54 protein-coding genes and 1 tRNA gene (2 of these 55 cut by a window edge) are annotated in these 57,671 nt (G+C 53.8%); 25 read left to right on the forward strand and 30 right to left on the reverse strand.

Features of this window, described 5'->3' with window-relative positions:
- Positions 1-71, reverse strand: the start of a protein-coding gene (locus LF929_RS05740) for a NupC/NupG family nucleoside CNT transporter (protein WP_012885645.1). The gene continues 1,111 nt to the left of window position 1, outside the view; the window shows 71 of its 1,182 coding nt (coding positions 1-71); the start codon lies at positions 69-71; its stop codon lies off the left edge, out of view.
- Between the two features lie 255 nt (positions 72-326).
- On the opposite strand from LF929_RS05740, the gene LF929_RS05745 reads away from it, so the two are divergent.
- Positions 327-1,289 carry an aldo/keto reductase gene (locus LF929_RS05745; protein ID WP_226092703.1) on the forward strand — a complete coding sequence of 321 codons (963 nt, stop codon included), beginning with the start codon at positions 327-329 and terminating at the stop codon, positions 1,287-1,289.
- Positions 1,290-2,145: 856 nt separating this feature from the next.
- Here LF929_RS05745 and ompA read toward each other — a convergent pair.
- A complete protein-coding gene (gene ompA, locus LF929_RS05750) occupies positions 2,146-3,210 on the reverse strand; it encodes a porin OmpA (RefSeq protein ID WP_038908681.1) in 1,065 nt (354 codons plus the stop codon).
- Positions 3,211-3,573: 363 nt separating this feature from the next.
- Entirely contained in the window at positions 3,574-4,068 is a 495-nt protein-coding gene (gene sulA, locus LF929_RS05755; protein ID WP_012885642.1) for an SOS-induced cell division inhibitor SulA, read from the reverse strand.
- A 219-nt stretch (positions 4,069-4,287) separates the two neighbouring features.
- On the opposite strand from sulA, the gene LF929_RS05760 reads away from it, so the two are divergent.
- The gene (locus LF929_RS05760; protein WP_038908680.1) at positions 4,288-4,917 is read left to right on the forward strand and encodes a TfoX/Sxy family DNA transformation protein; all 630 of its coding nucleotides are present in this window, start codon (positions 4,288-4,290) and stop codon (positions 4,915-4,917) included.
- Here the strand turns inward: LF929_RS05760 and yccS are convergent.
- Complete coding sequence (gene yccS / locus LF929_RS05765; protein WP_210174101.1) at positions 4,914-7,136, reverse strand: YccS family putative transporter; 2,223 nt, start codon at positions 7,134-7,136, stop codon at positions 4,914-4,916. The two genes, LF929_RS05760 and yccS, sit on opposite strands and share 4 nt — an antisense overlap.
- Before the next feature lie 9 nt (positions 7,137-7,145).
- Positions 7,146-7,592, reverse strand: a complete 447-nt coding sequence (locus tag LF929_RS05770) for a YccF domain-containing protein (RefSeq protein ID WP_038905186.1) — start codon at positions 7,590-7,592, stop codon at positions 7,146-7,148.
- A 167-nt stretch (positions 7,593-7,759) separates the two neighbouring features.
- On the opposite strand from LF929_RS05770, the gene helD reads away from it, so the two are divergent.
- The gene (helD, locus tag LF929_RS05775) at positions 7,760-9,817 is read left to right on the forward strand and encodes a DNA helicase IV (RefSeq protein WP_038908678.1); all 2,058 of its coding nucleotides are present in this window, start codon (positions 7,760-7,762) and stop codon (positions 9,815-9,817) included.
- A gap of 75 nt (positions 9,818-9,892) precedes the next feature.
- Here helD and LF929_RS05780 read toward each other — a convergent pair whose 3' ends face one another.
- Both LF929_RS05780 and LF929_RS05785 read right to left on the reverse strand, forming a co-directional pair.
- Positions 9,893-10,351, reverse strand: a complete 459-nt coding sequence (locus tag LF929_RS05780) for a methylglyoxal synthase (protein ID WP_012885637.1) — start codon at positions 10,349-10,351, stop codon at positions 9,893-9,895.
- A gap of 142 nt (positions 10,352-10,493) precedes the next feature.
- The gene (locus LF929_RS05785) at positions 10,494-11,147 is read right to left on the reverse strand and encodes a DUF2057 family protein (protein WP_038908677.1); all 654 of its coding nucleotides are present in this window, start codon (positions 11,145-11,147) and stop codon (positions 10,494-10,496) included.
- Between the two features lie 250 nt (positions 11,148-11,397).
- Between LF929_RS05785 and LF929_RS05790 the strand changes: the two genes are divergently transcribed.
- Positions 11,398-11,811 (forward strand): CoA-binding protein, encoded by a 414-nt coding sequence (locus LF929_RS05790; protein ID WP_038906428.1) that lies wholly within the window; start codon positions 11,398-11,400, stop codon positions 11,809-11,811.
- A gap of 78 nt (positions 11,812-11,889) precedes the next feature.
- Here the strand turns inward: LF929_RS05790 and hspQ are convergent, their stop codons facing one another.
- Positions 11,890-12,198: a heat shock protein HspQ gene (gene hspQ / locus LF929_RS05795; RefSeq protein ID WP_038908676.1), complete on the reverse strand. Its 309-nt coding sequence runs from the start codon at positions 12,196-12,198 to the stop codon at positions 11,890-11,892.
- 203 nt (positions 12,199-12,401) lie between these two features.
- Between hspQ and yccX the strand changes: the two genes are divergently transcribed.
- The gene (gene yccX, locus LF929_RS05800) at positions 12,402-12,680 is read left to right on the forward strand and encodes an acylphosphatase (protein ID WP_038908675.1); all 279 of its coding nucleotides are present in this window, start codon (positions 12,402-12,404) and stop codon (positions 12,678-12,680) included.
- A gap of 30 nt (positions 12,681-12,710) precedes the next feature.
- On the opposite strand, the gene tusE is transcribed toward yccX, so the two are convergent.
- Together tusE and LF929_RS05810 are read right to left on the reverse strand one after the other, a co-directional pair.
- On the reverse strand, positions 12,711-13,040 hold the full coding sequence (gene tusE / locus LF929_RS05805; protein ID WP_016943341.1) for a sulfurtransferase TusE: 330 nt from the start codon (positions 13,038-13,040) through the stop codon (positions 12,711-12,713).
- A gap of 98 nt (positions 13,041-13,138) precedes the next feature.
- Positions 13,139-13,888, reverse strand: a complete 750-nt coding sequence (locus LF929_RS05810) for an SDR family oxidoreductase (RefSeq protein WP_038908674.1) — start codon at positions 13,886-13,888, stop codon at positions 13,139-13,141.
- A 100-nt stretch (positions 13,889-13,988) separates the two neighbouring features.
- Here LF929_RS05810 and LF929_RS05815 point away from each other — a divergent pair, with 100 nt between their 5' ends.
- The gene (locus tag LF929_RS05815) at positions 13,989-14,348 is read left to right on the forward strand and encodes a helix-turn-helix domain-containing protein (protein ID WP_038908673.1); all 360 of its coding nucleotides are present in this window, start codon (positions 13,989-13,991) and stop codon (positions 14,346-14,348) included.
- Between the two features lie 113 nt (positions 14,349-14,461).
- Here LF929_RS05815 and yccA read toward each other — a convergent pair whose 3' ends face one another.
- Positions 14,462-15,121: an FtsH protease modulator YccA gene (gene yccA, locus LF929_RS05820; protein WP_016943342.1), complete on the reverse strand. Its 660-nt coding sequence runs from the start codon at positions 15,119-15,121 to the stop codon at positions 14,462-14,464.
- Between the two features lie 235 nt (positions 15,122-15,356).
- On the opposite strand from yccA, the gene LF929_RS05825 reads away from it, so the two are divergent.
- Positions 15,357-15,444, forward strand: a tRNA-Ser gene (locus LF929_RS05825).
- Positions 15,445-15,622: 178 nt separating this feature from the next.
- On the forward strand, positions 15,623-16,147 hold the full coding sequence (locus LF929_RS05830) for an isochorismatase family protein (protein ID WP_210174103.1): 525 nt from the start codon (positions 15,623-15,625) through the stop codon (positions 16,145-16,147).
- Here LF929_RS05830 and LF929_RS05835 read toward each other — a convergent pair.
- Positions 16,144-16,509, reverse strand: a complete 366-nt coding sequence (locus tag LF929_RS05835; RefSeq protein WP_038905175.1) for a DUF4186 domain-containing protein — start codon at positions 16,507-16,509, stop codon at positions 16,144-16,146. The genes LF929_RS05830 and LF929_RS05835 overlap by 4 nt on opposite strands.
- A gap of 2 nt (positions 16,510-16,511) precedes the next feature.
- Here LF929_RS05835 and LF929_RS05840 point away from each other — a divergent pair, with 2 nt between their 5' ends.
- Both LF929_RS05840 and LF929_RS05845 read left to right on the forward strand, forming a co-directional pair.
- The gene (locus LF929_RS05840; protein WP_210174104.1) at positions 16,512-16,718 is read left to right on the forward strand and encodes a hypothetical protein; all 207 of its coding nucleotides are present in this window, start codon (positions 16,512-16,514) and stop codon (positions 16,716-16,718) included.
- A gap of 15 nt (positions 16,719-16,733) precedes the next feature.
- A complete protein-coding gene (locus tag LF929_RS05845; RefSeq protein ID WP_012885626.1) occupies positions 16,734-17,162 on the forward strand; it encodes a universal stress protein in 429 nt (142 codons plus the stop codon).
- 91 nt (positions 17,163-17,253) lie between these two features.
- Here LF929_RS05845 and LF929_RS05850 read toward each other — a convergent pair whose 3' ends face one another.
- The 3 genes from LF929_RS05850 to ppk1 form a co-directional block, all read right to left on the reverse strand.
- The gene (locus LF929_RS05850) at positions 17,254-17,520 is read right to left on the reverse strand and encodes a DksA/TraR family C4-type zinc finger protein (RefSeq protein ID WP_038905174.1); all 267 of its coding nucleotides are present in this window, start codon (positions 17,518-17,520) and stop codon (positions 17,254-17,256) included.
- A gap of 616 nt (positions 17,521-18,136) precedes the next feature.
- A complete protein-coding gene (ppx, locus tag LF929_RS05855; protein ID WP_210174105.1) occupies positions 18,137-19,666 on the reverse strand; it encodes an exopolyphosphatase in 1,530 nt (509 codons plus the stop codon).
- Between the two features lie 4 nt (positions 19,667-19,670).
- Positions 19,671-21,740, reverse strand: a complete 2,070-nt coding sequence (gene ppk1, locus LF929_RS05860; RefSeq protein ID WP_019844903.1) for a polyphosphate kinase 1 — start codon at positions 21,738-21,740, stop codon at positions 19,671-19,673.
- Positions 21,741-21,961: 221 nt separating this feature from the next.
- On the opposite strand from ppk1, the gene LF929_RS05865 reads away from it, so the two are divergent.
- The 4 genes from LF929_RS05865 to LF929_RS05880 all read left to right on the forward strand — a co-directional run bounded on the left by LF929_RS05865 (position 21,962) and on the right by LF929_RS05880 (position 27,248).
- Positions 21,962-24,148, forward strand: coding sequence for an ABC transporter permease subunit (locus LF929_RS05865; RefSeq protein WP_226092704.1), 2,187 nt, complete (start codon positions 21,962-21,964; stop codon positions 24,146-24,148).
- Positions 24,145-25,791: a phosphate ABC transporter permease PstA gene (gene pstA, locus LF929_RS05870; RefSeq protein ID WP_038908667.1), complete on the forward strand. Its 1,647-nt coding sequence runs from the start codon at positions 24,145-24,147 to the stop codon at positions 25,789-25,791. The genes LF929_RS05865 and pstA overlap by 4 nt, the downstream gene beginning before the upstream one ends.
- Positions 25,792-25,808: 17 nt before the next feature.
- Positions 25,809-26,624 (forward strand): phosphate ABC transporter ATP-binding protein PstB, encoded by an 816-nt coding sequence (gene pstB, locus LF929_RS05875; protein ID WP_038908666.1) that lies wholly within the window; start codon positions 25,809-25,811, stop codon positions 26,622-26,624.
- Between the two features lie 183 nt (positions 26,625-26,807).
- The gene (locus tag LF929_RS05880) at positions 26,808-27,248 is read left to right on the forward strand and encodes a helix-turn-helix domain-containing protein (RefSeq protein WP_016943354.1); all 441 of its coding nucleotides are present in this window, start codon (positions 26,808-26,810) and stop codon (positions 27,246-27,248) included.
- 366 nt (positions 27,249-27,614) lie between these two features.
- On the opposite strand, the gene LF929_RS05885 is transcribed toward LF929_RS05880, so the two are convergent.
- From LF929_RS05885 to ppiB, 6 genes are all read right to left on the reverse strand, one after another.
- Entirely contained in the window at positions 27,615-28,985 is a 1,371-nt protein-coding gene (locus LF929_RS05885) for an L-serine ammonia-lyase (RefSeq protein WP_019844914.1), read from the reverse strand.
- Positions 28,986-29,046: 61 nt separating this feature from the next.
- Positions 29,047-30,330: an HAAAP family serine/threonine permease gene (locus tag LF929_RS05890; RefSeq protein WP_226092705.1), complete on the reverse strand. Its 1,284-nt coding sequence runs from the start codon at positions 30,328-30,330 to the stop codon at positions 29,047-29,049.
- Between the two features lie 555 nt (positions 30,331-30,885).
- Positions 30,886-31,956, reverse strand: coding sequence for a 5-(carboxyamino)imidazole ribonucleotide synthase (gene purK / locus LF929_RS05895; RefSeq protein ID WP_210176667.1), 1,071 nt, complete (start codon positions 31,954-31,956; stop codon positions 30,886-30,888).
- A complete protein-coding gene (gene purE / locus LF929_RS05900; RefSeq protein ID WP_016943358.1) occupies positions 31,953-32,462 on the reverse strand; it encodes a 5-(carboxyamino)imidazole ribonucleotide mutase in 510 nt (169 codons plus the stop codon). The genes purK and purE overlap by 4 nt, the downstream gene beginning before the upstream one ends.
- A gap of 222 nt (positions 32,463-32,684) precedes the next feature.
- Positions 32,685-33,407 carry a UDP-2,3-diacylglucosamine diphosphatase gene (lpxH, locus tag LF929_RS05905; RefSeq protein WP_226092706.1) on the reverse strand — a complete coding sequence of 241 codons (723 nt, stop codon included), beginning with the start codon at positions 33,405-33,407 and terminating at the stop codon, positions 32,685-32,687.
- A gap of 10 nt (positions 33,408-33,417) precedes the next feature.
- Positions 33,418-33,912 carry a peptidylprolyl isomerase B gene (gene ppiB / locus LF929_RS05910; protein ID WP_012885612.1) on the reverse strand — a complete coding sequence of 165 codons (495 nt, stop codon included), beginning with the start codon at positions 33,910-33,912 and terminating at the stop codon, positions 33,418-33,420.
- Positions 33,913-34,250: 338 nt separating this feature from the next.
- On the opposite strand from ppiB, the gene LF929_RS05915 reads away from it, so the two are divergent.
- Both LF929_RS05915 and cysS read left to right on the forward strand, forming a co-directional pair.
- Positions 34,251-34,673 carry a DoxX family protein gene (locus LF929_RS05915; protein ID WP_226092707.1) on the forward strand — a complete coding sequence of 141 codons (423 nt, stop codon included), beginning with the start codon at positions 34,251-34,253 and terminating at the stop codon, positions 34,671-34,673.
- A 252-nt stretch (positions 34,674-34,925) separates the two neighbouring features.
- Positions 34,926-36,311, forward strand: coding sequence for a cysteine--tRNA ligase (cysS, locus tag LF929_RS05920; protein ID WP_210174110.1), 1,386 nt, complete (start codon positions 34,926-34,928; stop codon positions 36,309-36,311).
- Positions 36,312-36,429: 118 nt separating this feature from the next.
- Here cysS and ybcJ read toward each other — a convergent pair whose 3' ends face one another.
- Positions 36,430-36,642 (reverse strand): ribosome-associated protein YbcJ, encoded by a 213-nt coding sequence (gene ybcJ / locus LF929_RS05925; RefSeq protein WP_038908659.1) that lies wholly within the window; start codon positions 36,640-36,642, stop codon positions 36,430-36,432.
- 5 nt (positions 36,643-36,647) lie between these two features.
- Positions 36,648-37,517 carry a bifunctional methylenetetrahydrofolate dehydrogenase/methenyltetrahydrofolate cyclohydrolase FolD gene (gene folD, locus LF929_RS05930; RefSeq protein ID WP_020477073.1) on the reverse strand — a complete coding sequence of 290 codons (870 nt, stop codon included), beginning with the start codon at positions 37,515-37,517 and terminating at the stop codon, positions 36,648-36,650.
- A gap of 462 nt (positions 37,518-37,979) precedes the next feature.
- Here folD and LF929_RS05935 point away from each other — a divergent pair, with 462 nt between their 5' ends.
- Positions 37,980-39,944, forward strand: a complete 1,965-nt coding sequence (locus tag LF929_RS05935) for a methyl-accepting chemotaxis protein (RefSeq protein WP_226092708.1) — start codon at positions 37,980-37,982, stop codon at positions 39,942-39,944.
- Between the two features lie 11 nt (positions 39,945-39,955).
- Here LF929_RS05935 and hutG read toward each other — a convergent pair whose 3' ends face one another.
- Positions 39,956-40,756, reverse strand: a complete 801-nt coding sequence (gene hutG / locus LF929_RS05940) for an N-formylglutamate deformylase (RefSeq protein WP_210174112.1) — start codon at positions 40,754-40,756, stop codon at positions 39,956-39,958.
- Positions 40,753-41,967, reverse strand: coding sequence for an imidazolonepropionase (gene hutI, locus LF929_RS05945; RefSeq protein WP_226092709.1), 1,215 nt, complete (start codon positions 41,965-41,967; stop codon positions 40,753-40,755). Before hutI ends, hutG begins: the two co-directional genes overlap by 4 nt.
- A gap of 230 nt (positions 41,968-42,197) precedes the next feature.
- Here hutI and LF929_RS05950 point away from each other — a divergent pair, with 230 nt between their 5' ends.
- Both LF929_RS05950 and LF929_RS05955 read left to right on the forward strand, forming a co-directional pair.
- Positions 42,198-43,562: a formimidoylglutamate deiminase gene (locus LF929_RS05950; protein ID WP_226092710.1), complete on the forward strand. Its 1,365-nt coding sequence runs from the start codon at positions 42,198-42,200 to the stop codon at positions 43,560-43,562.
- Positions 43,562-44,110 (forward strand): HutD family protein, encoded by a 549-nt coding sequence (locus LF929_RS05955; RefSeq protein WP_226092763.1) that lies wholly within the window; start codon positions 43,562-43,564, stop codon positions 44,108-44,110. Before LF929_RS05950 ends, LF929_RS05955 begins: the two co-directional genes overlap by 1 nt.
- A 64-nt stretch (positions 44,111-44,174) precedes the next feature.
- Here the strand turns inward: LF929_RS05955 and LF929_RS05960 are convergent, their stop codons facing one another.
- The 4 genes from LF929_RS05960 to hutC all read right to left on the reverse strand — a co-directional run bounded on the left by LF929_RS05960 (position 44,175) and on the right by hutC (position 49,364).
- On the reverse strand, positions 44,175-44,867 hold the full coding sequence (locus LF929_RS05960) for a response regulator (protein WP_016943370.1): 693 nt from the start codon (positions 44,865-44,867) through the stop codon (positions 44,175-44,177).
- 23 nt (positions 44,868-44,890) lie between these two features.
- Positions 44,891-46,504 (reverse strand): sensor histidine kinase, encoded by a 1,614-nt coding sequence (locus LF929_RS05965; RefSeq protein ID WP_038905151.1) that lies wholly within the window; start codon positions 46,502-46,504, stop codon positions 44,891-44,893.
- 192 nt (positions 46,505-46,696) lie between these two features.
- Positions 46,697-48,013 (reverse strand): PTS transporter subunit IIC, encoded by a 1,317-nt coding sequence (locus LF929_RS05970; RefSeq protein ID WP_016943372.1) that lies wholly within the window; start codon positions 48,011-48,013, stop codon positions 46,697-46,699.
- A gap of 601 nt (positions 48,014-48,614) precedes the next feature.
- Positions 48,615-49,364, reverse strand: coding sequence for a histidine utilization repressor (hutC, locus tag LF929_RS05975; protein WP_038905149.1), 750 nt, complete (start codon positions 49,362-49,364; stop codon positions 48,615-48,617).
- Positions 49,365-49,665: 301 nt separating this feature from the next.
- Between hutC and LF929_RS05980 the strand changes: the two genes are divergently transcribed.
- The 6 genes from LF929_RS05980 to hutU all read left to right on the forward strand — a co-directional run bounded on the left by LF929_RS05980 (position 49,666) and on the right by hutU (position 56,734).
- Positions 49,666-50,355 (forward strand): ATP-dependent Clp protease proteolytic subunit, encoded by a 690-nt coding sequence (locus tag LF929_RS05980; protein ID WP_038908649.1) that lies wholly within the window; start codon positions 49,666-49,668, stop codon positions 50,353-50,355.
- 380 nt (positions 50,356-50,735) lie between these two features.
- Positions 50,736-51,698 carry an ABC transporter substrate-binding protein gene (locus LF929_RS05985; RefSeq protein ID WP_226092711.1) on the forward strand — a complete coding sequence of 321 codons (963 nt, stop codon included), beginning with the start codon at positions 50,736-50,738 and terminating at the stop codon, positions 51,696-51,698.
- An 18-nt stretch (positions 51,699-51,716) separates the two neighbouring features.
- Positions 51,717-52,577, forward strand: coding sequence for an ABC transporter permease (locus LF929_RS05990; protein WP_016943376.1), 861 nt, complete (start codon positions 51,717-51,719; stop codon positions 52,575-52,577).
- On the forward strand, positions 52,574-53,359 hold the full coding sequence (locus tag LF929_RS05995) for an ABC transporter ATP-binding protein (protein ID WP_019844937.1): 786 nt from the start codon (positions 52,574-52,576) through the stop codon (positions 53,357-53,359). Before LF929_RS05990 ends, LF929_RS05995 begins: the two co-directional genes overlap by 4 nt.
- A 107-nt stretch (positions 53,360-53,466) precedes the next feature.
- Positions 53,467-55,029: a histidine ammonia-lyase gene (gene hutH / locus LF929_RS06000; protein WP_226092712.1), complete on the forward strand. Its 1,563-nt coding sequence runs from the start codon at positions 53,467-53,469 to the stop codon at positions 55,027-55,029.
- A gap of 13 nt (positions 55,030-55,042) precedes the next feature.
- Positions 55,043-56,734 carry a urocanate hydratase gene (gene hutU, locus LF929_RS06005; RefSeq protein WP_226092713.1) on the forward strand — a complete coding sequence of 564 codons (1,692 nt, stop codon included), beginning with the start codon at positions 55,043-55,045 and terminating at the stop codon, positions 56,732-56,734.
- Between the two features lie 503 nt (positions 56,735-57,237).
- Here the strand turns inward: hutU and LF929_RS06010 are convergent.
- Positions 57,238-57,671: the 3' portion of a GntR family transcriptional regulator gene (locus LF929_RS06010; protein ID WP_038905142.1), read on the reverse strand. 253 nt of this gene lie beyond the right edge of the window; the window shows 434 of its 687 coding nt (coding positions 254-687); the start codon falls outside the window, past its right edge; the stop codon is at positions 57,238-57,240.

Here is a 57,671-nt window from a genome sequence, read left to right on the forward strand (position 1 = left end):
TCGCGGCACACCAGCAGTGACAGGCCGGCGACAACGATCAGGGCCAGGATAAATTGCAGAATGTTGGACATGTTTGCTCCAAATTATGATAGGGGCCGATTTTTGGTCGTCATTTTATGTAACGATTGCGCCTAAAATGCGACGTAAGACGCAAAACTGGAATTATATCGCGGAAAATAACCTAAACTAAAGCGTGGGTCTCATAGCATTCGCTTCTGTCTGGGAGATATCTCAATATTTCATCATGCCAGACCGAAAAATGCTGTGATGAAAGTTCCCTGCCAGCATGTTGATTGTAGGGAAAATGTAAGCACAAGGAGATGACAATGCCTGCGTCTGATGCGTTACGTGAGTTGGGACAATCGGGAATTCGGGTGCCACTACTGACCTTTGGCGGCAACGTATTTGGCTGGACTATTGATGAGCCAACCTCATTTCGGGTACTGGATGCCTTGCTCGATCAGGGACTCTACTTTATTGATACCGCTGATGTGTATTCCGTCTGGGCTCCCGGTAATAAAGGCGGTGAATCGGAAAGCATAATCGGTAACTGGCTGAAACTGCGTGGAAACCGCGATCGTGTCATTATTGCCACTAAAGTCGGCAAGAATATGGGCGGTGATCGGCACGGATTATCGGCGGCTTATATCCGCCGGGCGGTGGAAGATTCACTGCGACGCCTGCAAACAGACTACATCGACCTCTATCAGTCGCATGAGGATGATAAGCACACCCCGCTGGAGGAAACCTTGTCAGCTTTCGATGCGTTGATTCGCGAGGGCAAGGTGCGTGCTATCGGTGCTTCCAACTATGACGGTGAGCGTCTGGCACAAGCGCTGCAAGTGAGCAGAGATAACCATTTGGCGCGTTATGAAACGCTGCAACCGGAATACAACCTGTATGATCGTCAGCACTATGAAACCACCCTTGAACCGGTAGTAAAGGCGAATGGATTAGGGGTGATTGGTTATTACTCGCTGGCGAGCGGCTTTTTGTCGGGCAAATACCGCTCGGAAAGCGATGCGGTAAAAAGTGCCCGCGGCCAGGGCGTGATTGAACATTATCTCAACCCGCGCGGTCTGGCGATTCTGAACGCATTGGATCAGATTGCCGAGGCTCATCACACCACACCTGCTCAGGTTGCGCTGGCGTGGTTGATAGCGCGTCCTGGTGTGACGTCACCGATAGTGAGTGCGACGTCGGTAGAGCAGGTTGCGGAACTGGCCAGTGCCACCCGACTGGCGCTCACGCCCCATGAGATTGAACAACTCAATAGCGCCAGTGCCTGAAGCCGGATATCCTGAAGCCGGATATGGCTTGATGTGCACTAGCCGCATAGCCATGGGCGATCTGGTCGCAAGCCAGAGCGCCACCATCGTGCTTGTGAACCATATTATTTATCGTAAGGTTAGCGTTGTTTTTAGTCTGCTTACCGGGGTTATGTCACTTCTTGTTTATATTTCTCTCAGTGTTGAAAGAACGCTAATGAAAATCGACTGATGGCTTAGCTTGCAGTGAATGCAATTTTCCTGTGAGCTGATGAGGAATGTAAATATATTACTGCTGTTATTTCCGTTTGTATTTTAATTGAGCATGACCTGCTATTTTTCCATGATATTTATCATCACAGTGATATGAGTGATGAGACCAGTCTGAACAATCCACCTACGTTTTTCACCCTCAGATGGCAAGAGCCAGCAGGGCTCTGCTAGCTATTCCCCTGGCGGCGGTGCTTGTCGTATGTGGTGCGACATCAGTTTATTTATCATTGATGGCATTCTCTGTCGTGCTATTGGCCGCCATCGAATCAGTACACCGACATAACGATAATCTGATTGGTATGATCGGAGAAATTTCGCATAGCTAGTGCAAGGGCTTATGAGGTGGGAGTAATTATATCCAGCAAGGCATTATATTTATGACGGTACGTGTACTCATGAAAACACGTGCACCTATAAAAATAGGTCTACCCAAAATCATCTGGGGGAAGTCATCAGCGGGAATGAAAGATACTGTATTATGCTAATAAAAAAACAGCCTCGCGTAAGCAGAGGCTGTTTTTTTGGCAGGGAAGAGCGGTAACGCAAATCTATAGAATCATCTATAGGGCCACCGCTTTTTCCGCTAACGCATGCTCAGTGGCAATTAAGCCTGAGGCTGAGTCACTACGTCTTTGATGCCTTTAACTTCGATCTCTACGCGACGATCCGGAGCCAGGCAATCGATCAGTGCTGCACGTGCTTTCACGTTAGCACAGGTAGAACCGGTAACCGGGTTGGCTTTACCCATACCACGAGCGGAGATCTTGTTAGACGGGATGCCTTTGTGAACCAGGTAATCAACAACAGTCTGTGCGCGTTTAGCAGACAGAGTCTGGTTGTACTGGTCGGAACCCAGACGGTCGGTGAAGCCCAGAACCACTACGGAACCGTCTTTCGGATCCAGAGTGCTCAGCTGAGTGTACAGCTGGTCCAGAGAACGCTGGCCTTCCGGTTTCAGAGTCGCTTTGTTGAAGTTGAACAGAACGTCAGACTTCAGGGTGAAGCGTTTGGTCTGAACAACCGGAGCCGGAGCCGGGGTCGGAGCCGGTGCAGGAGCAATAACCGGAGCCGGAGCAGCAGTTTCCTGACCGAAACGGTAAGAAACACCCACGCTCAGCAGACCATTGTCAGGACGACCACCAACGGTAGAAGCGTCACCGATGTTGTTCACCCACTGGTAATCCAGACGGGTTGCCCAGTTTTTGGTGATGGCGTATTCAACACCCACAGCAGCCAGCGGAGAAACGCCAGTGTCGTTATCGTTACGACCTGAGTTGTCATGGCTGTCAGCACGCCATACAAAGCCACCCAGACGAGTGTAGACATCCAGATCGTCAACGATCGGGTAGCTCAGTTTAGCAGCCAGTTGGATACCCTGAGCTTTGAAACTACCCTGGTTGCCACCGTTATATTTCATACGGCCCAGCCAGTCATAGCCCATTTCAAAACCCAGATACTGGTTAGCCTGATAGCCACCGAATGCACCTGCACCCAGTTGGCTCTGCGCAGCGTTGGTTACGTCGAAACCATTGCCAGTCAGGTTGGTATCGTGGTACTGGGACCAGCCCAGTTTACCACCTGCGTACCAGGTGTTATCGTTCGGTGCGGCTTGTGCTACGGTAGCAAAGCCAGCCAGTGCCACTGCAATCGCGATAGCTGTTTTTTTCATTTTACGCCTCATTATCATCCAAATCGGCAATCAACTCTGTAAGCTAATTAGCCTTTGGTTAAAATCCTTTCTCGGAGATATTGCCCTTGGTCTAATTACGTGCTGTCAGTGAACTGACATTATGGAAGGGCAACTCCAGCGAGCTAAAGTCTACAACGTGGTGAGAAAGTTACAAGTATGATGTGGCAGACACCATGAAAAAATCAGTCGTTCATACATAATTACTAACAAATAATGGACGATTTTGTCAGATTACCTTGATGTCTTTTAATATTAGTACTTCGCAATAACACGCTCGGCGCTGTGTTTCCGCGGATTACGGATAACTGGCGACATCCCTGTAAGAAAAATCCTAATATTCATTCAATGATACAATCTTGAGTGAATTTTTAGTGTGGAAAAGGGTCTTGTGATTGTTTCTCCCTCTGGACGCATGATAAATCCATAGGTATTTCCGTGCTGTGCCGCTCTTTGCAACCGCATTTTTTGTTCATTATTCAGTTCGTCTGGCAGCCAGCACAGAACGACGCTGTAATTACCCGTCATTAACGCCTTCTCCATCGCATCAACAGTCGATACCGGATTGAGGCGATGAAGCTCGATCATCTTTTCCAGTGGTAATCCTGTCTGTTGTAGCCACAGGCGGCTAAGTTTTTGCTGTGGGGAAAGCCAAAGTAGCCAGCGTGATTGCGTACCCAATTGCTGCAATAACGGTAGCAGTAATGGCGTCAGCATGGGATGGTCGTCACCATAGACGATTTCGCTGATGAAGCCGCTGGAAGCGGTTTGAGGCATCGCGTTATGACCCAAGCGTGACGTATTGCAGACATGACGAGAACGGATGGTTTGAGTACGCATAGTTTCTTTACCTCACAGCTATACTGTATGGGTGTACAGTATCTTTTGTGTGGGCAAAGATCAACCGGAATTTCTGAAAGCGCTTCGCATAATCGTCATGTTATTGCCGGTATGACATGTTTTGTATTTGAAGACCGGGTTTTGCTGTGTTTAATTAATTGTTCCCGTTACGGATGTCTTTGGTAAACAGGGAAAAACATTCAATACAAGGAATAAGTAATGAAAAAGCTATGTGAAAAAAGGATTTTACAGGCGAAAACCGTGTTTTCCTCATTGGGAACTATTTTCTCTCGCTCACAGTTCGGCGGCTACAGCATTGCAGCGGATGGGGTGATTTTCGCGTTGGTATCCGGCGGAGAACTCTATTTGCGGGCGGCTCGTCATAACGAAGCGTTTTTTCTCGAAGAGCAAGCGCCAAAACTCATCTATACCAAACGTGGTTTGCCGGTACCGCTCAATTATTATTTGGTTGCGGAGTCGCTCTGGCAAGATGAGTCGGCGCTGCTGGAGCTGGCGCGATTATCGTTGCAGGGCGCACGTCAGGATAAAGCAGCCAGAAAGCGTTGTATCAGGTTAAAAGACCTGCCAAATATCAATCATGACCTGGAGCGGTTACTCTGGAAGGTCGGCATTAGAAATATCGATGAGCTACACCGACTTGGTGCAAAAACCAGCTACCTTAAACTGCGCACCATCAGTCAGAATCTGAGTGTGAATGTACTGCTGGCATTGGCCGGTGCGATTTGTGGTGTGCACCAGGCTGCGCTGCCGCAAGGCATACGCAGCGAATTGCTTGAATGGTTCGAGAAGGCCAGTCCTCGTACGTTGCGACCGCCCAGACTGAATTAGTGGGCAGAGGTCTGTTGTCGATTCCGATGCATCGGTTCCTGTGGTCGATTTTCTTCAGCAATCATCTGGTTTTTCAGTTGCGTCAGTTCCGGCAGCAGGCCGATTATCAGGTTAATCTGTTGTAATACCAGCTGTTCCTGGCTGTCCTGCTCCGGCGACAGACTCTGGATGCGGTGTTTCAGTGCTTCCAGTTCTTTATCCAACGTAGTCTGGTCACGATTGTCCTTCTGCTCACGACTGTCCTGATGAAGTGCATCATCGACGTAACAAACGGCGTCGTTCAGCAATTGCAAAGTTTCAGTCGACTGAATATGTTCCCGATGCGCGCCCAGCGTGGAGATATATCCCAGCAATGTATGGTTGAGGCACATCAGCCGGAAGGCGCTTTCCAGCGAGCCCGGCCGGGCATGCGGCTCAGCCGACATATTGGACACCACCGAGGCCAGTTCCGCGTCACTATTGTGAGCGTCACGTCGGGCGATTCGGTAAGGCAGTCCGTTATCTTTGCCCTGATGGTATTGCACCATAATGGCATCGAGATAGCGGCAGTTCATATCCATCGCTTTATTGATCACCGCAGGCAGGCCGCGGAACCGCCAGTCTGGCCAGATAAAACTGACCGCTGCCCAGGCAATACCACAGCCCAGCAACGTGTCGACGACTCTGGGGATAGCGACTTCCAGGCCTTCCCCCAGTAGATTGAAACACATCAGCACCAACAAGGTGATAAACAGTGTGGCCTGAGCGTATTGCACTGTACGAAACGCGAAGAACAGCACCCCACTGATAACAATCAGCGCCAGTTGTCCTTCCAGTGACGGCACGATGTACAGCAGCGGCACCCCAATCAGCACCCCGCCCAGCGTTCCGAGGATACGCAACGCCAGACGTCGGCGAGTGGCATTATAGTTAGGCTGGCAGACAAACAGACTGGTCAGCAGGATCCAGTAACCGTGGTGCAAACCGGTAAACTGAATAATCGCATAGCCGACACACAGCACCAGCGACATACGCACCGCATGACGAAACAGTGACGATTGTGGCGTGAGATGGCGGCTGATGCGCAAGCGGATATCGCTCCAGCCAGTAATTTTATCATCCGATAGCCGACTTTCTGCCGACAGGCGATGATTGTGGTGTTCAAGCGTTTGTTCGGACTGAATATTGATGAGCTGGGCGTCAATCGCTTGCAGGTTATTGAGGAGATAGCGTAGCGCTTTGATGTATAAGGTTTCCACCCCCTGAGCAGCCAGCCTGTCGATAGCGGCGTAGAGGTGGGAAAAGGCCCGCTCGATTCGATGATCGTGCTGGTATTTCTGCTGCAATAAAATGGACTGTGATACCTGCTGGCAGGCGCGGGATAACATAAACAGCAGGCGCTGAAACCGGAAAGGCACATCGCTGTAGCGCAGCATATGCCGCAGTTGTTCATACTGGATGTGCACTGAGCTGGCCCGCTCATGAATGTCTTGCGCGACAAAATAGTAATGCAGTGTGCGTCGGGTGCCGCGTTGACCGCGATCGCCGCGCAGCCGGGTGAGTAACGACGCTTTGGCGCGATTGAGCGTATCAACCAACTGGCCATTAGCCATGGCAACATCAATCAGCGGCTGGTCACTGTCATCAAGGTCGGGGTCAAACAGATTGGATTTGATTTCCAGATAGTGAGCCAACTGCTGGTAGCATTGGGCCAGGTTGTCCTGCAACGGGCGAATGGGAAACAGCAGATGACCGAGCAGCGTCAGCAGGTTATACCACAGTGCCCCCAGCAACAGTAAAAACGGCTGCTGATACCAGTCGCTGTACAGTGATATACCCAGCATGGTGTAGATGGCGATCAGCAGTGCGCCAAAGGCAATAGTGGCATAGCGCTGCCCTAACGACCCTAGCAGGATAAAGCTCCAGGTTGAGCCAGCCAGTCCAATGGCGAATAACCAGGGATGTGGATAGAGCAGTTCTATCGATACGGAAGCGACCAGAAAACAGGCGAGTGTAATGATCAGATTGAACAGACGGCCGGACAAACGGTCATCAAGGTCAGTCAATGCCGCGGCCACCACGCCCAGTGTCAGCGGGATGGTACTGGTCGATACCCCAAGCCACCATGGCACAATCGCCACACCGCTGAGTGCTATCAGAATCCGTAGGTTATACAGCCAACTACTGTTATAGATAACCCGCCGCAGATTGGTTGTGACGTTCTGTTGCACGATGATCATCCACCCTGATTACTGGTAACGCCGACGGGCGTTGGTTTCCCTTGCCGCTTGCGCTTCTTCTACCGAGACAACGCGGCGTCCCACCGGCCAAAGTGCAATGGCAGCAATTTTGAAATTGGCGATGCCAACCGGTATGCCGATGATCGTCACACATTGTGCAATACCACTGGCAATATGTGACAGGCATAGCCACCAGCCGAAAACGACCAGCCAGAACACATTAAGCAGCGTGCCGCTGGCATTCAGCAGTGAATTTTTTTGTTCCGGCCGTAGTTCGTCAATGTGAATGGCTTCATTGCCGTATGGCAGTAGCGACAATTTGGTGATTTCCCAGCATGAGCGAGTAAGCGGCAGGGTAAACACCAGTACTATGCTGACGACGGTAGCCAGCAACCAGGCGAGCGTGGTGAAAAAACCGCCCAGCACGAAATTCAGGATATTGAGTACGGCTCGCATGATAGGAATACCCTCGGTCAAACTCTCTGATGAGAAAAGAATTATCACATTATTCGCCGGGTTATTCTAACGCGTTTTTGTTGCTAGAGTGCGGAGTCGGATAGCGGTTACACTACAATTTGTGAACGATAACGTTGAACACGTCTTCTGAAAATGGCACTGGGATCATGGAACTGAAATCGACCGCGTTAGGTAAGCATCTGGCACAGCATCCTTACAACCGTGTGCAATTACTGAATGCCGGTGTCAATGTCAGCGGCGACCGGCATGAATATTTGATTCCATTCAATCAATTGCTGGCGATTCGCTGTAAGAAAGGGCTGATTTGGGGAGAGCTGGAGTTCGAGTTGCCGGAAAGTAAAGTTGTGCGTCTACACGGCACCGAGTGGCAAGAAACCCAACAGTTTTTTCGTCATCTATTTAAAGCCTGGCAAAGCTGGAGCCAGGAAATGAGCGACGTCTCCAGTGCGGTGTTGCAACGACTGGTTGACGAGATTTCAGAACAGGAACACCGGGATGGGTGGTTTAGCCGTCAGGCGTTGATGCGCGTCCAGCAAGAGATTCGAGCCGGGTTTGCTGCACTGCCGTTGCCGTTGGTACGCTTGAATGAATTCGATGCGTGTCGGGATAACTACCAGCAGTGCTTGTGCTGGCTGGAGCAAGGTGAAGCGAAGCGTCAACAGGCTAACCAGCGCTGGACGCAAACAACGCTGGTTGCGCAGCGTGCATTTTTCGATACGGTGGAAAGCTCACCATTAAACCCCAGCCAGTGTCAGGCGGTGGTCAATGGTGAAAATGCCGTGTTGGTGCTGGCTGGTGCGGGGAGTGGCAAAACGTCGGTATTGGTGGCGCGTGCTGCCTGGTTATTGCATCGGGGGGAGGCGTCGCCACAACAGATTCTGTTGCTGGCGTTTGGCCGACAGGCGGCAGAGGAAATGAATAGCCGTATCCGCGAACGGCTAGATACCGACGATGTGCGGGCGATGACCTTTCATGCGCTGGCGTTACACATTATTCAACAGTGCAGCCGCAAAGTACCGGTAATCAGTCGACTGGAAACCGATGGGGTGTACCGGCGGGAGTTTTTGAGCCGACATTGGCAACAGCAGTGTGATGAAAAAAAGACCCAGGCGAAAGGATGGCGGCAGTGGCTGACGGAAGAGCTGGAGTGGACGCTGCCGGAAGGAAACTTTTGGCAGGATAGCGCGCTTGCATCGAGGCTGGCAGGGCGGCTGGAGCGCTGGCTGGGGTTGATGCGGATGCAAGGCGGTACACAGAGTGAAATGTTAGCCTTAGCCGATGATGAAACGCGCCCGCTATTCCAGCAACGGCTACGGTTAATGGCTCCTTTATTGAAAGCCTGGAAAAAAGCCCTGAAAGACGAAGGCGCTGTAGATTTCTCCGGTTTGATTCATCAGGCTGTCAACTATCTGGATAAAGGCCGTTTTGTCAGCCCGTGGCACCATATACTGGTGGATGAATTTCAGGATATTTCACCCCAGCGCGCCCGCTTGCTGGAGGCACTGCGTCGCCAGTCTCCGCAGAGCAGTCTGTTTGCGGTGGGCGATGACTGGCAGGCGATTTACCGCTTTAGCGGTGCTGAGCTGACGCTGACGACGGCGTTTGAGCAGCATTTTGGCGAAGGGGCGCACTGTATTCTGGATACCACCTATCGCTTTAACCACCGCATTGGTGATATTGCTAATCGGTTTATCCAACAAAACCCGGCACAGTTGAAAAAAACGCTCAACAGCCTGCGGGACGGTGATAAAAAATCAGTCGTGTTGCTGGAGCAAGAGCAACTGGACGCGTTACTGGACAAGATGAGCGGTTATGTGACGCCAGAGGCGCGTATTCTGATACTGGCGCGCTATCACCATTTACGCCCAGAGGTGTTGGATAAGGCGCAGACCCGTTGGCCGAATTTACACCTTGATTTCATGACTATTCATGCCAGTAAAGGGCAACAGGCGGATTACGTGATAGTACTAGGGTTGCACGAAGGGCGTGATGGGTTTCCTGCACCCGTGCGTGAATCAGTACTGGAAGCCGTATTACTGCCTCGCCCGGAACCGTACCCGGACGCTGAAGAGCGGCGGTTGCTTTATGTGGCGCTGACCCGCGCGAAACATCAGGTGTGGTTGTTGTACAGCCGTGATGAGCCGTCCGTATTTGTGGACGATTTGCACCAGTTAGGTGTGCCTATGCCGCGTAAACCAGGTTAAGCCTGATTTTATCTGTGACTATTGCAGGAAAAACCGGCCGGTCATCACCGGCCAGTGATGGCGAAAAATACAGGCTTATCTCAGGCGTCCTTGAAGATAACGCTGATAGTCCGGGATGGTGACGGAGACTTGCTGGCGGAACAGCGCGGAATTAATCAGAAAATCGGCTGTGGAGCGATTGGTCGCCACCGGGATATTCCATACCGTTGCCAGACGCAGCAACGCCTTCACGTCCGGGTCATGCGGCACGGCATTGAGCGGATCCCAGAAGAAAATCAGCATGTCGATTTTGCCCTCGGATATTAGCGCGCCTACCTGCTGATCACCGCCCATCGGCCCACTCAGCATGCTTCTGACCGGCAAGCCGGTATGCAGTTGGATCAGGTTGCCTGTTGTGCCGGTAGCATACAAATGGTGTTCCGCCAGTTGGGTTTTGTTAGCGGTAACCCATTCCAGCAGCGATTCTTTACAGTGATCGTGCGCAACCAGTGCAATGTGCTTATGCACCTCGATTGTGCGGGTGGTGTACTCCATGGCGACATCCTTCGAACAGTATAATTTCGAGCAGTATAGTTTTCACAGATTACGGAAACGCCGTTTCAGTGGAAAGTGGCAGACTGAAAAAATGCGAGCATCTTTCCAAAAACAGCCGTTTTTGCCTGTAAAATCAGCATGCTTACTGGGTTTCCCTGTCTTTTGCCCATTCCAGAAAACGCTGGCGCGTATTTTTATCCGCCTGTTGAAACCAGTATTGCATGATGCTGAGTGGATCGAGCGGGTTGGCCGCTGCGTTGGGCATGGTAGATGCCTTTGCAGACGGTAGTGGTGCGAACGTGATGGCCGCCGCTGCTTGGCCTGAACGATTATAGTCAGCCATGCGTTTTTCTATTTCACCCGATAACTCGGTGGCACCAACTGGTAGCACGTCGGTACGAATAGGGATAGGCAGATTTTTGCTGTCTACCAACTGATAGGTGGGGGACTGGCTAAAATTTTGACGCGCTGCTGCATCGTCCAGGTCAGGGAGCCGGATAGCGACTTCACTCAGATTGCGGGCGTCAAATACGGCGATAAGGCCGGGAGAGCGGTAAGTCTGTTTGGTGCCAACTGAAGATCCTACGGATTTCAGTACCTGAAAGACAATCTGATGGTAGCTTTTTTCCAGCTCGAGGCTGTCGGCACCATTGAGCAGCGAACCTGGGACTTTCTTTCCATCCACCATCACCAACTCGATGTCAGGCCGCAGCTTGAGCGTCGTTGCCATCGCCAGAGAACTGAAGGTGAGCAACCACAGCATGGCGGTGGCGGCGATAGCGGAAATGGTTTTCATACAAACCTCGTTGTGGATCTCATCATCGTATTGTTCAGTAACAGGCAGAATGTGTCAAAATTTTAAAATTGAAATATTTGGTTATCAATAAGTGGCAGGAAAAGGGAGACAGTGCATGGTGTGCCAGCGGGCGGATTGAGCGGACACACACATCACCATGGATATTCTGCGTTACACTGATACCAGACAGTGCCTGATCTCCTTCATGCGTGCGAGGGCGTTTGTCGGGTTAATCGTCACGGAGGCAACCATGCAAGATAACGACATAAAAAAGCTACTCACCGAGGTGAAGACTATCGCGCTGGTTGGCGCCAGCGATAATCCCTCACGACCCAGTTATGGGGTCATGGCCTATCTGCTTGAGCAAGGCTATCGGGTTATTCCTGTTAATCCGGGCCTGGCGGGGGAAACACTACTGGGGCAAAACGTCTACGCGTCGCTGGCTGAGATTCCAGAGCCGGTAGATATGGTGGATGTCTTTCGCCAGTCGAATGCGGCGTTTGAAATCGCTCAGGAGGCGATTGCGATTGGGGCGCGGGTGTTGTGGCTGCAGATTGGCGTCATCAATGAAGCGGCAGCAGTGCTGGCGCATGACGCCGGTTTATCCGTCGTGATGGATCGTTGCCCTAAAATTGAAATTCCCCGTCTGGGGTTGGGAAAATAAGCCTCCCGCCTCCGGTTCCATTCCAGATAACCACCGACGGCACATATCACATCACCTTCATGCTTGATGGAGGTGATGTCAGTGCAGCAGACGTGGTGCGCGGCGTCGGATGGTGGCAGCCAGTTCATCCAGCGACGGGTGATCGGAAGGGTTGGGCCCTTCGTTGATCAGTTGTTCTTCCGCCAGATAGGTGTGAATAGGGCGGCCTCGCTCATCCTCCATCACCACGTGATACCACGGGGCCGTTCGCAAGGTGTCGTTGACTGAAAGTTCTTCCCACTTGGGTTGTTCAAGGGAATACTCAGGATCAATATCAATGACGACGCCTGGGTACCCCAGCAGTTTATGACGAATCTGCTGTCCGATGGTGAATTTACAGTTAATCATATGACCTCCCGAGAAACGTATTACGAACCCTAAATGGGGGGACGGCGTGTGATTTTCAAGTCATCAGGCATGGTGGTGATATTCATCCAGGTAACAAACCAGTCAGTCTTCCTGCTGTATTAATAATAGGCTGAATGCAGGTAAAAAGGCGTTAACCCTGATGCATTTTTACACAACATCGGTGCGATGGATGAGGAGGAAAAATGTCGACAATGTCTGTGATTGTGTGGGTTTACGGGATGGTACAGGGTGTTGGTTTTCGCTACCACACCCAACTCCAGGCCCGACAGTTGGGTGTGTGTGGTTATGTCCGAAATTGTGATGACGGCAGTGTGGAAATCGTCGCCAGTGGTGAAGAGCGTGACGTCGCGCAACTGGTAGCCTGGTTAAAGCAAGGGGGGCCGCGTCATGCTCGGGTGGATAAGGTGCTGACTGAGCCTCACGCGGCACCCAATGAGCGGGATTTCTCCATCCGTTATTGACCCCTGAGCTTGTCTGTTCGATCTGAATGCTCAGATGCATTTCACCGGCTTTGGCAGCCCGGCGATTTTGGTCGCCTGCTTGGCAGGGCCTTTGGGAAACAGACGATAAAGATAACGGCTGTTGCCTTTTTCCTCACCGTATTTCTGGGCCATGGCTTTGACCAGCATACGGATGGCGGGCGATGTATTAAATTCGAGGTAAAACGCCCGGACAAAGCGCACCACTTCCCAGTGTGCCTCGGTGAGCGTGATGCCTTCCTGCTCCGCTAATAGGGGTGCCATGCCCTCCTGCCATTCGCCGCTATCTTTCAGATATCCTTGGGCATCGGTTTCGATGACCTTGCCTTCAAACTCTAACATATTGCCTCGGTATCACGTGAAAACGGGCCTAGTCTAGCAAACTTTGCGACAGAGGCAGAGAAGGTAGATGCATCAAGGACGGAGGGGAAACGGTGTACTTAGAGGTTACCCACGCCGCCATCAACTTGCAGTTCAGTGCCGACGATAAAGCTGGACTCATCGCAAGCCAGGAATACTGCTGCCTTTGCCAATTCCCACGGCATACCCAGACGGCCGATGGGGACGAGATTCTTGATTTGTTCGCGTAAGGCATCCTCTTCCTGTGGTGGAAGCCCCAGCTTGCCTAGTGCCGCCGTCTCAGTCGGGCCAGGGCTTAAGCCATTGACCCGAATGCCTCGTCCTGCAAGTTCACCGGATAATGTTCGGGCCAGCGAGAGCAATCCTGCCTTGCTGGCAGCATAGACGCTGCTTTGCGGCAGGCCTATATGCGCACTGACCGAACCACACAAAATGACGGAAGACGGATTTGCCAGCAAGGGCAGTAAGGACTGAATGAGAAAGAATGGGCCTTTGAGATTGGTATCCATGAGCCGGTCATACGTCGCTTCATCCCACTCCTGTAACGGGCGGTGCGTCACATCACCTGCATTTATGTACAGTACGTCAAGGCGTGGCCAATGTTGAGCAATCTGCTTGGCCAATTTGCTCTGGTCAGCAGTATCACCAGCGTCGCTCTGAAGTAGTAGCACCGTATCACCCAATTCCCTACCGGCTGCCGACAGGCTTTCTTGGTTGCGTCCGGTGATGGCGACCATTGCGCCTTCTTTCAAAAATTGACGTGCTGTTTCCAGGCCGATGCCACTGGTACCCCCCGTGATCAGCGTATATTTATCTTGCAGTCTTGGCATGCTGTTATCCTTCTGATGAGCTGAAAGCGATATTATCTGATTAATGGTATCCTTTGCATAGTAGGCACCTTTTGGATACTAATGGAGAGGCTGGATAGTTATGGCAATACTCAGGCAGGCGTCGGCAGATGTTCAGTCCACGGAACGTTGCCCGATGGTGGACTTCGTGAACCTGATCTCCGGTAAGTGGGCTATTCCCATCCTGTATCGGCTGATCATTATCGACAAACCCATGCGCTTTAGCGATCTACAGCGTGCGGTGGCTCCCATCACTCAGAAAGAGCTAACCCGGCAACTGCGTTTGTTCGAATTACGTGGACTAGTTTGCCGCACGGTCTATGCCGAAGTACCACCACGAGTGGAATATGAAATCACCGCTTTGGGAAAGACGTTGCGCGACACGCTGGATTCTTTGGCTGACTGGATGCGGGCTTATGGGGATAGGTTGATACGTCAGTGAGGAGCCTTCGTCGGAATATCGACAGCACCTCACCATTTTTTGTTTCCCGGATGACCCAAAATGCGACAAGGCACCCGAAGGTGCCTTGTCTGGCTGACTGATGTCGGCCGGGGTTACTCGCTGCGAGACATGCCCAACAGGCTTAGAAGGCTGACAAACAGGTTGTAGATGGAAACATACAGGCTGACGGTCGCACGAATGTAGTTCGTTTCGCCACCGTGAATAATGTTACTGGTCTCCCACAAAATCGCGCCCGCGGAGAACAGGATAAACATTGCACTGATCGCCAGATGTAGTCCCGGCAGATGCAGGAACAGGTTAGCGATGGTGGCCACCAGCAAGACAACGAAACCGGCCATCAGCATACCGGACAGGAAAGACATGTCCTTACGGGTGGTCAGCACGTAGGCGGAGCAACAGAAGAACACCAGAGCCGTCCCACCCAACGCCAGCATAATAATGTCGCCCGCACCTGCGGCAATCATCGCATTCAGTAGTGGGCCGAGGGTATAACCCATAAAGCCGGTCAACGCGAATGTAGCGAGGATCCCCGCCGGGCGGTCAGCCAGACGATAGGTCAGGAACATCAGGCCGTAAAAGCCGATAATCGTCAGCAGAAATCCCGGTGATGGCAGATTCAGTATTGTGCTAAGCGTGGCGGTGACAGCAGAAAAACCCAGCGTTAGCGACAGCAGGAAATAGGTATTACGCAGTACCTTGTGGGTACTGAGCAGCGACTGCTCACGCGTAGAGGAGGCAATGATACGATCCATAATAACGACTCTCTCTGTTAAGGGGGCCATTGTGTCTGTAGAGAGAGTAAGTAGTTGCATTATGTTATTAAAGCCGTTTTACCCTTCTTTACTGACTTGAACCTACTTGACGGTAAAAGTTTGAGTCTGATGGCGATTTTGTATACTTTCAATCAGTTGTTGCCTGTTTTTCAGGCGATTGAGCGCTATGTCACTTTACAATACCCGACACACTGTTTATAGTTCGCGTCGTTGCGGAGGAGTGGCCGAGTGGTTGAAGGCACCGGTCTTGAAAACCGGCGACGCGAAAGCGTTCTAGAGTTCGAATCTCTACTCCTCCGCCAAAATTCTAACGGGCCAGCATGATGCTGGCCCGTTTTCATTTCTGCTGTTGTCCCCGTTTGCTATTCCAGTTCCCCACACTCTGTTTCTTTTCATGCGATGTTTCCCGTCATGAATAATGTCTGCCTGCACGATAGCGCAGTATGATAGCGTTTTGCGCTATGGTTTTCGGGGGTAGACATGCAGGTGTTAATCGTTGTCGATATGCAAAATGGGGTGTTCGCTACGCCGCGCTATCAGCAGGAGAGTGTGACTGAGCGTATCAATCAGTTGATTGACGCCGCGGATCAGACCATTTTTATCCAACATACGGACGCCGACATGCTACCCGGCAGCGAAGCATGGCAGGTGCTGCCTTCACTACATCAGCCTGCCAATGCCATATCGGTGACGAAAACAGCCTGTGATGCGTTTTACCGTACCGAACTGGCGCAGATTCTGGACCGTCTTCAGGTGAAGCACTTTACGCTATGCGGCTGTGCGACGGACTATTGTGTTGATGCCACCATTAAAAATGCCGCCAGCCGTGGTTATGCGCAAACGGTGGCCGGTGATGCCCACACCACGGCGGACAGACGGGCAGTGAGTGCAGCACAACTTATCGACCAGCATAACGATGTCTGGCGCGACTTCATCATCCCCGGTAATACCTTGCTGGTGAAGGACACCGCGGTGATTTTGCAGGCGTGGCAGGCACAACGTTAAGGCGTATGGTGCAGTAGGTCGTTTTCAAGCCAGCGTAGAATGACATCAACAATGTAGCGCTGTTCGTCATCAGTGAGCGGGCGGTGTGGGCTTATCTGATGCCATTTCTCCAGACAGCCCCGGCAGCAGGTCGCGGTGGCGTGCTGAGCAATAAACACCGGATGACCGCGCATTGGGGTCTGTTTACCGTCGTTGGCCGGTTCTGCCGGTGCCAGTCTCCGGGCGATAAAATCGGCGGCATGAGCCGCAATTTGCTCTTTGCCTTTGCTAAAGCAGTAGTCGCGCTCTTTGGCACCCAGATGAAAACGCTGGCGGAAACGAGAGCGTGATAGCCGTAAGAACAGCGCATCAAGAGTTGTCATGCTTGCAGTCTGTGGGTCAGGGGCTGAACTCGGGCAAGACTACTCCCGTTACCGCAGGCAGGCAAGGTTGCCAGATAACCCGTTGTATTCGCTTGTGGTTGTATCAGATTGCCTTATCAGCGCTAAACCTGGCCTCGCTTCACAAATACCTGAAAAACGATGTCGCACCGCGGCAAACGGGGCTACGCTTTGAGTATAGCGATGGCTGACTTAAGGACGTGATGATGTACAAGACCATTTTAGTACCCGTGGATATTGATGAAGAAACGTTGACGCAAAAGGCATTGTCGCACGCGGTGGAACTGGCCAGGCAATCTGGCGCGACCGTTCACTTATTCTATGCGTTGCCTGACGCCTCGGCGTTTATGTCGGCTTATTCGTTTGGCATCAAAGAGTTTGAGAATGAAGCGGTGATCAAAGCGGATGAAAAACTGCATGCGCTGTTGAAAACCATCGACCTGCCCGCGGACAAACTGTCTCACAGCATCAGTTTTGGTATCCCGCGTGATGAAGTGCTGGAGCTGGCTCAGGAGATTGAAGCGGACCTGATTGTGATTGGTTCGCGGCGCCCGAATGTGAAAACCTACCTGCTGGGGTCAAACGCCGCAGCAATCGTTCGCCACGCCCAGACATCGGTGCTGGTCGTGCGGTGAATGGGGAATCATTGGGAATAAGGTTGTAAGGCTTTGGGTGGGGCGTGATGTTAGTCAGGAAGATGTCGTGTCGGCGTCATGCCCGTATTATTTAGCGTAGCTGACTGTCTTTACTGCCCCGCCGGTTATAACCGCTGTTAAGGGCGTGTTTTTTATCTCTCTTTTCCTGACATTGCACGCAGAGGCGAACACCTGGCAGTGCCTGACGACGAGCCTGTGGGATAGCATCACCACATTCTTCACAATAGTGCGCGCTGTCACCCTGATGTAGCAGACTACGGGCATGGGCGATGGCGTCATCTACTGTGGCGTCAATTTGATCCTGAACCGCTCCATCATTAGACCAGCCGCTGGCCATAGTGGTACCTCTTTCTCGTCAGCGTTCTCTCATCAATATTGAGATGTGCATTGAGTATGGACTGAAATGCGCAGACGAAAAGCGTAGACAGGTGCATAAAATGGCACAACCACGTGATGCCACAGCACCAGGCGCAATTTCACGAATAATACATCAGGCATCAACGGCAGCAGTAAGATGCTATTCGCGTTGGGGTGTCACGACTGTTGAGGTGACGGTAGGGGCAACAGGCTGTGTGACACGTTGTTGCTGTATGTTCTGGTGGTGGAAAAAGGCACCGACGGCGGAATAGGCAAAACGACCAAGCAGAATAATAAAACTAATCATAAGTATAGTACGAGCGATGCGCGTACCGGATCGTCGTCGCTGACGAAGGGCAATGCGTCGTTTATGGGTTAGTGTTGTCATTGATTTTCGGTTTCCCTGTTATAGCGAACATTCGCTGTATTTTATTTAGGCACAAGCTGGCGATACGGTCAACGTGAGTGAGATAAAAAGCGCGGTGAAAGGGGTGTCAGATGTGCGATTGGCGGCAATAATGCGAACATTATCACAGAAAAAGCGGATTTGATCATGTCAGGCCGGACAACACAGCGGCTGCCGGCCTGAAAAGCCATTAGACCGGTTCTTCTTCGATGTACAGTTTCCAGCCGCTAACGTCGTCCCAGTACTGTTGTTCTCGTTCCAGATCCAGCTGAACCAGCGTGTTCTGGTTGAAGAACCCCTGTGGGAAGATCAGCGTCCATGCGGTTTCGCTGGCAATAAGGCGCAGCGTTTTCGGCGTGGTGGTCGCCTGACGCTGGTTGTTTAACAACGTAGCCAGACGCAACAGTTGCACCATCGGCAGATAGTGCTTCTTCTTGAACAGATTAAAGCGCGGCAATTCTTCCAGCTTCACTGCCTTGCGATGTAACCGCACCATCAATGCCAGCAGTTGCTGCTGTTCCTGATTGAAACCGGGCAGATTGGTGTTTTGCAAAATATAGGCAGAATGGCGGTGCATACCACTGTGATTGATGCCGAGGCCAACCTCATGCAGCATCGCCGACCATTTCAGCAGTGCTCCCAGTTGCGGGTGTACCAGTGACGGGTTCTGCTGTGCCCATTGCGTATAAAGCTGTTCGGCGGTTTCCCGCACACGCTTCGCCTGTTCCCGGTCAATGTTGTAATGGCTGGCGAGGCTTTGCGCGGTGCGAATACGGATATCCTGATGGCGGAAGCGACCCTCCATTTCATAGAGAACCCCTTCGCGTAAGGCACCGTCTGACAAACGCAATTCCCGGATAGCGAGTGCGTCAAACACACCACACAGAATCGCTAAGCCCGGCACCAGCACGGTTTGGCGATCCTCAGTCAGGCCGGGCAGGCTGAGCGCCCGGAAGTTTTTAAACTGCAGGATGCGTTCACGCAGCATTTCCAGGCGCTCTGGGGTGATAAGACCGTCTTTTTCTCCCATCGCCACCAGAATTTCACAGGTGGCTTTGATGGTGCCGGATGCGCCAAGGGCGTAATCCCAGCCATAGATACGGTATTCCCACGCCAGTGTTTCCAGCTTCTGGGCCGCGGCGAGTCGGGCGCGCTTGAAGTTGGCTTCGCTGATTTCTCCGTTGGGGAAAAATTGTTGGGCGAAACTCACGCACCCCATACGACGGCTTTCCACCAGCATCGGCTCGAAGTCCTCGCCGATGACCAGCTCGGTAGAACCACCGCCGATATCGATAACCAGCTTGCGGCCTTTTTCCGGTTGGGTGTGTTCTACCCCCATGAAGATCAGACGTGCCTCTTCATTACCGGCAATAATTTCAATCGGGTAGGGGATGATTTTGGCAGCGCGCCGCAGAAAATCCTGCGCGTTGGCCGCCTGGCGTAGCGCATGGGTACCGACAATCGACACGTTAGTGGCGGGAAAACCCTGTAGCCGTTCAGCAAACAGCGCCAGACAGCTTAGCCCGCGCTGAATGGACTCCTCGCTAAGCTGGTTTTGACTGTCCAGCCCGTCAGCCAGGTGTACGCGTTGCTTCAGGCGGCTCAATACTTGTAGCGCGCCATTAACGACGCGGGCTATTACCATATGGAAACTGTTGGAGCCCAGGTCGATAGCCGCGAATTCCTGAGGTTGTTCGGTAGTGTGGTTCATTAAAGGCATTGGATCAGGCCTGTTCTCCGGGTTGCTCGAGCGCCTTGATATAGTCATAGATGGCAGTCTGGGCGCGCACTTTGCGCCTGTTACCGCGGGTGACGTAGCGATTGCTCAGCTCCTTGTCTACCACACGGGCTTTTACCGTATCGCTGAACAAGATATCCAGTATGTTCAGCACCCGTTCCTTCAGCCTGTCGTCAAGCACTTCCACCGCGACTTCGATACGGTAATCAATATTACGAGTCATCCAGTCAGCAGATGACAGGAATACCTTGTGGTCGCCACCGTTATGGAATACATAGACGCGATCGTGTTCCAGGTAGCGGTCAAGGAGACTAATAACCCGAATATTATCGCTGATCCCGGGGAGTTCTGGAATCAGTGAGCACATGCCACGAACCAGCAGGTTGATTTTTACGCCAGCGCCAGAGGCGGCATACAGCCTGTCCACCAGCCCTTTATCCACCAGATTATTGACTTTCAACGTGATTTTCGCTTCCAGTCCGGCCTGTGCGTTGGCTATTTCCTGATCGACCATCTGATACAGACGGTCACGGGAATTTTGCGGCGACACCAGCAGATGGTGGAAACTGACCGGGCGGTATGGGTTTTCAATGAAATTGAACACCCGGCGCACTTCGTTGGTGATGCGCTCATCGGCGGTCAGCAACGAATAGTCGGTATACAGGCGAGCAGTTTTCTCGTTGAAGTTACCGGTACCGATATGCGCATAACGCACGATGTTATCCCCTTCTTTACGAGAGATAAGGAACAACTTGGCGTGGATCTTAAGCCCCGGCACGGAGAAAATAACGTGAACGCCCGCTTCTGTCAGCCGTTTGGCCCAGTGAATATTGGCTTCTTCATCAAAGCGTGCCTGCAATTCCACCACCACCGTGACTTTCTTCCCGTTGTGGGCGGCGTGGATCATGGAATTGATGATACGCGAGTCTTTCGCCACACGGTAAATATTGATGCGAATCGAGAGTACGCTTGGGTCGAAAGACGCCTGGCGCAGTAACTCCAGCACATGCTCAAAGGTGTGGTACGGGTAGTAGAGCAGAACATCGCGGTGACGAATGGCATCAAACCCATTGCGGAACTGGCTGAACCAGTGATGGCGCAGACGTGGCAGCGGTTTGTTGACCAGATTGGCGCGGCCGATATTCGGAAAGCCGATAAAATCTTTAAAGTTGTGATAACGCCCGCCAGGGATCACCGAATCGTAAGAGGAGATCCCCAGTTTATGCAGCAGACATTCCACCATCGCATCTGGCATATCACGTTGGTAAACGAACCGTACCGGTTTGGCAGTCAGGCGCTGTTTGAGGCTGGAAGACATCAATTCCAGCAGGCTTGACTCCATTTCCGTGACCAGATCGTATTCGGCGTCACGGGTCATTTTCATGGAGTAGGCGTTTAGCGCGTCGAAATCGAAAAAGCCACGGAAAATATCATCCAGACAGTAACGCAAGATGTTGTCGATGAGAATCATGGTCTTGCGACGATGTGGCGCTTCTGGCGGCAGGTCGACAAAGCGGGGCACCTTGTCAGACGGGATTTCCAGCAGCGCATAGTCGGTTTTTTCGCCGCGAATGATTTCTACCGCCAGATAGGTGTAATCGTCTTTCAGGAATTCGACCAGATTGGTTTCCGGCAGAATCAAAATCGGCGTGATGTGTGGACGCAGGTTCTGGCGGAAATACTCGCGCAGCCAGATTTGCTGATTGGAAGAGACCTGACGCTCGTTAACCAAAAAGATCTGGTTACGGGCCATCTCCAGCAGCAACTCGTTGTACAGATTGTCAAACTGTTGGTCGGTTTTCAGTACCCGGGCCTGGATTTTGCCGAGTAATTGGCGCAGTTCGCCATCGGAGCCTTGCTCTTCATTGATCAGGATGCGGCGCTTCAGGTCAGCAAAACGAACTTTGTAGAACTCGTCCAGATTGCTGGAATAGATACCCAGGAATCGCATCCGTTCAATCAGTGGATTGGTTTTGTCCGAGGCTTCCTGCAACACACGTTCATTAAAGGATAACCAACTCAACTCTTTTTCTATGTAGAGTTTGTCCTGACTCATTGTCGCTCCGTTACACTATTTTTACTTAAGTGCAGCTACTATCCACGTTCATTATGGCGCGCAAATGACGATAAAAGCGAATGCGCGTATCGACTTACCATTGTCATATTACAGGTGTAAAGGCAACATATGTTACCCCGTCTGCGACGGGATATTTCATTTCCTCTTCTCAATGCAAGAAGATGGTCAGATTTTCGACACGGCAGGAACAACGGCGACAGATGGCAGACTCAGGCAATTTAGCGTATCGGGACAGGCAGCGGGCGTTCATCGACCGGCTGACGCGCCGGATTGTGGTGGGCAGCGGATGGCTGGTACTGCTGGCGTTACTGACGATCTTTCTTTATCTGCTATATGTGGTGATCCCGCTGTTTTCGTCTGCGTCAATTCGCCCGTTGGAGCCTGTGGCTGTCGATAGCCATGACCCGACGCTGGCGCTTGGCATTAATGATAGTGGCCGCTGGGCTTTTCGGGTTGATGCGGCGGGAAACGGCGAGTTTATCGATCTTGCGCGTGGGCAGGTCAATACCAGTGTGTCAGTAGCGTCGTCGGTTACCGTGTCGGCGATGAGTACCGGTGAGCGCCCACTACTGGTGCTGGGGCAGGCTGACGGGGCACTGAGAGTGCTTCGTCCTGACTTACCGTTGTCCAGTGCCGGTATACCGCAGTGGCGATACCCGCTGGGTGAGCATTCGCTTCGCCTGGCTGGAGCGACTCAACCGTTGCGGCAACTGGTGATTGCTGAGTCAGACGATATGTTGTTGATGGCGTTGATTGACGCAGAGAACCGTTTGCAGTTTTATGCGCTATCGCTCAATACCCCGCCAGTCGACATGTTGACGCTCGCGGACTTGCAACCGGTGTCGCAGGTTCAACCCGACGAACCTGTGCAACAACTGCTGTTATCGCCGGATGGTCAGCAGATCTATGCCTTGAGTGGCAACCGCCTGACGGTATGGCAACTGCGTGAGCAAGTGCTTACCGCCCGTGAAACGGTCACCTTACCGGGAACGGCACCACTGTCGTTATCGCTGCTGGCTGGCGGACATTCGTTGCTGATCAAATCCGCTGATGGGCGTGTGAGTCAATGGTTCGATACCCCAACGGCAACCGGACCTCATTTGAGTGAAATTCGTATTTTCCCTACCGATGGACGGCAACTGAATCTGATAGTTGAGCCGCGCCGCCGCGTTTTTGCCACTCTTGACCCGCAAGGGCATTTCTCGTTGTTTGCCAGTAAGCAATCCGGCGAACTGATGAGCGCGTTACTGGCACCACAGGCCCGAATCGCGGCGTTTTCCCCGCGTGGGCGAGCACTGTTGCTGGAAACGGACACGGACTGGCGACCGTACCAACTTGATAATCCGTATCCCGATATTGGCTGGCGAGGGCTGTGGCAAAAGCTCTGGTATGAAAACTATCCGGAACCGGATTATGTCTGGCAACCGACCGCCGCCGACGACAGTTATCAGGCTAAATTCAGTCTGGTCCCGTTACTGAGCGGCACGTTCAAGGCGGCGCTTTATGCCATGTTGTTCGCGGCACCACTGGCGCTGGCAGCCGCGATTTATACCGCCTGTTTCATGACGCCGACGCTACGGCGTTGGATCAAACCTGCCATGGAAATCATGGGCGCGTTGCCGACGGTGGTGATTGGGCTGATTGCCGCGTTGTGGCTGGCCCCCCGTATGGCGACGTACCTGACCGCCATCCTGTTGCTGCCGTTGCTATGGGGTGTGGCGGTGTTAGGGAGTGGGTGGTTGCTCGAACAGTTGCCCGCCCGCTGGCGACGCGGCGTATCGGCCGGGTGGGATGCCTTACTGTTGATACCGGCGATGTTGCTGATGCTGGCGCTGGCGTGCGGGTTGGGGCCGTGGCTCGATTCATGTCTACTGGGGCAACCACTGTGGCAATGGATGGGGGATCACTTCAGCCAGCGCAATACGCTGGTCGCAGGTGTCGCGCTGGGGTTTGCCTTGATCCCGCTGATCTTTTCGCTGGCGGAGGATGCGTTGTTCAGCGTACCGGCTCGCCTGAGTCAGGGGTCGCTGGCACTGGGGGCTACCGCGTGGCAAACCTTGTGGCGGGTGGTGCTGCCATCAGCCAGTTCCGGCATTTTTGCTGCCCTGATGCTGAGTTTTGGCCGTGCGGTAGGAGAAACCATGATCGTGCTGATGGCGACCGGCAATACGCCGGTAATGGACAACAGCTTGTTTCAGGGGTTGCGATCGCTGGCGGCGAATATCGCGATTGAAATGCCGGAAGCGGCAATGTCCAGCGCGCACTATCGGGTGCTTTTTTTAGCCGCGTTGGTGCTGTTTCTCTTTACCTTTGTGGTGAATTCGCTGGCAGAGATCATTCGTCAGCGTTTACGTCGCCGCTACCGCGACGAGGGAGAACTGTCATGATGCGTTGGTTTCGCACCGGAACACCCTGGGTATGGCTCACGGCGTCTGCGATAACGTTCAGCCTGATTGCCATCGTTGCGGTGTTCGCGCTGCTGGTCGGGCAGAGCGCGCGCTACCTGTGGCCGCAACCGGTGTGGTCGTTTAGCCTGCACGATGCACAGGGCACTCCACTTCAGTTGATTGGCGAGCGCTATAATGAGCAACCGCTGACTCACCAGCAACTGGTGAATGCCGGGGTCATCAATGCTCCCGCATCAGGTGCTACGCGCTATCTGCTTAAAACCGGGTGGCGAGAGTCTTACGGCCAGAGTTTCCAGACACTGCTGTCCACCTCGGTGACCCATGCCAGCCTGCCCGCTGATGTGCTGGCGGTGCGACGCACCACCAACGGTATGGCGTATGGCTATCTTGATGGTATGACGGAAGACGGGCAGCCATTGGTGTCCGACAACCTGGCATCAACACTGCAGCAGCGGATTGTGCAGGTACACCAATTGATGACGCACGCTCAGACGCTGCGCCTGGGTGAGATGAGCCGGGTGAACCAGCAGTTTGACGCACTACGGTTGCAGGAAGAAAAACTGCGGCGGGAAAACCGCCTGAATGAGCAAGCACAGGCACGCTTGGGTGCTGAGCGAACCGCGCTGGAGCGTCATTTCAGTGCTCTTAATCAACAACTGCTGGCGTTCAATGCCGATATCAACCGCACGGCGGTGTTGCTACGCGATGCGCAGGGGCAAGTGCATACCATCCCGATCAAAATGATTGAGCGGGCGTGGTACCCCAATGCGATGACCTTCAGTGAAAAGGCGCACCAGACGCTGCAGGTAATAGGGAGCCTGTTAACCCGGTTTGAACCTGACGACAGTAGCCCCGGTCAGCTGTTCCCAGCCATTTTCGGCACGGTGTTGTTGGTTATCTTGATGTCGGTAATTGTGATGCCGCTAGGGGTGATTGCGGCGGTTTATCTGCATGAATACGCTGATAACACCAGCCTGACCCGCTGGGTGCGGGTGGCCGTGGCGAATCTGGCCGGGGTGCCATCCATCGTCTACGGTGTGTTTGGACTGGGCTTTTTTGTTTATTTGGTGGGCGGCACGTTGGATCGTCTGTTTTACGCTGAGTCACTGCCGAACCCGACCTTCGGTACTCCGGGGTTGCTGTGGGCATCGCTGACGCTGGCGCTGCTAACGTTGCCGGTGGTGATTGTGTCTACGGAAGAGGGGCTGTCACGCATTCCGTTATCGGTGCGTCATGGCTCGCTGGCGTTGGGGGCGACCCGGGCGGAAACCCTGTGGCGTGTGGTGCTGCCGATGGCGGTACCGGCGATGATGACCGGGTTGATTCTGGCGGTGGCGCGAGCCGCAGGAGAAACCGCGCCGCTGATGCTAGTCGGGGTGGTAAAATCGGTACCGGTACTGCCGGTGGACAGTCTCTTTCCCTATCTGCATCTGGAGCGGAAATTTATGCACCTGGGGTTCCAGATTTATGATCTGGCGTTTCAGAGCCCGGATGTGGAAGCGGCTCGCCCATTAGTGTATACCACCGCGTTACTGCTGGTGTTGATTGTGGTGGCGTTGAATCTGGCGGCAATTGGCATTCGCCATGTGTTGCGTGAAAAATACCGAGCGATGTCACTCTAAGTGGCCGGAGAATAGTGATGGGTATGCCTAAACCACTGGAGCGACTCCCCGTGATGGACGTCCACCGGTTAACCGATGAACAAACCGCGCTGTCGGTCGACGGGCTGAATTTGTATTACGGCGATAAACAAGCGCTGTGTGATATTTCTTTGCGTATTCCGAAAAACCGTGTGACGGCGCTGATTGGGCCGTCAGGTTGCGGCAAATCTACCTTGCTGCGCTGTTTTAACCGCATGAACGATTTAATGGATAACTGCCGTATCGACGGCGACATCCGTCTGCAGGGCATGTGCATCAACGATCCGTCGCTGGATGTCTCGACATTGCGCCGCCGGGTCGGCATGGTCTTTCAGCGGCCCAATCCCTTTCCTAAATCCATCTATGAAAACGTGATTTACGGCCTGCGCTTGCAGGGGGTGAAAGACCGACGTCTGTTGGATGAGTCGGTGGAAAGCGCCTTGCGGGCAGCGGCATTATGGCATGAGGTGAAAGACCGGCTCGGCGACAATGCACTCACGCTGTCCAGTGGTCAGCAACAGCGGCTGGTGATCGCCCGTGCTATCGCCATCGAACCGGAAGTACTATTGCTGGATGAGCCGACATCGGCGCTCGATCCTATCTCGACATTGGTGATCGAAGAACTGATTGGTGCGCTCAAGCGCCGTTTCACGCTGGTGCTGGTGACGCATAACATGCAGCAAGCCGCGAGAGTCTCTGATTACACGGCATTTATTCATCATGGCCGCCTGATCGAGTACAACGAAACCGACTCGCTGTTTACCGCACCGGCCGAGCGCCGTACCGAAGACTATATTACCGGTCGTTTTGGGTAGTCATTTTCATCACACGCGGTGTGGACGCCGCGTGCCCGATATGCGTTGTCGATTCCATCGTTTTTTCTTATGAAAAATTGACCTGTATCGAGAAACTGATGTTTAGTTGTTCGCTCATCGCTGTTATTGCTTCGAGTGATGATAAACTGCGCGCAATTTAGCGTGGGGGCAGATAGCGGCATTATGAGATTCAGTACCATGAGCGAAGGTGACATCATCACCGAGCTGTGTCGACGTATAAAAGACGCACGTATTCAGCAGCGGTTATCCCAGGTGGATCTGGCTGAGCGCGCCGGGCTTGGCATTGCGACCATCAAACGTGCGGAGATGGGGGAATCCATTACCCTGAGCAGCCTGCTGGCGATCCTGCGTGGGTTGAACCGTCTGCATCAACTGGAAGGCGTGCTGTTTGATACCGAAGTGGAGAACTTCAATGCGCGCTTAAATGGCGGGCAGTCTCGTGCGCCGCTGCGTATTCGCAAGAAAAACACTGATACACCCGCCCCTGTCGCTGCAGCGGAGTCCATGCCGAAACCGGTCGCCAGTGCGCTTGACTGGTATGTGTCCGCCGCAGAAAACAACCTGATCTGGTCCTGGCCGGACAACGAGAAAAAACCGTCCTGATAGCATACCGTTACCCGATGTGCATGGTGCTTAACGTGCGCGATGCCCAACATCCGTGATACTCGGCTACATCCGTGACACTCGACTACGCGGTGATTGACAATACCGCGTCACTCAACATATAGCATGACTAAAAATACAGCATGACTAAAAATACACCGGGCTGATGGAGTGGCATCAGCCCGGTGGGTTATTGTTCCCTGGGAGTATCCGCGCGTTATGTTGCGGGAACTGCTGTTGGCGACTGGTGTGAGTAAAGGTTGTTGCTAGTGATGCTGATGATTGCTAGTGAGGCTAATTGTTTATGAGATCAATTGCTTATGAGATCAATTGTTAACGAGGTGCGCGCTCAGGCGCACCACGCGTTTATTCACATTGCACCACTTTAATCGCCAGGCCACCGCGGGATGTCTCGCGGTATTTGGCGTTCATGTCTTTGCCGGTTTCGTACATGGTTTCAATCACTTTATCCAGCGAAACACGGGGCTCGCTGGAGCGACGAATCGCCATACGGGCAGCGTTGATCGCTTTAACGGACGCAATGGCGTTACGCTCGATGCAAGGTACCTGAACCTGGCCAGCAACCGGGTCGCAGGTCAGCCCAAGATTGTGTTCCATACCGATTTCTGCCGCGATGCACACCTGTTCCGGGTTGGCACCCAGCAGTTCAGCCAGACCGGCTGCCGCCATCGAACAGGCAACACCCACCTCGCCCTGACAACCGACTTCCGCGCCGGAAATCGACGCATTCATTTTAAACAGAATGCCGATGGCCCCGGCAGCCAGGAAATAGCGCAGGTACGTGTCCGGTGTTACCGGCTGAATGAAGCGGTCGTAGTAGGCCAACACCGCAGGAATAATGCCGCAAGCACCATTGGTCGGTGCCGTGACTACCCGACCACCTGCGGCGTTCTCTTCCGATACCGCCATTGCGAACATGTTGACCCAATCCATGGCATCCATCGGGTCATTGGAGAAGCGCCCGTTGGTGAACAATAAACGGTGTAACGCCGAGGCACGACGTGGCACGCGCAGTGGGCCAGGAAGTACGCCCTCGGTATTCATACCGCGATGAATGGCGTTTTGCATGGTTTGCCAGACGCTGGCGAAATAGGTTTCCAGCGCATCGCGGCCGTGCATGGCGATTTCGTTTTTCATCACGACCGCTGACAGCGACAGGCAATTGTCGTGACAATGTTGAAGCAGTTGTCGGGCGGAATAGAACGGCCAGGGCGCGCGTTCTTCCTGTGTCATTGGCTGGCCGAAGTGCTCCTGATCGACGACAAAACCGCCGCCGATCGAGTAATAGGTTTTGCTGTACAGCACGTTTTTGCTGGCGTCGAGCGCACGGATTGTCATGCCGTTTTCATGCAGCGGCAGGTTCTCCGGTTGGAAGCGCAGTGCGCTGTCCAACGGGAAGTTGACTTCATAGCGCCCATTGAGCAATGGCAGACGACTGCTGTGCTGTACTTGTTGAATAAAAGCCGGGATCGCGTCGATATCCACGCTGTCTGGCAGATTGCCCGCCAGTCCCATAATGATGGCGATATCGGTGTGGTGGCCCTTGCCGGTCAGAGCCAGCGAGCCATAAACATCAACGATAATGGCGTCAACCGATGAAATCAGAGACAGGTTGACCAGATCGTCGGTGAACATGTTGCCAGCTTTCATCGGGCCAACGGTATGCGAACTGGAAGGGCCGATACCAATTTTGAAAATATCAAATACGCTGACCATAGGGGGTTCCTTTCAGCTGACGCAGGCAGCAGCACGGCCTGCGTCGGGAGGGACAGAGGAATTACTCGAACAGGGTGTAAACAATGGCGGTGATGGCGATCAGGCCCAGCAGGGTGACGAACACATTGCTCAACGCGCCGCTGTACTGACGCATAGCCGGTACTTTGCGGATAGCATACATCGGCATCAGGAACAGCAGGCAGGCGATAACCGGGCCACCCATGGTTTCAATCATACCCAGAATGCTCGGGTTCAGTGTGGCGACCAGCCAGGTGGTGACCAGCATGAACAGTGCAGTGATGCGGTTCAGTTTGGCGGTTGAAACCGTCTTACCGCGGCTGCGCAGCATTTTTGTCATCATGCCGTTCAGGCCTTCGCCTGCACCCAGGTAGTGACCCAGGAACGATTTGGAAATGGCGATAGTGGCGATAACCGGTGCCAGATAGCCCATAACCGGGTTATTAAAGTGGTTAGCCAGATAGGACAGGATCGAAATGTTCTGTGTTTTCGCTTCCATCAGGTCAGATGGAGAGAGTGCCAGTACGCAACTGAATACGAAGAACATTACGGTCAGCACCATCATAATGTGGCTGCAAGCCAGGATACGGGCGCATTTTCTCTCGGCGTTATCACCATATTCACGGCGTTTGGCTACCGCAAAAGAGGAAATAATCGGCGAGTGGTTGAAAGAAAACACCATGACCGGAATCGCCAGCCACAGCGTTGCCAGCAGGCCATTACCTGTGGTGCTGTTGGTCAGGGAAATATTATGGAAAACCGTTGTATTCCAGTGTGGAACTAAATACAGCGCCAGCATCATTAATACGGCGACAAACGGATAAACCAGCACGCTCATCGCTTTCACGATCATCGCTTCGCCGAAGCGGACGATAAACATCAGTCCCAGAATCAATATCAGAGACAGAATCGCTCGTGGCGGAGACGGTAAATGCAACTGGTGAGTAATAAAGCTGTCAACCGTATTGGTAATGGCGACGCTATAAACCAGCAGGATTGGATAAATAGCGAAGAAATAAAGCAGGGTGATTAATTTTCCCGCGCCAGTACCAAAATGTTCTTCTACGACTTCGGTAATATCTTCACCACCTTTTTTACCGGATAATACAAAACGGCATAACGCGCGGTGAGAAAAATAGGTCATCGGAAAAGCAATAATTGCCATGATAATCAACGGAATCAATCCGCCAATACCGGCATTGATGGGCAAAAACAGCACGCCCGCGCCGATGGCCGTGCCGTACAGGCCCAGCATCCAGACGGTATCGCTTTTACGCCAGCCTGAAGCGTTCTCCAGTACCTGACTGCTGTCTTGAATTGTGCTCATGCGAGTTTCTCCTTGGTGAACACAGAGTATAAAAAATGCCGTACCGGCTACAGGCCAATACAGGGGTAATTCGCAGGTGTCACACGAGACATCATGTGAATCGGGGTAACCTTTTATTGTGGGCGCATTCTATATCCTGACCAGGATGAAATAATAGTGAGGCGATCACACAAATGAATAAAGGTCAATTATTTTAACCCCAATTATTCAAAAATAAAATATCAGGATTGATGCGTTAAATAATTTATTTTGGGAGGTATCTTTTTTGATGCGTTAATTGGTTTGAATTGGTGAATAATAAAGCGGAAATATTTCTTATTCTGGAAGTCCGTGAGTGAAATAAATAGCCGACACAAGGTATTTATTTTATTCGCGCTGAAGATAATAAACCCAATCATCATAATGTCACGTAAAAATCGTACCGGGCGATGATACACCCTGAATCATTCGAGTCGCAGAGCATTTAGCCTGCCTGCAACGTAAAGCATAAACGACGGGTATCAGCGGGTCATGGCTGACTTGCATGCACCGCTGACCCGTAATACGTATATGTGCTTAACCGACTAACCGGTGTTGTGCCCACGCCAGCCCGGAGTGATAAGCCTCCGGCAGCAGGGGCGCTAATGCCTGTAGTGTCTGGCTCAACAGCACATTATCGGGATGAGAGAGGTTCAGGTGTCCGACTTTGCGACCCGGACGTACCTCTTTTTCATACCAGTGCAGATGTACCAGTGGCAACGCCAGCCAGTCGATATTCACATCAGTGCCGATCAGATTGACCATCACCGCTGGGCTGGCAACCACCGGAGCGGGGAGTGGCAACTCAAGGATCGCGCGCAGATGCAGTTCGAACTGGCTGATGGATGCACCGTTTTGCGTCCAGTGGCCGCTATTATGCACCCGTGGGGCTAGCTCGTTGATCAGCAGGCGATCGTCTACCACAAAACACTCCATGGCCATCACGCCCACGTAACCGAGACGATGCATAATAGCTGACAGCATCTGTTCCGCCTGCTGCTGCAGGTGGGGCTGTGGGGTCGGCAGCGCGACACTGGTACGCAAAATACCGTCTTCGTGCAGATTGTGGGTCAGTGGGTAAAATACGCATTCACCTGTCGCGCTGCGAGCGCCAACCAGCGAGACTTCGCCAGAAAAGGCGATACCTTGTTCGACAATACACTCACCGTAGCATTCATCCGGCAGGCTGTGTTCTTCGCCGCTGCGGATACGCCACTGACCACGACCGTCATAGCCACCGACGCGGCGTTTGACAATCGCCAGTTCGCCCAATGAGGCGAAGACAGTCGGCCATTCTTGCGCTGAAGCCAGCAGTTGCCAGGGGGCGGTGGCCAGACCCAGCTCATCCAGCAGTTGCTTTTGGGTGTAGCGATCCGCCAGCCGCGGGAAGATGTCACGGTTAACGAAGGCGGCGTGCTGCGCCAGTTGGCGGGTCAGCGCTGTTTCCGGCCATCGTTCGATTTCAGCGGTGATAACACTGTGTTGCACCGGAACGGATTCCGGCTCTGCATCCAGCCCAACAGGATAGACAGCGATGCCAAGCGGCTCGCCAGCCTGACGCAGCATACGGCCTAACTGGCCGTTACCCAGTACGCAAACCGGTTTCATGCCTCTTCCCTCGGATCCGGATGGTTCAGTACCTCGTCGGTTTGCGCCTGACGCCAGGCCGCCAGACGGGTTGCCAGTGCGCTATCGTGACGCGCCAGAATCTGTGCTGCCAGCAGGGCTGCGTTGGCCGCGCCCGCTTTGCCGATAGCCAGAGTGCCGACAGGAATGCCGCGCGGCATCTGCACAATAGAGTAAAGACTGTCCACACCGCTTAGCGCCGCGCTCTGAACTGGAACACCCAGCACCGGCACCAGCGTTTTGGCTGCCAGCATTCCCGGCAGGTGAGCAGCGCCGCCCGCGCCAGCGATAATAACGTCAAAGCCATTCTGGTCTGCCTGTTCGGCGAAGCTGAACAGTTTGTCTGGCGTGCGGTGCGCGGAGACCACTTCAACGTGATAAGGCAGATTCAGTGTGGTGAGGATCTCTGCAGCAAACTGCATGGTAGCCCAGTCACTCTTTGAACCCATGACAATAGCGATTTTCGCCGGGGCAGCGTTGGATGACATGCCTGTAATGCTCCTGTGGTTTGCATGGCGGTGGTGATTCATGTTGATGACGTGCAATGACAGTGAACATGAGTGATACGGTCATGGCACGATGCAACAGCGACCTGAAACCGGAGCCACAGGCCGCGAGGGCGTAGAGCATACCATGAGCCAGAAGGGAGGAAAACGGTTGCGTGGCGATGAAATGGGCCGTTAGCTGTGAAAATCAGTGTAAACGGGGCGTTACAATGGAAACGAGATCAGACGAACGTCATCCGGCGTCACCTGGAGCCACGATCCTTCCTGATGCCAGGCACCCAATACCGCGCGTTCAGCCTTTACACTGCCTTGATCGATAACGTGGATAGCCGGACGGTGTGTATGCCCGTGGATCATCAGGGTGGCGTGATGGTCGTGCAGGCGGTTAATCACTTCATCCGCATTGACGTCCATGATCATCATGGATTTATGCTGGTTGGCTCGCTGGCTGGCCGCGCGCATACGTGCCGCGATGCGCAGGCGAAAAGACAGGGGCAACCACAGGAAAAGCCGCTGGATAAGCGGGTTATGCACTTTGCGGCGAAAATTTTGGTAGGCGTGATCGTCGGTACACAGGGTATCGCCGTGCAATAACAGGGTGCGTCGGCCATAGAGGTCAAGCACGGTTTCTGCGGCGAGCAATTGCAGACCGCTCTGGTGGGCGAAACGACCGCCTAGTAGAAAGTCGCGGTTGCCGTGTGCGAAATAGCAAGTCACGCCGCTGTCTGTCAGTGACTTTAGCGCCTGTGCGACGGTCTTGTGCAACGGGGCAGGGTCGTCGTCGCCAATCCAGGCGTCGAACAGGTCGCCCAGGATGTAGAGTGCGTCGGCGTTGGGGGCTTCTTCTTGCAGAAAACGCAGAAAACCGGCGGTAATCGCCGGTTCCTGTTCGCTAAGATGCAGATCGCTAATAAACAGCGTCGACATACCGCGGGCGTTACTCGCTAACGGTTACGCTGGTGACGATCACGTCTTCTTTCGGTACGTCCTGATGCATACCGCTGCGGCCGGTAGAGACGGCTTTGATCTTGTCAACCACATCCATGCCTTCTGCCACTTCGGCGAATACACAGTAACCCCAGCCATTCACAGTTTCAGACTTGAAGTTCAGGAAGTCGTTGTCTACGACGTTAATAAAGAACTGTGCGGTTGCTGAATGCGGATCGTTGGTACGGGCCATGGCCAGCGTGCCACGATTGTTGGCCAGACCGTTGTTCGCTTCGTTTTTGATCGGCGCATTGGTACTTTTCTGGCTCATGCCGGGTTCGAAACCACCACCCTGGATCATGAAGCCGTTGATCACACGGTGAAAAATCGTGTTGTTGTAAAAACCGCTGCGGCAGTAGTTCAGGAAGTTTTCCACGGTAACCGGCGCTTTTTCCGGGAAGGTATTGATGACGATATCGCCGTGGTTGGTATGAAACGTAATCATAGATGAACCTTACTTAGCCATAATACACAGAATAATGAGAGATATTCACCGAGGCGCCAAGCCGCCAAGAGCGCTCTTATAACATAAGTGAATAGCTGAGTCAGCACAGGGCGTGGTGGGCGGCACAATGAGCAGCGTGCGTTGAATTCTATTTCAAATAAATTCATTAATATAAGTAAATTTAAGTGAATTAATTTGAAATACATTTTTATTGTGCCAGATCAATAACCAGTATCATTTTGATGGGTTTTTTTACTTTCTAAACTTATTCTTGTTGTGGTTGATAGTCACGCTCGTTAACACATTGCTCACTCAATAATCATACAGGTAGGTAAATCATGGTAGACCGGATTAATCAGCTATTAGATAACCCGGATTTCGGTAAGCTGGTTTTGCGACTGTCATTCAGTATTTTGATGCTGTTCCACGGCGTTCATAAGCTGCTCGGAGGTGTCGGTCCCATTCAGGGAATGCTGGCGGCTCACGGCCTGCCGGGCTTTATCGCCTACGGTGTATTCATGGGCGAAGTGGTGACGCCGATCCTGATGATCCTCGGCATTTTTACACGTCCTGCCGCGCTGATTTTCTCCTTCACGATGGTTGTTGCCTTGCTGCTGGCGGAACCAGAAGCACTGTTCATGCTGGAAGAAACCGGTGCCTGGGGAGCCGAAGGCGTTGCGGTCTACTTCTTTGCCGGTATCGCGATTGCGCTGCTGGGCAGCGGTAAGTATTCCGTGATGAGTAACCCGCGCTTGCGTTAAGCGTTATATCGCTGGCCAATTTGGTTGCACGTGATTGTTGATAAACCCGGCGATATCGCCGGGTTTATGCGTTTTAGCCTGAACAAAATGTGAAATGGCGGGGAAGGATGAATATTAGGTACGCCCGCTTGCAATAGGGCAGGGTTCAGGTTTCAATACGCAGCTACGTCCGAAAACCGGATAAAAACTGACTTTATTACGCGTACCGCAGACAACGATATACATCTCCTGCGAACACCATGGAATGCCCTGATGCTAAAGATTTTTAATACCCTGAGTCGTCAAAAAGAGGAATTCAAACCCATTCACGCTGGCAAAGTTGGCATGTATGTGTGCGGGATAACCGTTTACGACCTGTGTCACATCGGTCATGGGCGTACTTTCGTGGCGTTTGACGTGGTGGCGCGTTACCTGCGTTATCTGGGGTATGACGTTAAATACGTTCGCAATATCACCGATATTGACGACAAAATTATTCGGCGAGCGACGGAAAATGGTGAAACCATCGAGCAACTCACCAACCGTATGATCGACGAGATGCATACCGATTTTCGCGCGCTGAACATCCTCTCCCCGGATGAAGAGCCTCGTGCGACGCATTACATTGCGGAAATCATTGAGCTGGTTGAAAAATTGATCGCTCGTCGTCATGCCTACGTGGCGGATAATGGCGACGTGATGTTTTCCGTGGATACCGCACCGGGCTATGGCGTGTTGTCCCGCCAGGATCTGGAGCAGCTCAAGGCTGGTGCGCGGGTGGAAATCACCGAAGTGAAACGCAACCCGATGGATTTCGTGTTGTGGAAAATGTCCAAGGCGGGCGAGCCAAGCTGGCCGTCGCCGTGGGGCAATGGTCGTCCCGGCTGGCATATTGAGTGTTCGGCGATGAACTGCAAGCAACTGGGTGAGCATTTCGACATTCATGGCGGTGGCTCTGATCTGATGTTCCCGCACCATGAAAACGAGATTGCCCAGTCTACCTGCGCGCACGGTGGCGATTATGTCAATTACTGGATGCACTCCGGCATGGTCATGGTAGACCGGGAGAAAATGTCCAAGTCGCTGAATAATTTCTTTACCGTTCGCGATGTGTTGTCTCACTATGACGCTGAAACTATTCGCTATTTCCTGATTTCTGGTCATTACCGCAGTCAGTTGAACTACACGGAAGAAAACTTAAAGCAGGCGCGTGCGTCGCTGGAGCGACTGTACACGGCACTGCGTGGCACCGATGCATCGGTACCTGCGGCAGGTGGCGAGGCGTTCGAGCACCGTTTCCGCGACGCGATGGATGACGACTTCAACACGCCAGAAGCCTATTCGGTGTTGTTCGATATGGCCCGCGAGGTCAATCGTCTGAAAGCAGATGATGTCGCGGCAGCCAATGGTCTGGCATCAGCGCTGCGCCAGTTGGCCGGTGTGCTGGGCTTACTGGAACACGACCCGGAATTATTCCTGCAAAGCAGTGCGCAGGCGGATGACAGTGAAGTACAAGAGATCGAAGTGCTGATCAAACAGCGTAACGATGCTCGTCAGTCTAAAGATTGGGCGCTGGCAGACGCGGCGCGTAATCGGCTGACGGAAATGGGTATCGTGCTGGAAGACGGTCCGCAAGGCACTATTTGGCGGCGTAAATAATCCTGGCGGCGTAAATAATCGCGACAGCGTACAGCTAAAGTAACAGCTAAAGTAACAGCTAAAGTAAAGGCCCGACTTGCGGGCCTTTACGGTTTCTGGTGAACATGAAAACGGGCGATTACGCCTGCACGGTCACCGACTCTTTGCCAAACTGAACCACCTGACCGGCAACGATTTTGCAGCGTTTGCGGGTTTCGGTCTGACCATCGACGGTCACTTCACCAGCGGCAATCGCCAGCTTGGCGGCGGCACCGCTTTCGCTCCAGCCTTGTAGTTTCAGCAAATCGCACAGTTCTACGTGCGGGTGTTTATCCAGATGGAATACGTTCATGGGGGTTATGCCTGTGCCGGAGTGTCGTGGTATTCCTCGCAAGCCTGCAAGGTGTTCTGGATGAGCGTGGCAACGGTCATCGGCCCGACACCACCTGGTACCGGGGTGATATACGCAGCGCGCTCAGCGGCCTCATCATACTTCACATCGCCCACGACTTTGCCATTTTCCAGTCGGTTAATGCCGACATCAATAACGATAGCGCCCGGTTTGATCCACTCGCCCGGAATAAAGCCCGGTTTACCGACTGCGACGACCAGTAGATCAGCGTGTTCAACGTGGTGACGTAAATCTTTGGTAAAACGGTGGGTGACGGTGGTGGTACATCCCGCCAGCAGCAGCTCCATGCTCATCGGGCGACCGACGATGTTGGACGCGCCGACTACCACGGCGTTCAGGCCGAACATATTGATGTCATAACGTTCCAGCAGCGTGACGATACCGCGTGGCGTACAAGGGCGCAGCAACGGCGCGCGCTGGCACAGCCGGCCGACGTTATAAGGGTGGAAGCCATCCACATCTTTGTCGGCGGCAATCCGTTCAATCACCTTGGTGTTGTCAATGCCCGCCGGTAACGGTAACTGCACCAGAATGCCATCAATGGCGGTATCGGCATTCAGTTCGTCGATCAGCGCCAGCAGTTCCGGTTCGGTGGTGGTGGCAGGCAAGTCGTAGGAACGGGAAACAAAGCCCACTTCCTCACACACTTTGCGCTTGCTGGCGACGTAAATCTGCGAGGCAGGGTTATCACCTACCAGCACGACGGCCAACCCCGGTGCGCGTTTACCTTCAGCCAGTCGTTGTTTCACGCGCACGGCGACTTCGTCCTTCACCTGCTGCGCAATCGTTTTACCATCAATAATTTTTGCAACCATGTACAGAAAATCCATCATTTTCACTACGGGGGGAATGCGCCTATTTTGGCAGAAGCGCTGCAGACTGTCAGGCGTTGTGTGTCGATTAATTGTGATAGCACGGTATTTATCTCTGCATCTTGTTACCGCAGGGTAACAAGATCAGTCATGCGACTACCTCATAAGGGGTATTTTTCATCCCCAGGAGGGAGTAGTGGTGGCGTTTCTCGCTGTGACGGGCTGTCACCCTGTGTTAGCCTGCCGAACGCCAAAATATGTTAATCGCTTTAAACTGTTGTTGGGTTTTTCAATGCGGTGTGGCAGGGGATGGAACCATAAGAACTCGGTATTGCTGATTTTTTTGTTTTTTGTCAAACAGTTCCCCTTTAATGTAAATCAAGTTTCCACAATGATTGACGATGAAGTGAGTATCAGTCGGTTGATTATCTCTGGTGTTTTTTAAGGGCCATTCAGGGGGCATTTATGCTGCGTTTATCCTCGCTGTCTATCCGTTACAAGTTTGCGATGGCGCTGACGCCATTACTGATTGCGCTGTTGTGGTTCGCCACTAACGGCGCACTGGAACGCCGGCATACTGAGCAGGATATGGTGCAGTTTGCCCAGTTACTGACACTGGCGCAGCGAGCGGGCAATGCGGCACACGCCCTGCAACGCGAGCGCGGTATGAGTTCAGGCTATATTGGCAGTAAAGGGCAGAAATTTGCCGACCCGTTACGCGAGCAGCGAGGCGAAACGGATAAAGCACTGGCGGCGTTGTGGGAAAGCCGGTCTGCGCTGGTGTTATCCGACTCTGCTGGTGATATTGCACAGCGGCTAAGCCGCCTGCAGGAGCGCTTGCAAACATTATCCTCACTGCGTTCTCAGGTTGATGGTTTATCCCTCCCCACTGCGCAAGTTGTCGGGTGGTATACCGCCAGCGTCAGTGACCTTATCGCGTTGGTCGGCGACATGAGCCATCAGGTTACCGAAGGGGGGCTGGTTAGCCGGCTCGCTGCGTATTACAACCTGCTGAATATCAAAGAGCAGGCTGGCATCATGCGAGCATTGTTGTCTGAAGTGTTTGCCGTGGATCACTTTGCTCCGGGGCAATACGAGCGTTTCAGCCAGTTAGTCGGTATGGAGAATGCTTACACCACTGCGTTTAATCAGTTCGCTGAACCTGCGCTCAGGCAGCAATTGCAGAGTTCGCTAAGCGATGCGGCTGCGCAAACCGCGCTAAAAATGCGTGATACTGCCTTTGCTAAAGCCGCTACCGGCGGATTCGGTATTGATGCTAACGAGTGGTTTAGCCAGCAAACCCAACGTATCGATCGATTAAAAGTGGTGGAGGACGCCGCTTCCGCTGAATTGCTGAACTGGGCGAACCGGCTGGAATCTCAGGCACGGATAAGCGGTTATGGTTATCTTGGCGGTGCGGTGGCGGCCGTGGTGTTGGCGCTATTACTGGCGGTGCTGGTGGCGCGCAACGTGTACCAGCAGTTGACCTCCACACTGAAAACCATTGATGAAATGGGTAACGATCTGACCTGTCGTTTGGATGTGCCGGGTAAAGATGAGCTGTCGCAATTGAATCAGGCCTACAATCGGTCGTTGGAAAACATCGAGATGGTGGTGAGCACCATTAAGCAGGGCGCACAACTGGTGGAGCGCGCCAGTACCGAAATCGCTCAGGGTAATCAGGATTTGGCGCAGCGAACGGACGAACAGGCGGCCTCGTTGGTGGAAACCGCCAGCAGCATGGAACAGATAGCCATTGCTGTGAAGCAGACGGCGGATTACGCCGGTCAGGCGTCCGGTCTGATGACGACGATGGAAGCGCAGATCAGCGCCGCCGATCTCGTTACCATGCAGGCCAGTGATGCGATGGCGCAAATCCGGAAATCCAGTGAACAGATGTCGCAAATCACCGCCGCCATTGACGCTATCGCGTTTCAGACCAACTTGCTGGCGCTGAACGCGTCGGTAGAAGCGGCCAGAGCGGGTGAGCAAGGGCGTGGATTTGCCGTGGTAGCGACGGAAGTGCGCAATCTGGCCCAGCGTAGTGCGAGTGAATCACAGCGTATCCGGGATTTGATCTCAGCCAGCATTGAGCAGGTGCATGCCGGTGTGACGCTGGTTGCTCGCAGCAGTGAGACCATGAAACAGATCATGGCCAGTACGTCTCAGGTGCGTGATTTTGTCAGCGATATTGCCACGGCGGCGCGGGAGCAGTCGCTGGGTGTGGATCAGGTGCATCTGGCATTGAATCAACTGGAACAAGTGACCCAGCAGAATGCGGCGCTGGTGTCGGAAGCGGCCACGGCCAGCCAGTTGCTCGACAGGCAGGCCAGTGACATGAAAGAAACGGTCGATCGCTTTGTCGTTGCTGATAACGACGCTGGTAATAACAACGTTACCGCCAGTACAAGAATCGGCCTGCCTCGTTAATACACCGGCGGTCAGCGATGATACTGTCTGGCCGCCGCGTCCATGAAGGTGCGAACGATGCGCTCCAGCATCGGCTGTAATGCCTGTGCCTTGTCCGGTTGCCAGGCGAAAGGTGCCTGTTCACTCATGTAGTTACACTGTGCCAGTTCCAGTTGCATCGCGTGTTGGTGCTGTGCTGGCTGGCCGTAAGCCCGGGTGATGTAGCCGCCACGGAAACGACCATTCATGACCCAGCTCCAGCGCTGTTGTGAGTGGCAGGTCTCCAGCAACGCTGATTCGATAGCCGGTGCGCAGCTCAGGCCGCCGTTGGTACCCAGGTTCAGGTCTGGCAATTGTCCATCAAACAAGCGTGGAATACGCGACGCAATGGAGTGTGCATCGAATAGCAACGCGTAGCCGTGGCGCTGTTTAATGCGTGCCAGTTGCTGTTGGATTTGCTGGTGATAAGGATGCCAGATATCGCGCAGATAGCGGGAACGATCGGTATCAGACGGTGCATTACCGGGAACAAATGCTGGCGTGCCATCGAACAAAATATCGGGGAATAGGCCGGTGGTGGCGGTGGTATACAGTGGCTGGTCGTCGGCCGGGCGGTTCAGGTCGATAACAAAACGTGAGTAGTTAGCCGCCAGTACGCTGGCACCGAGCCCGTGGGCAAAATCGTACAACTGCGGAATATGCCAGTCGGTATCTGATAGCGGGCGAGCGGCGGGTGTGAGTCGGTCCGCTACTTCCGGCGTAAGATCGGTACCGGCGTGGGGGATGCTGAGCAACAGTGGGCTGTCACCCTCAGTCAAGGTAAATGGCGTCATCGACGGTGTTCTCCTCGAAAAATCGTCGTACAGGGCAGTTGACCGCCCAACCAGTAAACCAGTTCTGCCGGACGCGCCAGCGGCCAGTGGACAAAATCGGCCACTTTACCGGGTTCCAGCGAGCCGTGACTCTGTTCCAGCCCCAGTGCGCGGGCCGCGTATAAGGTGACGCCAGCCAGTGCTTCTTCCGGTGTTAATCGGAACAAGGTGCAGGCCATGCTGAGCATCAGACGCAGTGACAACGCGGGCGAGGTGCCAGGGTTGCAGTCGCTGGCGATAGCCATCAGTACGCCGTAGCGGCGAAACAGTTCGATCGGCGGGCATTGTGTTTCGCGTAGCAGGTAATAGGCCCCGGGCAACAGCACCGCGGTCGTGCCCGCGTCGGCCATTGCCGCGACATCCTGTTCGGTGGCGTATTCCAGATGATCGGCGGAGAGCGCCTGAAAGCGAGCGGCTAACGCACTGCCATGCAGCGATGACAGTTGCTCGGCGTGCAGTTTCACCGGCAGGTGAAGCGCCTGAGCGGCCTGAAACACACGTTCGACCTGCGCCGGGCTGAACGCCAGGTGTTCGCAGAAGGCATCAACGGCATCGGCCAGTCCTTCGCTGACGACCGTGGGCAGCAACTCCTGGCAGACCAGATCGATCCACGCCTCCGGCTGTTGCCGGTATTCGGGGGGAATGGCGTGGGCGGCCAGACAGGTGGAAACAACCTGCACCGGCTGTTGTCGCCCCAGTTCACGGATTACCCGCAGCATTTTCAGCTCGCTGTCCAGCGCTAACCCATAACCGGATTTGATCTCAATCGTCGTCACCCCTTCAGCCAGTAAGGGCTTTAAACGCGCCAGTGCCGAGGTGAGCAGGCTATCGTGGCTCGCTTCGCGGGTGGCATTGACGGTAGAAAGGATGCCACCGCCGGCAGTGGCGATATCGGCATAGCTGACGCCATTGAGGCGTTGTTCGAATTCACCGCTGCGATCACCGCCAAACACCAGATGGGTATGGCAGTCGATCAAACCGGGTGTAATGATGCCGCCACCGAAATCGGTGACCTGTGATGGCGCGAAGTCGGGCAATGTGTGCCGTGCACCCAGCCAGACGATGCGCCCGGCGGTGACGGCCAGCGCCCCATCCTCAATCACGTGATAGCGGCCGCCACGCAGGGTGACCAGATCAGCGCCCAGCCACAGGCTGTCGCACGGTATCGTCATCGTGTATTCCCTTGCTATTATAATCTTGTATAGACAAGTTATACGCCACCACAGCATTTCAGCAAGCTGTGACGGAATAGGAATTTCTTATTCACTTTCTCCGTCACAGTACCGGCAGTGAACCCGCGTTGATGGCGGAATAAAAAAGCCTTATATCCCACGTCGCAAACTTTGGTGTATAGATATGTCTATACAATATTATTGATGACAATCACCGACAGGATCTTGCTATGTCCGTTTATTTTGCCGAACGTGCGTTACTGCCACAGGGAATGGCGCGCCATGTGCGTCTGGAAGTGGATGAACAGGGGTATCTGCAATCCGTTACGCCGCAGGCGGAGCCAGAAGGCGCGCAGCGGCTCAGCGGCATCGTGCTGCCGACGATGGTTAACCTGCATTCACACGCCTTTCAACGTGCGATGGCCGGGCTGGCGGAAGTGGCGGGCCATCCGCAGGACAGTTTCTGGACCTGGCGCGACCTGATGTATCGCATGGTGTCGCACCTGACGCCGGAACAGGTGGGCGCGATTGCTACCCGGTTGTATATCGATATGCTCAAAGGTGGCTACAGCCAGGTGGCGGAGTTTCATTATTTGCACCACGACCCGCACGGTAAACCCTACCGCCAGCATGACATGTTGCGCCATCTGCTGGCGGCGGCGCAGCAGGTCGGCATCGGTCAAACCATGCTGCCGGTGCTCTACAGCTACAGTGGTTTCGGCGCACAACTGCCGCAGCCGGGGCAGGCGCGTTTTATTCAGGATGTAGACCATTACCTGCGCCAGCAGGAAACGCTGGCCTCGCTGGTGCAGCCTTATCCGTTGCTCAATCACGGGTTGTGTTTTCATTCGTTGCGGGCGGTCAGTCAGAATCAGATGGAGGATGTGCTGGAAGCCACTGACAGTAGCCTGCCGGTACATATCCATATCGCCGAGCAGCAAAAAGAAGTGGAGGATTGCCTGAACTGGAGCGGAGAACGCCCGGTACAGTGGTTGTTTAATCGGTTTGCGGTCGACGCCCGCTGGTGTCTGGTGCATGCCACCCATTTGGATGACTGGGAACTGAGTCGACTGGCCGACAGTCTGGCAGTAGCGGGGCTGTGCCCCACCACCGAAGCCAATCTCGGTGACGGTATTTTCCCGCTTGACCGCTATGTGGCAGCGGGAGGGCGCTGGGGCATCGGTTCTGATAGCCATGTGTCGCTGAATGTGCTGGAAGAACTACGCTGGCTGGAATACGGGCAGCGGCTGCGTGATCGCCGCCGTAACCGGGTGGTGACCGTGCAGCAACCAGCGGTCGGCAGCCTGTTATACGCTCAGGCATTGCAGGGCGGTGCTCAGGCCTGCCGGGTGCCGGTCGGCGAATTAAGTGAAGGCTGGCGCGCTGACTGGCTGGTGTTGCGTGAAGACGCGTTGCTGAGCGCGGTGGCCGACGACAGTGTGCTCAACCGCTGGTTGTTTGCTGGCGGGAGTCAGCAGATCCAGGAGGTATGGGTGGCGGGTAAATCGGTTATCAAAGACGGGCGGCACGCGCTGGACGACGAAGCCGACGCCCGGTTTATCGACGTCATGAAAACATTGCAGGCGGTGCTGTGATGCACAGGTTTAGTCTGGATAAGCTGGCGGTCAGCCGCTGGAAAAACGGCGGTGGTGAAACCCGTGAGATTTGCCGGATAGCCTCTGATCAGCCCGATGGGGATTTTGCCTGGCGAGCCAGTATCGCCACCATCGAGAAAGACGGTGATTTTTCCCGTTTTCCCGGTGTCGATCGGGTGATCACACTGTTGTCTGGGGAGGGTGTAATACTCTGTGGTGAAGGCTGGCAACACCGGTTGACGTTGCATCAGCCGTTTGCCTTTACCGGTGAACAGGCTATCACCGCGCGTCTGTGCGGTGGCCTCAGCCTGGACTTCAATATTATGGTGGAAAGATGTGGTCACCGGGCAGACGTCTCGGTCATCAAGGGGACGACGGTGCAAACGCCAGATACCGACGGCATCGCCTATGTACTGGCCGGCCACTGGTGTGCTGACTCACACCGCCTGGCTGTCGGGGAGGGGGCATGGTGGCGTTCATCAAGGGCAGGCTGGATACCCGATGACGACAATGCCGTCTTACTCCTTGCCACAATCCACGCACGATAGTTCCCCTGCACCGGTAGCCGGGACAATGTCCGGTGAGTGAGTGCGGGTTACCCTATGGTGCTGGCTAATTGAACGCCAGTCGGTAAAAACGTTGAGGCCGCCCGACGGTGCCGTGCTGAATGTGGGCTTCCAGCAATTTAATGTTTTTGCAGTATTCCAGATAGCGCCGGGCGGTAGACTTACTGATGCCAATCATATCGCTCAGGCTGTCGGCGGTGTGCTGCGTGTGCTCGCCGGAAAACGCCGCCCGTACCTGATTGAGTGTCAACTCGTCGATACCTTTTGGGTAGGTAAACCCGGCTGGTACATGATGTGGAATGCTCTGACGTATGACCCGGTCTATCTCGTCTTGTTGCAGGTGCGATTTCTGGGCGACTTTTCTGTTGAACATCAGGTAGTTTTTCAGCGCCTCTTCCAGCCGCTCCAGTATGAACGGTTTGACCAGATAATCACTGGCACCGTGCCGTATTGCTGCTTTAATCGTCTCGATGTCGTTGGCCGCGGTAATAAAAATGACGTCGACCTCCGGTTGGGTGGCACGCAGATGCTTCATCATGTCGATACCGGTGCCATCGGGCAGGTAGTTATCCAGCATCACGAGGTCGGGTTTTTGGGCGGCGATGGCTATTCGGGCATCTGCCAGCGTGTCTGCGCTGCCTAATAGCAGGAATTCAGGGTGTTTCCTGATGAAGCTTTCAATAAAGAAAGCCATGTCGTGATTGTCCTCAACCAAAAAGACGCTGATCGTGTTTGCCATAGCGTTAATCTTCTAACTATCGGTTAAACTTTGGGTATATAAACGGAAAAGACTGCGCCGTCGTTATCGCCGTCTGTATCAACCAGACAAACGCCCTGTGCCTTTTGTACCAGCGACTGCACCAGATACAAACCGACACCATGATGGCGTCCTGATTTGCTGGTCGTGCCTTTCATAAATAGCTCTTCTATCGCCACCTGACCGAGTCCTGGGCCGTTATCCTGCACCGATAAGACGATTTCATCACTGCTGTCATTGAGATAAAGTTCGACAGATTGCGCACGGGCGGGCATTTTCACCGTGGCTTCCAGCGCGTTATCCAGCAGGTTGCCAATGATACAGGCCATTTCCTCGGCGCTCAGTGGTGCATCCGTTCCAGTGTAACAAGAGAGCGGGTCAATCTGCAGGTCGATGCCCAGTTCGCTCGCCCGTCCCAGTTTACCGAGTATCAACCCGGCAACACAGGGGCAGTGGAAAGACTGGATGATGGCGTCATAAAGCTGCTGTTGCTGGGCGTTTTCCTGCGCAACATACTGGCTGACTCGCTCATATTCCCCTAACTGGAGCAGGCCGTAGATAACCGCCAGCCGGTTTTTGAATTCGTGGCTGATAACCCGCAGCTCTTCGCTTTCATGTTTGATGTGATTGACCTGTTTGGTCATCAACGTTTCGTTCGTTCTTTCCCTCAGGCTAATGACAAAACCGGCAAACTCATCCTGCTGGTTGAGGATGATGGCGCGGTTAGCGATAAACGTCGAGCCGTTGAAGGTGACGTCTACATCATGGCATTCCTGACGTTCGCTGGATAAAAAGAAATCAGCCGGTACGACATAATCGGTAATGCTGTGTCCGGTCAGCGGATTGTTGGGATGGTCGATAGCGAGCATCTTTTTGGCCGCGTTATTGATGGCGATGATGCGACCTTCCGGGCTGACGGCAATCACGCCATCGTAAATGGCGTGCAGAATGGCCCGGCGTACCTGGTATCTATAATTGATCATCTCCGGCGTCAGGCCAGACATCTGCTTTTTCAGCAGACGGTAGGAAAAGACACCGCCGAGTAAAATCAGGATAAAGACGGCAACCAGCAAGCCGAGGAATGGCGAGAAGTAGTCCTCCAGCAGGATCTGTCGGTGCGCTTCCGTATACCCAACCGAGACATAGCCGATGAATTTACCGTCGAGCAGCAAAGGGGCGCGGGTTTTGACCGAGGCACCAGAATAACCGGTATTGTTGACCGTGTAGCTTTTTCCGGTGCGCAGCAGTTCAATATTACCGCTATCGTTGATGACACGGTTCACCTGCGCCGGATCAGGATGGTAGAGACGGATGTTATCCGGGTCGCTGATGACAATGAAATCCGCATCACTGCGCGCGTAGCGTTGACTGATAAGATTACGCAACATCGCCAGATCCCGATGCTGGACCGCCTGCTTGAGTGCCGTGTCCTGCGAGAGGATAAGCGCCAGATTCTTGGATTTATCCGCTACGTCGTTATACAGCAGATGACTGATAACGAGAAAAACCGCGCAGCCGGTCACCACCACCACGGCCAGCGATGTGATGAAATAGTAAAGTATTATCTGATACTTATAAGAGCTGCTTGGCTCGCCGCTGCGGGTGATGGCCTCTGACATGGTGTATTCCGTCAGTGATGGTTGTACAAAAGATAACGACCGCCGCATCCTGTCGTGCCGTCTGGGTAAGCTATCTGATTGCTTGCGAGCCACGGGAAACAGGAGCGAGTAGGGCTATTTAAACAGACTAGCGGCCTGATTGCCTCAGGCCGCATCAATGTTTCTGGTGATAACGCAGGTAGCGGTAACGCGTTAGCGATTCAACAGTGACAACACGCTATGCAGCGAAAGGCCCAGTAACGTGAAATCGGTGGTTGAGTAGGTGGTCGGTGCATCGACACCCGCATCGTGGATCGGCTGGAAAATAAACGCCGAACCGGCAATAGAGATGATGCCGCAAGCCACCGCACCGATGACCGCGCCACGGATACCACCGGTGGCATTACCGATAATGCCTGCGCCGCCGCCACTGGCAAAGGTAAACAACAGGCTGGGAACCATTGCCGGATAACCGAATACCGGCAACAAAATCATGGTCAGGAAGCCACTGATGGTGCAGCAGATAAAACCGATGAAAACCGCGTTGTTGGAATAAGGAAACAGTGAATAAATTTCAATCGCCGGAATGGATTTCTTAATGATTTTATCGCTGATACCTTTAAACGCCGGAATCAGTTCTTCGATAAACATATGTACACCGCGGGTCAGCATATAAACCCCGGCTGAAAATAACCCAGCTTGTTTGAGCAAAAACAGAAAAATATTGGTGTGGCTGTGATCTTTATGGCTGGCATCCGCGATGACCTGTACGTGTTCAGCACCGGCAACCAGTGAGGAGATAACAAAAAACAGCAACATCACAAAGAAGGTTGAAACCTGCTTATCTTTTAAGAAGCCGATACTGGTCGGAATAGCCAGTTTCTCGGCGTCGACTTCTTTATTACCGAATTTTTCGCCCAACCAGCCAGCCAGCATATAACTGGTGGAACCAAATTGGCCGATAGAAAAATCACCGGACTGTCGTAACGCATCACAGTTTTCAATTTGTCGACAATAGCGCACCAGCAAGGCGGGAGAAATAACACACCACACTCCGGTAATAAGCGTCGCCAATATCGCCGAGCTGGAAACGGAGATACCGTGCAGCATGGCGATGATGGTCAGACAACTGACCATGAAGAACACATGATGCCCGGAAAGGACGATATATTTCAGCGGTGTAATTTTAGCCAGCACAATATTGAAAAACATGGCACCGATAAGACCGGCAGCAATGGCGGAAGAGTAAAGCTTGCCGAGTTTTTCCATCGCGACAACAATCACCACTTCATTGTTGGGGACGATACCCTGGACGTGAAAAGCGGTCAGGAAAATTTTTGAAAAGTTACTCAATGCTGGCGAGATAAGCAGGTCTGCGCTGGCGAACAGAATGATGAAACCCAGATAGGTTCTCACTGTTGACGTAATGATGTCATTGATGTTCTTCTTTTGAATAATATTTCCCAACATGGTGAAAAGACTCACCAATATGGCGGCGTCTTTGAGTAATTCAATCAGAAATTGAAGCACGATATTCCCCTTTATTAATAAATCTCTACTCAGGGTAAAATAACGGTGTTCATATCGGTGAAAGTTGATCTGCGGTCACATTGGTGGATAAATTTAAAGCATTAAATGATTTTTATGCGCTTAATTATTATTTGGTTGATTTTGTTTTTTTGTTTTTTTACCGTCGGCAACGAATTAAGCGTTACGGTTTATCCGCTTTATGTTAATGAATATTTTTGCGAATGTTAAGTGTGGTGATGAATTAATTGATGTATTTTAGTGCTATTACATATTCAGGCTGCATTATCTTTTTATTTTTGTAAAAATACTGAGTATTTTTTATTGAAATAAGTGAATTGTGCTGGCGGGTATATCGTGGGGCGATCGGATGATGAATAAAACCAGGTCACGTGCGCCTTATCGTCACAGATAGCACATAAAAAGAGCAACACAGAATAAAAGCAGGTGGTTTCGGTATTGATGTGGAACTTGTCTCCCCTTGTGATGCAACGAGACCGCTTCCATCTGCTTTTCTCATATCGCCATATTCCCATTCAACACTAAGGTGCCGTTTCCCTGCCTGTGGGCGGCTGGCACCAGAATAGCCGAATGGGATAGGCGCTTAGCCGCCGAACCGTCCGAACAATTGATAACGGGAACCGGGATAAAACAGCCGCGCAGCGGTAACGACCCGCGAGCCGTGCCAGGTCCGGCGGCGGATCAGCAGACAAGGCTCCTGTTCGTCCAGCGCCAGTAGCTCGCGCTGGCGTGGTTCAGCGGCAACCGCTTCAACCCGGTGCTCACCGGCGGTCAGTGGTGCCACACGGCTCAGGTAACTGTGTGGCGTGACAACAGTAAAATCCTGTTGCAGATAATCCGGTGCCACCTGGGGGTTCACGTAGCGGATCTCCAACTGTACCGGCACGCCGTTTTCATAGTGCACAATTTGCGAATGAAACAGTGGCTGCCCAGGCGCGATATCCAGTTGTGCGGCCTGATCGCCGTCGGCACTGAGACGTTCGAGCAGCAGTACCTGGCTGCTGTGGCGATGACCGCGTGCGGCAATTTCATCGGCAATGTTGTGAACTTCCAGCATCGCGGTATGGGCTTTCTGCTCTGCCACAAAGGTTCCCACCCCCTGCATCCGCACCAGAAAACCTTCGCTGGTCAGTTCCCGTAATGCCCGGTTGATGGTCATACGGCTGACACCCAATTCGTTGACCAGCTCACTTTCCGACGGCACCCGTTGGTGTGATTGCCAGGCTCCGCTACGAATCTGGTTGATAATGGCTTGCTTTACCCGCTGGTAGATGGGGGCCGGGGTATCACTCATGGCCGCGGCAAGTTGGGACGCGGTTTGCTGGTCGGTCAAGGCGTTATCCTCAAAAGGCGACAGATAATGGCAGTGTAACGAACAACGCCCAGTCCTGTATAGACAACCTGTGAGGCGAGGTGGTTTTTGTCGTTGCTGACGTTCGCTTAGGTTGTAGTAAAAACGAGGGAGTAAAAGCTGAGAAAATAAAAACGGAGAGAGTAAAGCCAGAGACGTCACATTTCATCATATCCCGTTACCTTTTGGCATTTCCAAAGCCAAAGGGCCTGTAACACAGTGAATTGCCTGCCATTCGGCGGTGTGACACACCACAGCTCGGATAACTGATGAGGAAATAAACGTGAAGAAACGCCTCTGCCTGTTGCTGCCGTTATTACCGTTGAGCGTATTGCCTGCAAGTGCGATGGCAACGCTGAAAATGATCACCACACCGGGTGTCGCGCCGGATGCCGTGAGCGCAGTAAAAATGTATTTCAGCGGAAATATCAATGAAGAAAAAGTAACCGAGCTGACGATGGCGCTGGATGAAGCGAATATGCGCTTCAAAAACGCGCACGACCTCTATTTGTATATCAATAGTCGAGGCGGTGAGTTAGACAGTGCCCATGTTGCTTATCTGGCGATAAAAAGCTCGCGTATTCCGGTGACGACCGTCGATATGTCGATGACGGCTTCTGCCGCTACCGTGCTGTTCTGTGGGGCCAAAAACCGGGTCATGTTGCCGAATACGACCCTGCTTATCCATCCTCCAGCCGTTAATCAGAACGAGAAAAGTAGCACACCGGACAGCCTGGAGCTTAAGCAGCAGTGGTCTTCGCATTATGTCGACATGCTAAAAAACGTTTACCGGCAGTGTACTACGCTGAGTGATGAGGCGATGAACAAGGCGTTACACAGCGAAGATGCACATTTGTTTCTGAGCAATAGTGAAGCGGAAAAAATTGGCATAACGACCGCGACCGAAGAACAGATTCATGCCGCCGATGTGGTTTATTTCATCAATGATGGTTCGCCCCGGGATAAGGGATAACGTTTTCCCCCAGTGTCTCACCCGAACCTGATTTCACTGACTCTTTCACCGCCAAAGTGCGTGATGATGCGTACACGTCCGGCTAAGTCGTCCACCTCAGTGCAGTTTTTGACGCCGAAACCCCCTTTTTAGCCTGGCACTAAGGGGGCGACAAACTCAAACAGCGTGGTGCCTTTACATGGTTGAAAACAGGGCAGGGTGCACCGTTATAGGGCGCTCTGCCTCCCTCCCTGTGGTGATTCTCTTCTTCCTGTCGCGTCATCCCGCCGTTTTTCCGTCGATTTACCGGTGTTGCTGTGCTGGCACGCCTCTTGCTTGTATAGACAAGATTATAACACTTGCGGTCCATTGCTTTTTCTTTTCCTGACAGGAGTAGAAACATGAGTACAGCACCAGGTCGTACCGGTTGGAAAATCTCGTTGATGGCGGTTTGTCTGGCTAGCGCCCTGAGCGCACAGGCGCAGGAAACGCCGGTGGCTATCGGTATTTCCGGCTGGACGGGCTTCGCCCCGCTGACACTGGCGGATAAGGCCGGTATTTTTCAACAGCACGGGCTGAAGGTGGATCTGAAAATGATCCCACAGAAAGACCGCCATCTGGCGGTGGCATCTGGTGCGATTCAGTGTGCCGCAACAACGGTGGAAACCTACGTTTCCTGGGCGGCCAGTGGTGTGATGCTCAAACAGATTGTCCAGCTCGATAAATCCTACGGTGCGGATGGACTGGTGGTACGCAACGGCATTAACAGTGTGCATGACCTGAAAGGGAAAACCATCGGCGTTGATGCGCCCGGCACCTCGCCGTACTTCGCACTGGCGTGGATGCTGGATAAAAACGGCATGAGCTTGAAAGACGTCCACCTTGCAACGTTGTCGCCGCAGGCGGCGGCTCAGGCGTTTGTTGCCGGGCAGAATGATGCCGCTATGAGCTATGAACCGTACTTGTCTACCATTCGTCAGCAGCCGGACAAGGGAAAAATTCTCGCCACGACACTCGATTACCCGATGGTGATGGACACGCTCGGTTGTACGCCGGCGTTTTTGCAGCAACATCCGCAGGCCGCGAAAGCCCTGGTAGAAAGCTATTTTGACGCGCTGGAGATGATTAAAACGCAGCCGGATAAGGCCTATGACATCATGGGCGCGGCGGTGAAAACCAGCGGTAAGGAGTTCGCCGAGTCAGCCCGTTATCTACGCTGGCAGGACCGGGAGCAAAATCGCGTCTTCTTTAGTGGTGAAATCGCCCGGTTCAGCGAAGAAGCGTCAAAACTGTTGCTGGAGGCGAAAGTCATTCGCCAGCAACCGGATCTTTCCGCGCTGTATGACGCCAGCTATGTGAAATAACCGAGGAGAGATGCGGACATGGCGGACATCAATAGCCTCCCTCACACCACCATGCGTACACCTGCGGCGCTGCCCGATGCGCCGGTGCGGGTGCATAACCCGTTGATGGTGCCGCTGCGACCGGTATCGATGCGCTTACGCTGGACGCTCGGCGTGGGGTTTTTTGTGCTGTTTATCAGCCTGTGGTCACTGGTGACGTTCAGCGGTGTGGTTTCCGCCACATTTCTGGCTAACCCGCTGACGATGCTGCATGAAGGGGTGTTGCTGTTTACTGATTATGATTTTCAGCAAGACATCGGCATGACGGTGATGCGCGTGGTGGCGGGTTTTCTGCTGGCGGCGTTGATTGGAGTGCCGCTTGGCATCCTGATGGGGGCCTACAAGCTGGTGGAAGCCTTCTTCGAACCGTTTGTGTCATTCTGCCGTTATCTGCCCGCCTCGGCGTTTGTACCGCTGCTGATTTTGTGGGCCGGTATCGGTGAGATGCAGAAGATTCTGGTGATTTTTATCGGCTCGTTCTTCCAGATTGTGTTGATGGTGGCGGTCAGCGTCGGCGCTGCAAGGCGTGATCTGGTCGAAGCGGCGTATACGCTCGGGTGCTCTAGCCGCAGTGTGGTGACCCGTGTGTTGATCCCCGGTGCGGCACCGGGGATCGCCGAATTGTTGCGGCTGGTACTCGGCTGGGCCTGGACTTACGTGATCGTCGCCGAGCTGATTGGTGCCTCAAGCGGTATCGGCCACATGATTGTCGATAGCCAGGCGCTGCTCAATACCGGACAAATCATCTTCGGCATTATTGTCATCGGCGTTATCGGGTTGCTGTCCGATTTCCTGTTTAAAGCCGTTAATCGCCGCTTATTCGCCTGGAGTCTGTCATGAAATACAGCAAGCTGACCATTCGGCAGGTAGAGCGGGTGTTTACTGGCCCGCACGGTGAGGCTATCCCGGCGTTGCAGCCTATCGATTATCAGGTCAATGAAAACGACTTCGTCACGATTTTAGGACCATCCGGTTGCGGTAAATCGACGTTACTGCGCATTATTGCCGGACTGGATACGCCAACCCGTGGCGAAGTCTGGCTGGATGGCGCGCTGGTGGACGGCCCCGGAGCCGATCGTGGCATGGTCTTTCAGAGCTACACCTTGTTTCCGTGGCTGACGGTGCGTGAGAACATCTGTTTTGGGTTGCAGGAGCGGGGTGTCAGTGCGGCGCAACAACGCGAGCGCAGCGAGTATTATCTGCATCAGGTGGGGTTAAACGGGTTCGAGCATCATTACCCGCGCCAGCTCTCCGGTGGCATGCAACAACGCACCGCCATTGCCCGCGCGCTGGCTAACGACCCGAAAGTCCTGTTGATGGATGAACCCTTCGGTGCGCTGGATAACCAGACCCGGGTCATGATGCAGGAGTTGTTGTTGTCGGTGTGGGAGTCGTCGCGCAAGACGGTGTTATTCGTCACCCACGATATCGACGAAGCGATTTTCATGGCTAACAAAGTGGCGATTTTCAGCGCCCGGCCGGGTCGGATTAAAACGGAAGTGGCAGTGGATTTTCCATGGCCGAGAGACTATACCCTTAAAACCTCGCCAGAATTTATGGCGCTCAAGGCGCGGGTGACGGAAGAGATTCGTAGTGAAACCCGGCAGGCGCTGGCCCACTGAGCAGCGCACTGCGGGTGTGCAGGATGAAACATACGCACCGGCTGGATAAAGGATGATGAACGCAGCCGGATTGGTTTAGCTTTACTTGTCTATACAGGATTAGATATATGTCACAAACCCGAAGCTATTGCCTGACGCCCGGCACGGTGGATCTCGCCACACTGCGCGCGATTTATCGGGGGAACGTCACCCTGACGCTGGCGGCACAGGCGCGCACGGCGGTGGCAGCCGCGCAGGAAACGGTGCAGAACATTGTGCGCCAGGACCGGGTGGTCTATGGCATCAACACCGGTTTTGGCAAGCTGGCCCAGACCCGTATCCCCGCCGACAGACTGGCGGAACTACAGCGTAATCTGGTGTTGTCCCACAGTGTCGGCATCGGTGAACTGTTGCCGGATGACGTGGTACGTCTGGTGATGGCGACCAAAGTCATTAGCCTGGCACGCGGGCACTCCGGGGTGCGATTGCAGGTCATCGATACCTTGCTGGCGCTGTTTAACGCCGGGGTCATGCCTTGTATTCCAGAAAAAGGTTCGGTGGGGGCCAGTGGCGATTTAGCACCGCTGGCGCATTTATCACTGCTGCTGTTGGGAGAAGGGCAGGCGCGGGTTGACGGCGCGCTTATCCCGGCGGCTGACGGGCTGGCGCGCGCTGGCGTTGAGCCGTTGGTACTGGGGCCGAAAGAGGGGCTGGCGCTGCTCAACGGTACTCAGGTGTCCACCGCGCTGGCGTTGCGTGGGCTGTTCGAGGCTGAAAACGTGTTTGCCGCCGGGCTGGTGGCAGGGGCGCTATCACTTGAGGCCATCAAAGGTTCGGTGAAACCGTTTGATGCCCGTATCCATCAGGCACGTGGTCAGCACGGACAGATCGGGGTCGCCGCGGCCGTTAGCACCTTGCTGACTGACAGTGAGATTTTGCAGTCACACGTGCATTGTGGCCGGGTACAAGACCCGTATTCGATTCGCTGTGTACCGCAGGTGATGGGGGCGTGTCTGGATAATTTGCGTCATGCCGCCCGCGTGCTGGTCATTGAAGCCAACGCCGCGTCGGATAACCCGCTGGTGTTTCCCGATGCCGATGAGGTGATTTCGGGGGGCAATTTCCACGCTGAACCGGTGGCGTTCGCCGCTGACATCATCGCACTGGCGGTGGCGGAAATCGGTGCCATTTCAGAACGGCGCATGGCGCTGCTGCTCGATAGCACCTTATCCGGGTTGCCGCCGTTTCTGGTTAACGATGGCGGGGTGAATTCCGGATTTATGATAGCCCAGGTGACCGCCGCCGCGCTGGCGTCAGAAAACAAATCGTTGGCGCATCCTGGCAGCGTCGACAGTCTGCCGACCTCCGCCAATCAGGAGGACCATGTATCGATGGCGACCTATGCCGCCCGTCGTCTCGGCAGCATGTGCTTTAACACCGCGACGGTGGTGGGGATTGAAGCCATGGCGGCGGCGCAGGGCATCGACTTCCATCGTCCACTGAAAAGTTCGCCGTTGCTGGAGCGTGAGCTGGCGCAGGTGCGTGAACAGGTGGCGTTTCTGGAGCGTGACCGTCTGATGGCGACCGATATTGAGCTGATGCGCCAGTGGGCCAGCCGTGATCACTGGCCGTCTGTTATCACCGCATTGTTACCCAGTTATGCCGCTGACCCGGCTTTTGCTTCTGTTTGATAAGGAATGTGCTATGACCTCCTCTTCGTCTACGACGTCTGCGGGTGCCCGCGTTGTGCGTGCTCCGCACGGCACCGAACTGCATTGTGAAAACTGGCTGATAGAAGCCGCTTACCGCATGATCCAGAATAACCTTGACCCGGATGTAGCCGAACGCCCGGAAGATCTGGTGGTGTATGGCGGGATTGGCAAAGCCGCCCGCAACTGGGACTGCTTCGACGCGATCCTGAACAGTCTTCGTCAGTTAAAGGCGGATGAAACCCTGCTGGTGCAATCCGGTAAACCGGTCGGGGTGTTTCGCACCCATGCTGACGCTCCCCGGGTGTTGATTGCCAACTCGAACCTGGTGCCGCATTGGGCCACCTGGGAACACTTCCATGAACTGGATAAAGCCGGGCTGATGATGTACGGGCAGATGACCGCCGGGTCGTGGATTTACATCGGTGCGCAGGGCATTGTGCAGGGGACTTACGAAACCTTCGCCGAAGCGGGTCGCCAGCACTATCAGGGCGATCTGAGCGGCAAATGGATCCTCACCGCCGGGCTTGGCGGCATGGGCGGCGCGCAGCCACTGGCTGGCGTATTGGCCGGTGCCTGTGTGCTGGCGGTGGAGTGTCAGGAGTCTCGCATTGATTTTCGGCTGCGTACCCGTTATCTCGACTATAAAGCCAACAGTATTGACGAGGCACTGGCGATGATCGCCGAGGCCTGCGCGCAGAAAAAGGCCATTTCCGTCGGTCTGCTCGGTAACGCTGCCGAGGTGTTGCCGGAACTGGTGAAACGAGCTAAAGCCGGTGGCATGAAGCCGGATATCGTCACCGACCAGACCTCCGCCCACGACCCGCTCAACGGCTATCTGCCCGCTGGCTGGAGTGTGGCGCGCTGGGAGCAGGAGCGCGTTAGCAATCCGCAGGCGGTGACGAAAGCTGCCTGTGCCTCAATGGCGGTGCATGTGCAGGCGATGCTGGATTTTTGTCACATGGGCGTGCCTACCGTGGATTACGGCAACAATATTCGCCAGCGTGCATTCGATGAAGGGGTGGGGAATGCCTTTGATTTTCCCGGCTTCGTCCCGGCGTACATTCGTCCGCTGTTTTGCGAAGGCAAAGGGCCGTTCCGCTGGGTGGCACTGTCCGGCGATCCGCAGGATATCTACAAAACCGATGCCAAACTCAAAGAACTGTTCCCGGATAATCACCACCTGCACCGCTGGCTGGACATGGCGCGTGAGCGCATCGCGTTTCAGGGGCTGCCCTCACGCATTTGCTGGCTGGGGCTGGGCGAGCGGCATCTGGCCGGGCTGGCGTTTAACGAAATGGTGCGTAACGGTGAGTTGAAAGCGCCGATCGTTATCGGTCGTGACCATCTGGACTGCGGTTCGGTGGCGTCGCCCAACCGGGAAACGGAAGCGATGCAGGACGGCACGGACGCAGTATCGGACTGGCCGCTGCTCAACGCGCTGCTGAATACGGCGGGTGGCGCAACCTGGGTCAGTTTGCATCACGGCGGCGGCGTCGGCATGGGCTTTTCCCAGCATGCCGGTATGGTGATTGTCTGTGATGGCAGCGAGCAGGCGGATGCCCGGTTAGGGCGTGTGCTGTGGAACGACCCGGCTACCGGGGTGATGCGTCACGCGGATGCCGGTTATGACATCGCTAAAGCCTGTGCGGCAACGCATCAGTTGAATTTGCCGATGGTGAAATAGAACACGTCGGTGCTTAGAGCCTGTTGAGATAGTCTTTCATACCGCAGACAAACGCATTAAGTACAGGATGAAGCATCTTTCCGGCGTCAAAAACTGCGCTGAGGTGGGCGACTTCGCCGGGTGAGCGACAGGACGTCGCGAAAGCCCGTGCCGTGTTGGGAGCACGTCACGGGCGGCCCGAACCGCGAAGGCGAACGCCGCGAAGGTAGCGCGTAGCGCCGCAGTTTAGCCACCAGCCAGTGGTCAAGGAGAGGTGGCGCTTGCACCTCTCCTTGTCGTGCGTGTGATGAAATAGCAGAAGAACCACACCGTTTATCCCGCACGAAACCATTCACTGAACAGGCCGACTCCACCGTTCACAAGACAATCCGGTTGTTTGTCAACAGCCTCAGAGCCTATTGAGATAGGCTCAGCCATCATTCAGCGAGACAGACTGCGGTGGCTAAAAACGGTTGAATCAATATCGGCGCGGTGTGGGGCGTCACCGGCTTCCGGCTTCCGGCTTAGGACAACTCAAACCACTCCCGATTCTGTTCAGCAATCGGGGTAATCGAGTGGATCATTTCCTGTAAATGCCCACTCATCGCGGCTTCCACCGCGTTAGCATCACGCGCTTTTAATCCATTGAAAATCACATAATGCTGTTGAATCAGGCTGGCGGGTGGCGACACCTGACTGAGGCTCAGGAAACGAACCCGGTCCATCGTGGCTTTGATCGATTCGATGGTTTCCCAGGCCAGTGGACACCGGGCAATCTGCGTCAGTAACTGATGAAAATCATCGTCCAGACTGAGAAATTCGCGTATCTGCTCGTTCTGTGCCGCCAGTTCCTGACGGCGCAAATTGTGTTCCAGCATCAGTAACTGTTCGTCAGTAATGAACTCGACAGCCCGGCGTACAATCGCGCATTCCAGCGCCTGACGAATAAAACGGGCAT

This window comes from Dickeya oryzae, from assembly GCF_020406815.2.
GTDB classification, from domain to species: domain Bacteria; phylum Pseudomonadota; class Gammaproteobacteria; order Enterobacterales; family Enterobacteriaceae; genus Dickeya; species Dickeya oryzae.

Coding starts and splice junctions, on each gene's coding strand:
- LF929_RS05745 (WP_226092703.1), top strand. CDS start 327: ATGCCTGCGTCTGATGCGTTACGTGAGTTGGGACAATCGGGAATTCGG.
- ompA (WP_038908681.1), bottom strand. CDS start 3,210: ATGAAAAAAACAGCTATCGCGATTGCAGTGGCACTGGCTGGCTTTGCT.
- sulA (WP_012885642.1), bottom strand. CDS start 4,068: ATGCGTACTCAAACCATCCGTTCTCGTCATGTCTGCAATACGTCACGC.
- LF929_RS05760 (WP_038908680.1), top strand. CDS start 4,288: ATGAAAAAGCTATGTGAAAAAAGGATTTTACAGGCGAAAACCGTGTTT.
- yccS (WP_210174101.1), bottom strand. CDS start 7,136: ATGATCATCGTGCAACAGAACGTCACAACCAATCTGCGGCGGGTTATC.
- LF929_RS05770 (WP_038905186.1), bottom strand. CDS start 7,592: ATGCGAGCCGTACTCAATATCCTGAATTTCGTGCTGGGCGGTTTTTTC.
- helD (WP_038908678.1), top strand. CDS start 7,760: ATGGAACTGAAATCGACCGCGTTAGGTAAGCATCTGGCACAGCATCCT.
- LF929_RS05780 (WP_012885637.1), bottom strand. CDS start 10,351: ATGGAGTACACCACCCGCACAATCGAGGTGCATAAGCACATTGCACTG.
- LF929_RS05785 (WP_038908677.1), bottom strand. CDS start 11,147: ATGAAAACCATTTCCGCTATCGCCGCCACCGCCATGCTGTGGTTGCTC.
- LF929_RS05790 (WP_038906428.1), top strand. CDS start 11,398: ATGCAAGATAACGACATAAAAAAGCTACTCACCGAGGTGAAGACTATC.
- hspQ (WP_038908676.1), bottom strand. CDS start 12,198: ATGATTAACTGTAAATTCACCATCGGACAGCAGATTCGTCATAAACTG.
- yccX (WP_038908675.1), top strand. CDS start 12,402: ATGTCGACAATGTCTGTGATTGTGTGGGTTTACGGGATGGTACAGGGT.
- tusE (WP_016943341.1), bottom strand. CDS start 13,040: ATGTTAGAGTTTGAAGGCAAGGTCATCGAAACCGATGCCCAAGGATAT.
- LF929_RS05810 (WP_038908674.1), bottom strand. CDS start 13,888: ATGCCAAGACTGCAAGATAAATATACGCTGATCACGGGGGGTACCAGT.
- LF929_RS05815 (WP_038908673.1), top strand. CDS start 13,989: ATGGCAATACTCAGGCAGGCGTCGGCAGATGTTCAGTCCACGGAACGT.
- yccA (WP_016943342.1), bottom strand. CDS start 15,121: ATGGATCGTATCATTGCCTCCTCTACGCGTGAGCAGTCGCTGCTCAGT.
- LF929_RS05830 (WP_210174103.1), top strand. CDS start 15,623: ATGCAGGTGTTAATCGTTGTCGATATGCAAAATGGGGTGTTCGCTACG.
- LF929_RS05835 (WP_038905175.1), bottom strand. CDS start 16,509: ATGACAACTCTTGATGCGCTGTTCTTACGGCTATCACGCTCTCGTTTC.
- LF929_RS05845 (WP_012885626.1), top strand. CDS start 16,734: ATGTACAAGACCATTTTAGTACCCGTGGATATTGATGAAGAAACGTTG.
- LF929_RS05850 (WP_038905174.1), bottom strand. CDS start 17,520: ATGGCCAGCGGCTGGTCTAATGATGGAGCGGTTCAGGATCAAATTGAC.
- ppx (WP_210174105.1), bottom strand. CDS start 19,666: ATGCCTTTAATGAACCACACTACCGAACAACCTCAGGAATTCGCGGCT.
- ppk1 (WP_019844903.1), bottom strand. CDS start 21,740: ATGAGTCAGGACAAACTCTACATAGAAAAAGAGTTGAGTTGGTTATCC.
- LF929_RS05865 (WP_226092704.1), top strand. CDS start 21,962: ATGGCAGACTCAGGCAATTTAGCGTATCGGGACAGGCAGCGGGCGTTC.
- pstA (WP_038908667.1), top strand. CDS start 24,145: ATGATGCGTTGGTTTCGCACCGGAACACCCTGGGTATGGCTCACGGCG.
- pstB (WP_038908666.1), top strand. CDS start 25,809: ATGGGTATGCCTAAACCACTGGAGCGACTCCCCGTGATGGACGTCCAC.
- LF929_RS05880 (WP_016943354.1), top strand. CDS start 26,808: ATGAGATTCAGTACCATGAGCGAAGGTGACATCATCACCGAGCTGTGT.
- LF929_RS05885 (WP_019844914.1), bottom strand. CDS start 28,985: ATGGTCAGCGTATTTGATATTTTCAAAATTGGTATCGGCCCTTCCAGT.
- LF929_RS05890 (WP_226092705.1), bottom strand. CDS start 30,330: ATGAGCACAATTCAAGACAGCAGTCAGGTACTGGAGAACGCTTCAGGC.
- purK (WP_210176667.1), bottom strand. CDS start 31,956: ATGAAACCGGTTTGCGTACTGGGTAACGGCCAGTTAGGCCGTATGCTG.
- purE (WP_016943358.1), bottom strand. CDS start 32,462: ATGTCATCCAACGCTGCCCCGGCGAAAATCGCTATTGTCATGGGTTCA.
- lpxH (WP_226092706.1), bottom strand. CDS start 33,407: ATGTCGACGCTGTTTATTAGCGATCTGCATCTTAGCGAACAGGAACCG.
- ppiB (WP_012885612.1), bottom strand. CDS start 33,912: ATGATTACGTTTCATACCAACCACGGCGATATCGTCATCAATACCTTC.
- LF929_RS05915 (WP_226092707.1), top strand. CDS start 34,251: ATGGTAGACCGGATTAATCAGCTATTAGATAACCCGGATTTCGGTAAG.
- cysS (WP_210174110.1), top strand. CDS start 34,926: ATGCTAAAGATTTTTAATACCCTGAGTCGTCAAAAAGAGGAATTCAAA.
- ybcJ (WP_038908659.1), bottom strand. CDS start 36,642: ATGAACGTATTCCATCTGGATAAACACCCGCACGTAGAACTGTGCGAT.
- folD (WP_020477073.1), bottom strand. CDS start 37,517: ATGGTTGCAAAAATTATTGATGGTAAAACGATTGCGCAGCAGGTGAAG.
- LF929_RS05935 (WP_226092708.1), top strand. CDS start 37,980: ATGCTGCGTTTATCCTCGCTGTCTATCCGTTACAAGTTTGCGATGGCG.
- hutG (WP_210174112.1), bottom strand. CDS start 40,756: ATGACGCCATTTACCTTGACTGAGGGTGACAGCCCACTGTTGCTCAGC.
- hutI (WP_226092709.1), bottom strand. CDS start 41,967: ATGACGATACCGTGCGACAGCCTGTGGCTGGGCGCTGATCTGGTCACC.
- LF929_RS05950 (WP_226092710.1), top strand. CDS start 42,198: ATGTCCGTTTATTTTGCCGAACGTGCGTTACTGCCACAGGGAATGGCG.
- LF929_RS05955 (WP_226092763.1), top strand. CDS start 43,562: ATGCACAGGTTTAGTCTGGATAAGCTGGCGGTCAGCCGCTGGAAAAAC.
- LF929_RS05960 (WP_016943370.1), bottom strand. CDS start 44,867: ATGGCAAACACGATCAGCGTCTTTTTGGTTGAGGACAATCACGACATG.
- LF929_RS05965 (WP_038905151.1), bottom strand. CDS start 46,504: ATGTCAGAGGCCATCACCCGCAGCGGCGAGCCAAGCAGCTCTTATAAG.
- LF929_RS05985 (WP_226092711.1), top strand. CDS start 50,736: ATGAGTACAGCACCAGGTCGTACCGGTTGGAAAATCTCGTTGATGGCG.
- LF929_RS05990 (WP_016943376.1), top strand. CDS start 51,717: ATGGCGGACATCAATAGCCTCCCTCACACCACCATGCGTACACCTGCG.
- LF929_RS05995 (WP_019844937.1), top strand. CDS start 52,574: ATGAAATACAGCAAGCTGACCATTCGGCAGGTAGAGCGGGTGTTTACT.
- hutH (WP_226092712.1), top strand. CDS start 53,467: ATGTCACAAACCCGAAGCTATTGCCTGACGCCCGGCACGGTGGATCTC.
- hutU (WP_226092713.1), top strand. CDS start 55,043: ATGACCTCCTCTTCGTCTACGACGTCTGCGGGTGCCCGCGTTGTGCGT.